This is a genomic window from Phyllobacterium brassicacearum, from assembly GCF_003010955.1.
Lineage (GTDB): Bacteria > Pseudomonadota > Alphaproteobacteria > Rhizobiales > Rhizobiaceae > Phyllobacterium > Phyllobacterium brassicacearum.
Genome location: NZ_PGGO01000024.1, coordinates 1 through 55,489, shown reverse-complemented (window position 1 = coordinate 55,489; position 55,489 = coordinate 1). Strand labels below are relative to the sequence as shown.

The following is a 55,489-nucleotide window of genomic DNA, read 5'->3' as shown; positions in this document are numbered from 1 at the left end:
GCCTTGACTGCATCAATGACCTTGCGCACCTGTTGCGGTGTCCCCTGCTGGTCGGCGTTAATCGGCCAGAGATAAAGTTCCTTCAGGCCGAAGTCGCGTGTGAGATAGCTGAACGCTCCCTCGCTCGAGACCAGCCAGCGCCTGTCCGCAGGGATTGCATCGAGCTTCGCCCGGATCGGCGCTATCGCATCGGTGATCTTCTTCTTGTAGGCCTCGGCATTGGCTCTGTAGGTCTCGGCATTCTTCGGATCGTATTTCACGAAGGCGTCGCGGATGTTGTCGACATAGATCAGCGCATTCTTCGGTGACATCCAGGCATGGGGATTGGGCTTGCCAGAATATGGTCCTTCGGAGATGCCCATCGGCTCGACGCCATCGGAGACCACAGCGCCCGGCACGTCTTTCAGGTTCTGGAAGAATTTCTCGAACCACAGCTCGAGATTGAGCCCGTTCCAGAGGATGAGCTGCGCGCCTTGCGCCTTCTGGATATCGCCCGGTGTCGGCTGATAATTGTGAATCTCGGCCCCCGGCTTGGTGATCGATTCCACGATCGCGGCGTCCCCTGCCACGTTCTTCGCCATATCCGCAATCACGGTGAAGGTGGTAACGGCCTTGAACTTCTCCTGGGCTAATGCGCTTCCTGGCAGGAGGCTGAGTACCCATGCCCCCGTAAGCCCAACGAGAAACGAGCGTCTGACGCGATCAAACATGCTCATCATTTCCTTATTGCGATTGCGTTGCAAGTGCACCTTTATTTGGCGCCTGCCAGTTTTGCAAGTGCGAATTAGTCGCAATAATGCGCGGCGCCCCCTTTGCAAGCAACACGGCCGTGGTGATGCCCGGCATCTCGACGAACCGGTCATCAGCATAGATGCCAGAAACCACTGGCTATAATGTTCTGTTGATCTGGACGGATATATCCTCGATGAATGGTCCAGAGCCGCCGCAATGCCAAGGCAGCGAGGCGATTGCTCAAACAACTGCTGACGAAACAAGGCAACTCAACCTGCCGCCTTTGCCTCCTCGCAGCTTTGGGCGGCGGCGACGACATCGGCCTCGGTCACATCGTAAAGTGCTTTATGAATGGAGAACTTGAGGGAGCGCCTATCGGGCAGCAGCAAAAGAACGACCGTCTCTTGCGGCGCGCTCCCCCGCTCGGTGCAGGCCAGCTGATTGACCGAGACGACAACATCCCCGCCGCATTCAAGAACCTCACGCGTCCACGCCTTGATCGCTGTCGCCTGACAAGGAAGGCTGCGACGTTCGGGAGCGAAAGGATTGATAAATGTACTCATAGGAATTTCGATACCTTTCTCATTTGTGGGGCGTGGGGATGGGGCGGGAGCGATAGGTCGGACCGCTCAGGCAGTGGCACCGTAACGTTAACCGAGCATCGATCAAAATGTGGGATCTGGGGTGATGACCAGATTTGCACGTGATCCTCTCTATCGTCGCCACCGGTTTCCAGCGGAAGTGATTGCCCATGCCGTTTGGCTCTATTTTCGGTTTCCGCTCAGCTTGCGCATGGTCGAGGATATGCTGGCAGCGCGTGGCATATCGTCTCTCACCAGACCGTGAGACTCTGGGCTGAGAAATTCGGCGGCGCTTCGCCAATGATATCCGCAAGCGCTCAGCCGGCAGGCTCGGCGACAAATGGTACCTCGACGAGGTCGTCATCACCATTCGAGGAAAGAAACCCTGGCTCTGGCGCGCCGTCGATCAGCATGGCTTCGTCCTCGACGTTCTGGTCCAAAGCCGCCGCAGTGCCAAGGCTGCAAAGCGTTTGATGTGCAAGCTTCTGAAAGGACAAAGCCGTTCGCCACGCGTGATAATCACCGACAAGCTCCGATCCTACAGTGCCGCAAAACGCGATATCATGCCCGGCGTCCAGCATCGTTCGCACAAAGGACTGAACAATCGAGCGGAGAATTCCCATCAACCCGTCCGACGGCGTGAGCGGATCATGAAACGCTTCAAGTCACCACGACAGCTTCAGCGCTTCGTCTCGATCCACGATCCGATCGCCAACCTCTTCCAAATTCCCCGCCACGAGACCCCATCTCACCACTATCGCGAGCTGCGAGCAGCAGCCATGGAAGCGTGGTGCCAAATAGCAGGCCTTCGCGCCGCCTGAACCAAAGCGCCACTCCCAGCTCTTGTTTTCAGAGCGTTAAGTTTACAGTACCCTGCCGAGCCTTTTCCCACCGATCGCTAATTAGCTTGTCGGCGTATGGTGATTTCGGAGTGAGATCAATGGTTGAAGCCGGACGGGTCCGGCTTCAACCTGGGAGCACTTTGACTATCTCAACGAGGCCCGAAGTGCTCGCCGCCTTTCCCAGCGCCACCACAAAGTTATCCATCGCTGCGAAGCTCGCACCCATACTCTACCGTGGAATCTACACGCCGAACGATCAAACTAACCGGGGATCACGGGATGGGGGTGAACTTCAGTTCGCCGATCGGAACAACTTTGTCTGTTCGCGTCATTTTGTATTCGGTGTTCTGGCCTAGCCACTTGTCCCAGATTCTGTTGATTTCGCCTGACTCATCGAGCGAATGCAAAACTTCGTTGACCTTGGCGGTCAGTGCCGGTTGGTCCTTTGCCATGCCAACGCCGATTGGCTGGAAGAGCATGGGATCCTGAATCATCCGCATCTTCTTGCCCCTGGTCTGAGACTCGTTGACGAACTTTGTCGTGGTCATCGTATTGGCCACCATACCGCGAGCCTTACCCTGCTGAACGGCGAGATAGGCCGATGCGGTGTCCTGGAACGTCAGTGGCTCGGACTTATTGAGCTTGATTGACATTTCCGACGTAGAACCCTTTGCGGATGCGATGCGCTGGTTGGCGAAATCAGCCTTTGTCTGGCCAGGATCGTCAGCAGGAACAATGAGCATTTCCTTGGCGAGGTAATACGGATCGCTGAACTGGATCTGATCGGCGCGGCTTTGGGTATAGGCAAGATTTGCCACCGTAATGTCGACGCGGCCGAGCTTGACCTCCGGGACACGCGCCTCGACGGAGACCGGTTTGACCTCGGCCTTTACGCCAAGGTGCTTGGCAATTGCATTGCATAGATCAACGTCGAAGCCAGCCATTTCGCGGGTCGCAGGATCCGGCGAGGCGAAAGGTGGCACATCAGCAAACGTCGCGCAGCGAAGCGTCTTGGCGGACATGATGTCATCCAGCCGGTCCGCCTTGGCGGGAGCGATCGCTGCGGTCGCTGCAATAGCGAGACTGAGCACGATGCATTTCATGGTCATAGCTGTTCTCCTTTGGTTATTATTGAGGTGTCAGTGTCGCAGATCGGCGAGAAACCGTTGAGCGCGGGGATGGCGGGGGCTTGTAAAAAATTCCTCCGGCGTCGCCGTTTCGATGATCTGGCCGGCGTCGATGAACCAGATCCGGTCGGCAACGTCGCGTGCGAAGCCCATTTCATGGGTAACGCACAGCATGGTCATGCCGTCGGCAGCCAGGCTCTTCATGACGGCCAAAACTTCTCCGACCATCTCTGGATCGAGCGCGCTCGTCGGCTCGTCGAACAGCATGACAGGCGGCTCCATGGCAAGAGCACGGGCAATCGCCACGCGCTGCTGTTGGCCGCCCGACAACTGGCCCGGAAAAGCATTGGCCTTGTCAGCGAGCCCGACGCGGTCGAGAAGGCGCAGAGCCTGGTCATGAGCGACATCGCGAGCCACCCCCTTTACCCGCACTGGCGACATCGAGACATTGTCGACCACGGACAGATGCGGAAACAGGTTGAAACTTTGAAAGACAAAGCCGATCCGGCTGCGGAGGTGGTTGAGCTCGCGCGTTTTCATGGGTGCGTGAATGTTCTGGCCGTCGAAGGAAATCGACCCGCTGTTTATCTCCTCGAGACGATTGATCGTGCGGATCAACGTCGATTTGCCTGAGCCGGACGGTCCGCAGATAACCACCACCTCGCCTCGGGCGACTTGGGCGTTGATGTCTTTTAGGACCGGATAGTCGCCATACTTTTTGGAGACCTTCGAAATGCGGATCGCATACGTATCCTGTGGCGATTCTGACGGTGTCATAGCTGCTCCGATATGATTTTAGCGGGTGCGATCACGGCTGCTGCTCCGGCGCCGGTGAGGCCGGCACGCTTGCGGGTGATCCGGCGCTCGAGACGGTAGGCGACATGGGTCAACGACCAGCAGATCGCGTAGTAGATGAGCGCAAGAATGAGAAATACCTGGAAGGGCTGTGTGAGGAGCTGGTTGTTGACCTGGCTTGCGGCGAAGGTGAGGTCCGGTACGTTGATGACATACCCAAGGGTCGTATCCTTGATCGTCGACACGAAGGTGGACAGAATACTTGGGATCATGTTGTAGAGCGCCTGGGGCAAAATCACGAAGCGCATCGCACCAAAATAGCCATGTCCCAAAGCCTTGGCGGCTTCCATCTGCCCCTGGCCCAGTGCAACGATCCCTGCCCGCACGACCTCGCTGAGAAACGCGGCTTGATAGATGACGAGTGTCGTCAGCATCGTCACAAAGCTCGGCACATCGGCGCCTGTGAGCAGCGGAACCAGGAAATAGCTCCAGAGGATGAGCATCAGCAGCGGCACGCCACGCGTTACATAGACGAGCACCGTGACCGGCCAGCGCAGGAACGGCCATTTGGACAGGCGCGCCAGCGCCAGCAAGATGCTGAGGGGAAATGCAAGAGCAATGCTCAACGCCGACAGGATCAGCGTGTTGGCAAGCCCGCCCAACGGACCGTTCGGATATTGCCCGATCAAAAGCAGCAGCCAATAATCTCGGATAATGGCGATGATATCGTTGATCATGCGCGGGTCCTCGCGGCTGGATCAGCGCGCATCGTCAGATAGGCGCCGCCGGCCATGATGAGGAGCGAGAAGAACAGATAGAGCAATGTTCCAATCAGGTAGATCTCGAAGGTGCGGAAACTGAGGTTCTCAATCTCCTTGACCGCATGCGTCAGCTCGGACGCGCCAATGACGACGCCCAGGCTGCTATTTTTAAAGAGTGAAACGCTATGGTTGATCAGCGGTGGCAATGCGTTTCGCACCCCTTGCGGCATCAATACGAAGCGCATCGCCGATAGATAACCATGACCGAGCGCCCGCGCGGCTTCCATTTGTCCCGGGCTGACCGAGCGAAGCCCGGATCGCAAATCCTCGCTGAAGTAGGCGGCCTGGCAAAGCCCGAGCCCGATGATCGCAAAAATCGCTTCGGCGTTGTGGCTTGCGAGCCAATAGCTCAGCCAGTCCGGCAACAGCGTGAAGATGCCGAAGTACCACAGCATCAGCTGAACGAGCGTGGGAACATTGCGATGATAGGAGACATAGCCGGCCACAAAGGCATTGCCAAAGCGCCCGGGCGAGAAGCGAAGCGCGAGCAGCAGGATGGCCAGGGTCATCGCCAGGAGCCAGGAGCCGATCGCGATGACGAAAGTCATCACGATGCCGTGCAAGAGCATCGCGATGAATTCCGGGTTGGTCAGGATCGCGGAGAGATCAAACCCTGTCACGGCTTCAATCCTTTAGGGGAAGGCGCCGCGCGTGGCGTTGCCGGTTTGGCAGTCTGAAGGCCGCCCATCACTTGGAGGGTCGGCGTGATCTCCATGTGGCCGATATTAACAGCGATGGGTGCGGCGATAGCGAAAGCGATGGCCTCTGCGATATCAGCGGCTTTCGGCAGTTCGAAGCCGTCGATAAAGCGTTCGCGGATCGATGGGTCGTCGCCGTGGACATGTGCGAAAATGTCGGTCGCGACCCGGCCCGGGCAGATTTCCGTGACACGCACCCTTTTGCCGAAGGCATCGAGACGCAGTTGATTGGACAGCATGCTCACGGCCGCCTTCGTCGCATGATAGGAGGAGTTGCCGCCAAAATTATAAGCGCCCGCTATCGAGGAGATGTTGATCACATGGCCGTTGTCGCGCGCGACCATGCCCGGTACGACCATGCGGCAGAGATGCAGGACAGCACGAAGATTAACGTCAACCAGAAGATCAATATCGCCTTCTTCGGCTTCCAGGAATTTCTTCGGACGATCGACGCCGGCATTATTGACCAGGATGTCGAACGCAATGCGGGCCGTTAGTTCGCCAAGCGCTGTGCGATTTGTCACGTCAATCACATGAGGGATGCAACCGGTCTTTTCTGCAAGTTTCTGCAGTGGTTCTGCGCTGCGAGCTAGGGCGTGAACCTCGATATTTTCCCGGCACAGCCGTTCAACGACAGCCGCACCAATACCGGAAGAGGCGCCCGTGACCAACGCTGTCCTGTAATCGGAAAATGACATTTCTCGTTCCCCAGTTGTTTTTTGAACATTAGTTGAACTTCAAAGCCCTGCCTAAGACCGATTATTTGTGGAGCAATAAGCAAGCCTTATGACGCGTAAGGATGATGCAATTGCTGGCCTCTAAGGCTCTATGGGTTGGCATGGCGATTGGCGCGCCATTGTGTAAGCGTATGATTTTTCTTGTATTTTCCGATTTGCAAATTCGCCGAAGGCCTGTACCATAGCCAGAAAAATGATTGGATCGATTGCGTCAAAATGGACACCAGACGGCTCAAATCCTTTATCGTCATCGTCGATTCCGGCAGCATAACGCGAGCCGCCGATATATTACATGTGGCCCAGCCCGCTTTGAGCCAGCAACTCGCGTCGCTGGAAGAGCATTTTGGCCAAAAGCTTTTGAACCGCAGCCAGCAGGGGGTCAGCATGACCGATGCTGGACATGCTGTTTATCGTCATGCGCAGATCATCCTGCGTCAGATGGATCAGGCCCAGGCCGATGCATCGGCGGCCGGAAACTCGCTCGCCGGCCGCGTATCGGTCGGGCTTGTGCCCTTCAGCAGCGCTGCCACGCTCTCCATTGATCTGCTGGCGGAAACGCGCAAGCGTCACCCCGGCATCCTCCTCCATCTGACCGAAAGCGTTGGCCAGACCTACAGCCAGATGATTATGAACGGCCGTCTGGAGATGGCGCTGATCCATGGTTCCGGACCGATCAAGGGCGTTCGTTTCGAGCCCTTGCTCAGCGAGGAATTCTTTCTGGTGGCGCATCCAGATTTCGCGATCGAGGCCGATGACAAGCCCGTCTCCATCACAGCGCTGGACGGCCTTCCGCTGTTGATGCCGCCCGCCTACAATTTCGTCCGGCGTGCCGTAGACACTGCTTTCACGCGGACTCGAACCAACCTCAAAGTCGTCGGTGAAGTGGAAATCGTCAGGACACTGACACGGGCCGTCAGCATCGGTCTTGGGGCAACAATCATGCCCAAGGCCATCGCCGACCGGATCATTACGGAATCGAGCGAGCCGCTGATCTGCCGAATGGTCTCGCCGCGGATCGAAGAAACGCTTTCGCTTTGCACCTCCGATCACACGCCGCTCTCGGAACCCGCTGTCGCAGTCAAGGACATACTGATTGAGCTAACCGCGCGGCTGAAGGCGCCGCGCGGGTGACCGCAGAGGCTCAACGCATCTCAGCGCAAAACAGCGAAATCCGGGCGCAGGCTTCCGTTAGCTTCTCCATGCTGGTGGCATACGAGATGCGGAAGAATGGACTCATGCCGTAGGCGGCGCCCTGCACTGTGGCCACGTAATGCTCATTGACGAGCGCCATGACGAAATCGGTGTCGCTTTCGATCTTCCGCCCGCCCCTGCTCGTCCTGCCGATCAGGCCCGATATATTCGGGAAGATGTAAAAGGCACCTTCAGGCTTGTGGCATTTCAGGCCATCGATTTTGGCCAACTCGGACAGGACGAAATCGCGGCGCTGCTTGTAGATGGCGGCGCGCTCCTGGAGCAGTTCCTGCGGCCCATCCAGCACTGCTGCGGCTGCCGCCTGAACAATGGTCGCCGTGCCGCCGCCATTTTGGCCATTGACGTTGCTGATAGCCGCGATCAGATCCTTCGGTCCGCCGCAGAAGCCAAGGCGCCAACCCGTCATCGCATAGGCCTTGGACGCGCCATTGACAGTCAGCACACGATCGTAGAGCTTCGGCTCGACCTCAGCGATCGTGCAGAATTCGAAGTCGTCATAGATCAGGTGTTCGTAAATGTCGTCGGTCATGATCCACACATGCGGATGGCGCAGCATAACGTCGGCGATCGCCTTCATCTCGGCGCGCGAGCAGGCCGCACCTGTGGGATTGTTCGGGAAATTCAGAAACAGCCATTTTGTACGCGGCGTAATGGCAGCCTCCAGATCCTCGGCACGCAGCTTGAAGCCGGCCTCCTGCGGGCAAGCGACCGGCACGGGAACGGCGCCTGCGAACTTGACGATATCCGCATAGCTGATCCAGGACGGCGCGGGGATCACCACTTCATCGCCCGGATTGCAGGTGGCAAGCATGGCATTGAAGATGACCTGCTTGGCGCCGCCGCAGACCACGATCTGGCTTGCCTCGTAGTCAAGATTGTTCTCGCGCTTGAACTTACGCGCAATCGCCGCCTTCAGGGCTGGAGTGCCGTCCATCGACGGGTATTTGGTGTCACCCGCCAGCGCCGCAGCATGCGCCGCCTCAAGCGCATGCGACGGCGTAGCAAAATCGGGCTCTCCGGCGGAAAGGCTGATGACTTTAGTGCCCTGGGCGGCGAGGTCTCTGGCGCGCTGCGTCATAGCGGCGGAAGCGGAGATGGAAACGTTGTTAAGGCGATCGGCGATTGCTGGCATCGGACATGGCTTTCGGTGATGTTAAATCTAAAACGATGAAGGGGGGTGGCTATTCAACGATTTGGGCAGCCGGGACGATCGTTGCCCCCGCCGACTCGATCTCGCTGCGCACGATCCGCGCGAGCTCCAGCGATCCTGGAGTATCGCTGTGAACGAGGATGGAGCGGGCCGGCACACCAAGGGTCTCGCCCTCGATGGTCGTGACGGTGCCCGTCTTGAGGAATTGCCGGACGCGCCCACGAAGTTTTTCTTCTTCCTTGATTACGGCTCCAGGCAACCCGCGGGCGACAAGCTTGCCCTGGGCATCATAGGCGCGGTCGGCGAGGAACAGCAGGAGGGACTTCAGGCCCGCGCGAGCCGCAGCGTGCGCGATCGTGCTGTCGGGCATGGCAAAGACAATAAGGTTCGAATCGACCGCACGGATAGCGTCCATCATCACGTCAGCCAGAGCCGGATCCCGGTTCACCATGTTGCCCATAGCGGCGTGGAAGCTGATATGGGCGACGGGAACGCGTTCTGCCTTTGCGATCGCCGTCAGCGCCCCCAGCTGATACAGCATCTGCTGGCGCAGCTCGTCGGCAGAAAAAGGCAAGTCGCGGCGGCCGAAACCCAGCCTGTCCGGCAATCCTGGATGGGCGCCGATAGCGACGCCGTTCGCTTTGGCGAGGCGAACCATACGCGCCATCGTGTCAGGATCACCGGCATGGAAACCACAGGCGATGTTGGCTGAGGACACGACCTTCATCAGCGCCTCGTCGTCACAGAGCCGATAAGGCCCAAAACCCTCGCCCATGTCTGAATTGATGTCGATCTTCATTGATTTTTCCCTTTCCGTACGGCCGGCTTTGGCCCTGCCATGGTCTCCAGGGCGCGCCCGACCATCTGCGCGGTGTTGCGGACATCCTCCACATAGGCGGCGATTACTTTGTCGAGCGTCCGCGCCTCAGCGTGCGAGGAGCGGACGAAGCGAAGACGACTCCCGATCCGCGCCTGCCCGAGCCGCCAAAGATCGGCGTCGAGTACACCGGCGATCTTCGGATATCCGCCAGCGGTGTTAGCGTCGCTCATCTGCACGATGGGCTCACCGCCTGGGGGCACCTGAACCACTCCCGGAACGATGCCGTATGAGCGCATTTCCACCGGAGCCGTGGGCCGCACGGGCTCGCCGGAAAGCCGGTAGCCGGTCCGATCGCTTTGCGAGGAGATTTTCCAGCTCTGGCTCCAGAAACGTTCGCCATCGGCACCGAAAAGGTCGTGTTCGCCTGCAGGCAAGGCCCGGATGAGCAGCGTGTTATCGGCCGCCACGGGGAAAAACTCCGCCAGTGCGCTTGCCGGGGGCACGACACCCAGCCCGTCGGCCGGCAAGACCGTGGCAATGGGCTCGCCGAGGAGAAGTGTATCACCCTTCTGCAGGGCCCGGCCTTCAATGCCGCCAAAGGCGCCCCGCAGTGAGGTGCTGCGCGAGCCCATGACGATCGGGACGTCCACCCCTCCGGCGAAGGCGACGTAGGCACGGGCGGCTAAAGGAGATGGCAGGAGCTCAAGAACCTGTCCGGCGTCACAAGTCTGCGTCCACCAGGGCGGCAGAACGACGCCGTCGATTTTCGCGTTGGCTCCGCCGGTCACGGCGAACACCGTCGTCTCACGAAGACGGAGGCGGAACGGGAAGGTCTGCACCTCGATCGCCGCAGCGCCCTGATCATTGCCAACCAGCAGATTGGCGATCTTCAGCGCCAGGGGGTCCATGGCACCGCTCGCCGTAACACCGATATCGCGATAGCCCGGCCGGCCGAGATCCTGGATCGTGTTCAAAGGTCCGGTGTCGACGATCTCGATCACAGCTCGATCCTTTCCGGCAGGAAGCGTACGGTATCGCCCGGCGCCATGATCGCGGGCACGGCCGCGGTGGGGTCGAACATCTGGAGATCGGCAAAGCCGATTGAGTTCCAACCGTTCGGGCCGGTGAGCATCGCGACACCTGTCTGCATGCCGCCGATGGTGACGCAGCCCTTGGCCATCTTCAGGGACGGCACTGTCTTGCGCGGCATATGGATGCGAGGGTCCAGTCCGTGGAGATAGCCGAAACCCGGCGCGCTTCCCAGGGCAAAGACGGTATAGGTGCCCTCGTGATGAATGCGGACGGCCTCTCGGTCGGTCAATCCCGAACGATCGCAGAGCGCAGCCAGGTCGATGGCATGCTCGCCGCCGTAATGGACGCCTATCTCGATAGTCTTGCCCTTAATGTCGATGCTTTCGGCCCGCTGCCAGGCATCGCGAAGCCGCGCGATAACCGCATCCGGGTCCTCGGGCGTCGTCTTTAAGATTGCCAGGAGATTGGTCATCCCCGGCACGATCTCGCTAAGGTTGTCCCAGTGCCGGAGCGCGTGAGCAAGCGCCCAGATGCGCCTTTGGGCGGGAAGATCGAAGTCGCCGGGCGCTTCGAGCAGAAAAGCCCGAGCACCGATCGTGGAGATCTGGACCTCGCGCTGCAGGGCCGACGCGATCCGCGCCGGTGTACCAAGGGCGTTAGAGGAGCGATCTGTCGGTTGAGGCATGGGGGAGGTCATGGGCGGGGCTCGAATTCAAAAAGAGGATCGCCATAGCCAACGACGGAGCCATCCTCGGCAACCCTCCGTGTCATCACGCCTGGTTTAACAGCTTTGACCGGCAGGAGGATGGAACCGATCCCGATGAAGCCTAGAGTCTCGCCGGCCGCGACCTTAAGCGGAGGCTGCGATGGCGGAGCAGATGAAGCGGGATGATGGCTGCTGAACACTCCTGCCATCGGAGCTGAAACTTTGTCTGGCTTCGCTGCGCACGACGTTGATTGCAAGATCTGGACCAGTGGATCCGCACCGGGCGCATCTCGCCCGGTGACAATGCGCAACGTTCGCCCTGGCTGGATTATTTCGATGCCGTCAACACCGGCCGCCTGAAGAGCAGCCGCGAGAAAGGCAATCGTCGCGGGATCGCTGAAATCCACCACGCTCATGATGCTCTCCGTCGTTTCAGCCATTTTTCGAGATAGTGAATATCTGTCCCGCCGGTTGCAAAGCCCTCGTCGTCGAACAGCATGCGCAGCAGGGGGAGATTAGTGGAAATGCCTTCGATCTGCGTCTCGGCGAGCGCAGCGCGCATCGTGACGATTGCCTCGGCACGCGATGGCGCATGCACGATCAGCTTGCCAATCAGGGAATCGTAGTAGGGCGAAACCTTATATCCCGCGTGCACATGGGTATCGACGCGGATGCCTGGACCTGACGGCAGCGCTAACACCGTAATCGTGCCGGCCGAAGCGAGGAAAGTGGTGGGATCTTCGGCATTTATCCGGCATTCAAAAGCATGGCCATCCGCCATAACGTCGTTCTGAAGGATATCCAGCGGAATGCCCTGTGCCGCTTTGATCTGTGCTTGTACGATGTCGATACCGCTGGTCATTTCCGTCACCGGGTGTTCCACCTGCAGCCGTGTGTTCATCTCGATAAAATAGAAACCACCGTCCTCATAGAGAAACTCAAAAGTACCGACTCCGCGATAGCCGATCTGCAGGCAGGCTTTGACACACGCTTGCGCGACCGGCTCGATGACATGAGGCGCGATGCCGGGCGCAGGCGCTTCCTCGATGACCTTCTGGTGACGGCGCTGCATCGAGCAATCGCGATGGCCAAGCCAGACCGCGTTTCCATGCACGTCGCACAGCACCTGGATTTCGATGTGGCGCGGGTGCTGGAGAAACTTCTCCATGTAGAGCGCAGGCGATCCAAACGCCTGGCGGGCCTCCTCGCGAGTAACTGCGACGGATTCGTGCAGTGTGCCGGCGTCAGAAACCACACGCATGCCGCGTCCCCCTCCACCGCCCGCGGCCTTGACGATAACGGGATAGCCAATCTGCGAGGCAATTGCCTCGACGGCAGCGTGGTCGTCAGGCAGCTCGGAATCGGGCCCCGGAACGCATGGGACGCCCGCGGCGATCATCGCACTCTTGGCAGCAATCTTGTCGCCCATGGTGGCAATGGACTGGGCTGTCGGCCCAATGAACACCATCCCCGCTTCCTCTACGGCCTCGGCGAAGGCTGCGTTCTCTGACAGGAATCCATAGCCTGGATGAACCGCACCTGCGCCCGTGAGGCGCGCGGCGAGAAGGATCGCATCCTTGTTAAGATAGCTCTTGCCGGCGCTCGCCGGACCGATGCAAAGTAAGGTGTCCGCGAGAGTGCCATAGCTTGCCTGCCTGTCGGCTTGCGAGCAGACCATGACCGTCTTCAGGTCGAGATCTTTGCATGCCTTGAGAATTCTCAGCGCAATCTCTCCACGATTGGCGATCAACACCGTGTCGAAGCCTCGCTCCCGTTCGACAATGTTGTTTTGACCGTTGGGCATCAGACGATCTCCGCCAGTATGTCACCCGTCTCGACCTCGCTGCCGTCGATACCTGTGATATGGAGAATGCGGCCCGCCCGGGGGGCGACAATGTTGTTGAATACCTTCATGGCCTCGATGATAAAGAGGGTCTGTCCGGCCTCGACCGTGTCGCCGAGCCTGATGAATGCGTTTTCACCGGGAGCCGGAGCGGCGTGTAGCACTCCAAAGATTGGCGCATGGACTGGAATGGACACCGTATCCGGCGGCAAGATTTCGGTTGATGTCGACGTTGTCGGCGGTGCATGCGTTGAAGATGCGCCATGACTCGAGGCGTGCGTCCGGAAAATCCGGACGGTCGTATCTTTTTCCGTAACGGTAAGCTCGGTGATGTTCGAGTGGCCGACGAAGTCGATCAGAGTCTTTATTTTTGAAAGATCCATACGTCACCCGTGCTCAAGGCTACCGTCGTTCCGCTGATAGGAGCAGTGCCGACTTTCAAACTGACTACATCAGTGCAGAAGCGATGGGGTCAGACGAAGTTTTGATGGAGCTTGGTTTGCACGCTGGTTGGCCGATAGAACCATGGCTTGTCATCGCGATAGGGTCCCAAGGTTTCTATATCGCCATCTTCCGGTACCGACGCAAATAGCGGCCAGCAGCACGGCGCAAAACGGCGCGATCGTCATCGGCGAAGTTGTGTGCTTCCTATCGATCTGCGCCCTCGTTCCGCTGGCTAGGCCCGCAGGGAAACCGTTGAGCTGACAGCGACCAAGCATTTGGCGGTCATGTCGTCCGCCGTTTGGAGGGCACAGGCGGTATGTTCTTCAGCTCTCTGGCGCTGGCCGACGCAGTGGCATTTGTCGCGCCGCTGTTCACGGGTGTCGATAGGCTTTGTTGGCGTACTTGTGATGATGTCGCCGCATCCCGGCATTTGCGCAGGTGAAGGTGTGCCGGGCCGAGCAGCGAACGTCGCGGCGATGCTCGGCGCAGCAGCGGGACTGATCGCAGCGCTCTGTTCGGTAGAACGCGCTCGCGACATCTGAAGGCTGACGCGTTGCTGATCGCAGTTTTGAAACTTTCGGGCGGCTTCCTTCAGATGCCGCCCAATATAGCGCCGCTTTTAAAGATCGACCACAAGGCCTTTGGCCTTGAGAACCGGCTCGAGGTTGCTGACTTCGATCACGGACTTGCCCGCCTTGTAGGCCGCAATATAGCCGGCTTCGGCATCCTCGCGGGCCTGGGCGAGTTCAGCCACGGCAAGGGCTTCGTCCTTTCGAACAACGACAAGGCCGTCTGCATCGCCGACGATGATATCACCTGGAAAAACCAACTCGTCGCCGATGGTGATCGGATCGTTCACTGCCCCGAGCGTTTCCTTGACCGTCCCCTTGATGCAGACGCTCAGAGAAAAGACCGGAAAGCCGAGATCGCGAAGCTGCAGGGTGTCGCGGACGCCCGTGTCAGTAACCAGACCGCCTATGCCCTTGGCTAGGCAGGCATTGGCCAGCACGTCGCCAAACGATCCCGCTTCCTCGTACTCGCCGGCGGACACGACGATGATGTCACCAGGCTGGGCGTAGTTGATGGCAAGTTGCAGCATAATGTTGTCGCGTGGCGCGCATTTTACAGTCAAGGCCGGACCGCACAGCTTCATACGGTAATCGATCGGCTTCAGGCGAGAGGAGAGCGCCCCCCGGCGCCCCTGTGCCTCGTGCAGTGTTGCAGGAGAGAACTTAGCGATCGCCTCGACGGCCTCCCGGCTCGGGCGTTCAGGAATTTGTTTGATATGGATCATGATAGCCTCTGTTTGCTTTGTTGGCTCTAGTGGTTTTTTTGGATGGCGGAGAGGAACCCCCGCACGTCCGGGTGGGCCTCGGGGGAAAAGAACACCAGCGGCTTGGCATCGAACGTCAGTTCCCCGTTTTTCAGGAACCAGATGCGGTCGGCCACCTCACGGGCAAAGCCCATTTCGTGGGTCACGCACATCATGGTCATGCCTTCCCCCGAAAGCTGGCGAAGCAGTTTGAGGACTTCACTGACCATTTCAGGATCAAGCGCGCTGGTCGGCTCATCGAGGATCAGCACCTCGGGATTGAGGATGAGGGACCGGGCAATCGCCACGCGCTGGGACTGACCGCCGGAAATATCGGCAGGAAGCGCATGCGCCTTGTCTGCAAGTCCGACCCGCTCCAGCATCAGCAGTGCGGTTGGCAGCGCCTCCTTGCGCGATTGATGATGGAGCCGGCGCAAAGGCAGCATGACATTGTCGATGACGGTCAGATGTGGAAACAGATTGAATTGCTGGAAGACAAAGCCAATGCCCATCCTGAGCGTATTCACGTTTACCGACTTGGCGTAAATGTCCGCACCAGCGACGGTGATCGTGCCTTCCTGGATCGGCTCCAGTCGGTTGACCGTTCGCACCAAGGTGGATTTTCCTGAACCGGAGGGCCCGCACAGCACGATGGTCGTTCCCTTATCGACAGTCGCGGAAATGTCCTTGAGTACCTTGAGGGTGCCATACCACTTGGAAACGCCTTGAAACTCGATCATGCCACCGCCTCCACAACGACACGTCCCGTTCGCCTGTTGGCGATCCGCCTTTCCAGCCAGTTTGTTGCCTGGCTCAGCGCAAAGCAGAGGATGAAATACGTGGCGGCAAGAATCCCGAAGATCTGAAGCGGCTTGGTCACCTCGTTCGAGTTGACCTGCAACATCACGTAGGAAAGCTCCGAGACGGCGATGATCGATCCGAGCGAGGATTCCTTGATGATGGTCGTCAACTGGTTGACGATGCCGGGAATGACATTGAAAATCGCCTGTGGCAGGATTACGCGGAAGGTCGTCGGGACATAGCCCAATCCCAGCGCTTTGGCGGCTTCGCTTTGCCCCTTGGGCAGTCCCTCGATCCCAGCAGCAATGATCTCTCCAAGATAGGCAGCTTGGTACACAACAATGGCAAGGATCAGCGTATAGGTTGCGTCGATCGGAAATCCGATGACGATGGGCAGCGCGAAATAGGCCCAAAATATCAACATAAGAAGCGGAACAGCGCGCACGCTGTGCACGAACCCGCTTGCAATGGCCTTTGGCGTACGCAGCGGACCGGTTCGCGCCAGCGCGATCAGGACCGCGCAGGGAAAGGTGACGGCGAGGCTGACGATGGAGATGATGAGCGTCAGCGCCAATCCGCCCAGCTTTCCATGCGGGTATTCGCCAACCAATAGCATGAGACCGTATTCGCGAATGATCTCGAGCATTATTTCACCCTCAGCCGGAACCGGTCGGACAGAACGGCAGAGAGCCACATGATCGCAAAGGAGATCAGCATGTAGATTGCTGTTGCGATGCCGTACGCTTCGAAGATCCTGAAGGATTGTTCTTCGATGTAACGCGCCTGGTAGGAAAGCTCCGCGACGCCGATGCCGGCGGCAAGGCTGGTGCCTTTAAACAGGATCAGCGTTTGGCCAAGCAAGGCCGGAAGTGCCAGGCGCCAGGCCTGGGGCAGAATGACCCAGCGCATCGCACCAAGATAGGTCAGGCCCATCGAACGGGCGGCCTCCATTTGCGCGGGATGGATCGAGCGCATGCCGCTGCGAAAATCTTCCGACATATAGGCGGCTTTGTTGAGCGCCAGAGCCACGATCGCGTAGCCGATCTCGGCACCGATATCGTTCAGATAGTCGTTAACGCCATCAGGCAGCACAACGGCAAACCCGAAATACCACACGAACAACTGGATCAGCACCGGAACATTGCGGTGATATTCGACGAAAGCTGCGACAAGCAATTGTGTCGGCCGGAACTCAATGGCCCGAACGACGGTAAGGATAATCGCGAGGACCAGCCCGAAAACCCACGACAGGACGAAGAGGACCATCGTGGTTTGGACGCCCTGCAGGATGAGATCCAAATACTCCCCCCGCAGAACCTTGCCGAAATCGAGCTGGTAACCCATGATGCTGCAAGCCCACTGTGTTCTTCAGGACTAATTCGTAAACCAGGTCGACTGCGGCTTGCCGAACTCGAACTTGCGCGTTGCCTTCAGATCAGAGTCCTTGCCAAGCCACTTGTCATAAAGCTTTTGCCCCTCGCCGCTTTTCTCGATACTTGCCAGGAATTCGTCGGCTGCCTTTACGAGGTCGGGAGAGCCCTTGCGGAAGGCGAAACCGGACGGCATCGACAGCAATGGCTCGTCAAGGAAGCGCAGCGCCTTGATATCGTTACCGGCGTTGCGCTGAACGGCCTTGCCCTCGGAATGGCGATAGACCGTCGCCTTGACCTTGCCCTGCTGGAGTGCGAGGAACGATGCTGCGCTGGTCTCGAACGACAAAATGCGCGCGTCGGGGAGCCGCTTTTCAGTCAACGGAATGAGAACGGATCCCTTGACGAGACCAATGCGCGCTCCCGACAGATCATTGACTGTCTTGATATTCGAACCATCCAGAACGACAAAGTTAAAATCTTCGGCAATATAGGCACCGCTGAAATCAACCTGTTCGGCGCGTTCCTTGCTGTAGCTGAGGAGCGAGGAAAGAATGTCGACGCGACCTTGGGTCAACTCCGCCATGCGGGTCTGCGGCGATACGGGAGTGAGTTGGGGCTTGACGCCCAAGTATTTGGCGAACATGCCGCAAAGCTCAATTTCGTAGCCGGCAGGCTCACGCGTTTTGGGATCCTGGAATCCGAGCGGCGGCGAGTTCGTCAACACACCACAGTTCAGCGTTCCCGCGGTTTTAATGTCGTTGAGCTGGTCGGCAGCGACGATCGTCGAAAGACAGGCCGCACCGGCGAAGACCGCGGCGGCCAGAAATAGCTTCAGTTTCATTTTGTTCTCCTCCACAGCGAAACCTCTCGCTGTCAGGATGTTTTAGGCATGGCGGGCTATGCAAACAAATATATATTGGACATATTTGATATATCGTTTCAGTATGGCTATCGGAATATTGACATGGCTCTCGACCCGTTAAAGATGCGCTACTTCGCCAAGATTGCCGAACTCGGTTCGTTTACGCGCGCTTCCGGCGAACTTGGCGTCGCGCAGCCGGCGCTCAGCCTTCACATGCGCGGACTCGAAGAACAGCTGGGTGTCCAGCTCCTCAATCGCACGCCGCGTGGCGTCGTTGCCACCGAGGCAGGGCAGACGCTGCTGTCCCATGCCCAGGCTATCTTGCGCGCGCTCGACCAGGCGGAAGCAGCGACGAAGGAGCAGGCGAAATATCCAACGGGCGACGTTTCGCTTGGTATTTTGAGTTCAATTTGCCCCACGCTCTCAATTCCCGTGATCGAGGAATGTTCTCAGCGATTTCCAAAGATCCGCCTGACGATCAGCGAGGGTGACAGCCAAGCGCTTCGGGCAGCGGTGGATACGCGTGTCCACGATCTTGCTGTCACGCTGGACAGTGTGGCCAAACCGACGTCCATGCCGCTGTTTGAAGAAATGCTCTACGTCGCAGGCCCTTCAGGAGAATTCGCTGTCGACGCCACGTTGACGGTGCAAGAGGCGCTCGGCCTGCCGCTGATCCTGCCCACACGTCGCCATGGAATCCGTATTCTCCTTGAGCGGCAGGCCCTGATTTTTGGTCGGGAGCTGAATATTGTGCGCGAAATCGAAGGTGTGGCCAGCACGAAGGCGGCAGTGCGCGCCGGTCTCGGGTTGACGATCCTTGGGCGCGGCGCGATCCATGCCGACCATGAAAATAGAAGTCTTTCCGCCATCGCCCTGACGCATCCCGGCCTTACCCGGACCCTCGTTCTCGATATGCCGGTCAATCATCCGCCCACGCGCGCAGTCACCGAGGTGCGGAAAATTTTACTTGCCGTCGTCAGAAACCTCGGCGCCGAGGGCCACTGGGCTTGCCTCTCGCCGAAGGTGTCGGCAAGCCAATAGCGGCACAGCAGAAAGTGGCCCCGTTTGGCCGCCCTGCAAACGAGGACGTTACGAGAACGCGATCTGGGCTTTCATCGCCCGGCTGCGGTCCGAGGCGATCTCAAAGGCCAAGAGCGCATCTTCGAGCCGCACGGTGTGGGTGATCAGCGGTTTTACGTCAATCAGCCCGTTGCGCATCAACGAGACACCGGTTGCAAACTCCTCATGGAAGCGGAAGGAACCGCGCAGGTCCAACTCCTTGGCGGTGATTGCCATCATCGGCAGGCTCATATCACCGCCGAGCCCGAGCTGGACGATGACACCACGAGGTCTGAGTGCCGCGATACCACTGGAGAGCGCGGCCGCCGCGCCGGAGCATTCGTAGAGCACGTCGAAGGTTCCCTTGTTGGCTGAATAGGCCGCCAATGCCTCGGGCTCGTCCTTTGTATTGATTGTGCGGTCAGCGCAAGCCGTCTTCGCCATGGCGAGCGTGAAATCAGAAAGGTCGGTCGCAACGATCTCGGCGGCGCCGGCGCGGCGGGCAGATAGAATCGACAACACCCCGATCGGACCGCAGCCTGTGACGAGCACGCGCTTGCCCAGCATTTCGCCGGCACGCCGGGTCGCATGCAGCGTCACGGCCAAAGGTTCGGCCATGGCCGCTTCGCCGGGCGTTAGGTCTCCGGCCGGCACGCATTGAAAGGCATCTGCAACGAGGCTCTCACGAAAGGCGCCCTGAATATGCGGAAAAGGCATTGCGCTGCCATAAAAGCGCATGTTGAGGCATTGATTGTGGAGGCCCTCCTGACAGTATTTGCAACTCCGGCAGGGACGCGAGGGCGAGACGGCAACAAGATCGCCGACCGCAAAGCCCTCGACACCTTCCCCAAGCGCTTCCACGGTGGCGGAAACCTCGTGGCCGAGGATCATCGGCTGCTTCAGGCGGACGGTGCCGAAGCCGCCATGATTGTAGTAATGCAGATCGCTGCCGCAGATCCCGCCGGTGGCGAGGCGCAGTTTCACCTCACCTGGACCGGCCTGCTCTTCGCGCACGTCTTCGATACGCACGTCCTTGGCCGCGTGTGCGACGATGGCTTTCATGACTTCTTCCTTCAAAGAACCGGCGTCAGGAGCGGCGCTCCGGAGAAATGCGCTGCAAGATTGTCGCGCATCAGCTTGCCCATGGCCTTGCGGGTCTCGATGGTTCCGGAGGCGTGGTGCGGCTGGAGCAGGACGTTATCGAGCGCAAGGAAGCGCGGGTTGAGCTTCGGCTCGCCCTCAAAGACGTCAAGCGCGGCAGAGCCGAGCGCGCCGCTTTCGAGCGCATCGAGCAAAGCTTCCTCATCGATGTTGGAGGCCCGCGAGATGTTGATCAGCATGCCCTGTGGACCGAGAGCAGCGATTACGTCGGGGCCGACAATGTGGCGTGTCTCGGCGGATGCTGCGAGCGTGACAAACAGGAAGTCCACATCCCGCGCAAGTTCGACCGGATCAGCGACGAAGCGCATGCCCTCAGCATAGGACTTCGCCCCAACGTCGCTGTAGGAAATCTCCATGTCAAACCCCTTGAGACGCTTGGCGACCTCGAAACCGATACGGCCAAGGCCAAGAATGCCAGCGCGTCGTCCCCACACGCGGCGTTTGACCGGATACAGACCCTTCGCGCTCCAGCTGCCATCCTTCACCCAGCCTTCGGCACCGATCACGCCGCGCGACTGGCAAAGCATCATCGCGACGCCAAGATCGGCGACGTCGTTGGTCAGGACATCGGGCGTGTTGGTGACGCGGATGCCCTTCTCCTGGCAGGCTGAAAGATCGACGGCGTCGTAGCCGACACCGTAGACAGAGATGATTTCCAGATTGGGGCAGGCCTCGATCATTGCCCGGTTGGCGCCAAGCTCGCCGCGCGTTGCAATGGCACGTATGCTTGGGCCGCTCTTTGCAAGAAACGCTGGTTTGTCGGCGATATCGAAGTAGCGGTGCACGCCGAAGGCGGCGTTCAGCGGCTCCTCGTCCCATTGGGGATAAGGCCCGAGCTGCAGGATTTCCGGGTTCGACATTTTGCTTTTTCCTCCAAAGGAACTGGCTTGACAGAAAATGTTATCGATAACATAAACGTGGTTGGAGACGTTTGTCGAGGCAAAAAATCGGAGGAAAGATATGTCGCTGCAACTTTTCGACCTTAAGGGACGGCGCGCACTCGTCACCGGCTCCTCGCAAGGGATCGGGCTTGCGCTGGCGGCCGGGCTTCAGCGAGCGGGCGTGGCCGTGGTGCTGAATGGCCGCGACGCAACCAAGCTCGCGACGGCGGCGGAGAGCTTTTTAGCGCCGGTCGGTGTGCTCGCCTTCGACGTAACCGACCATCAGTCGGCGCGCGAAGCCATTGACCGCTTCGAGACCGAGACCGGGCCGATCGACATCCTCGTCAACAATGCCGGCATGCAGTTTCGTGCGCCGCTGGAAGACTTCCCCGCCGATGCCTTCGAGCGGCTGCTGCGCACCAATATCTCCAGCGTCTTCAACGTCGGCCAGGCCGTCGCGCGCCATATGATCGGCCGCGGACAGGGCAAGATCATTAATATCGCCAGCGTCCAGACCGCGCTGGCCCGGCCCTCAATCGCCCCCTATACGGCGACCAAGGGCGCGGTCGGCAATCTCACCAAGGGCATGGCGACGGATTGGGCGCGATACGGGCTGCAATGCAACGCGATCGCGCCCGGCTACTTCGACACGCCGCTCAACGCAGCGCTGGTCAGTGACGAAACATTCTCAGCCTGGCTCGAAAAGCGCACACCGGCCGGTCGCTGGGGCAAGGTCGAGGAACTGGTCGGCGCCTGCATCTTCCTCGCCTCGGATGCCTCGTCCTTCGTCAACGGTCATACCTTGTACGTCGATGGCGGCATCACGGCGTCGCTCTAAGGTGGCTCGCCCGACCAAACTTGTGATCATGGGCGTTTCAGGCTGCGGTAAATCCACGGTGGGCGCCGCACTCGCCAAGGCGCTGGACGCAACCTACGTCGACGGCGACGATCTGCATACACCAGAGAACATCGCCAAGATGAGCACCGGAACGCCACTCCACGACACCGATCGCTGGCCTTGGCTTGACCGGGTAGGCGATGCTCTCGCCCATCGCCAGGAAACCACGATAATTGGCTGCTCTGCACTTAAGCGGGCTTATCGTGACCGGATCCGCGCGAAAGTTGAAGAGCCCGTTCTGTTCATCCACCTGTCTGGGACGAGAGAAGAGATCGCCAGGCGAATGCACAACCGACCGGGACATTTCATGCCGGCTTCCCTGCTCGACAGCCAGTTCGCCGCGCTGGAAGCGCCGCGTTCAGACGAATTCGCCGTCACGGTCGCGATCAACCAGCCTCTCGTTGAAATTGTGCAAGAATTGACCAGGACCATCGAGATGCTGCAACAAAACAGAAATGGTTGGCGTCAATCTATCTAACTTGAAGCACATACGAGATTGGCCTGTGACCAGCCTTGCATTGCTCGGACAAAGGAGATGTAGTGCCCTGCAACTTTGAACTGAAGCCAGCATAACGCACCATGAGTCTAGATCGAAAGCCACCCACCATGGCCGATATTGCCCGCGTGGCGGGCGTGTCCTCAATGACGGTCTCGCGCGCATTCAAAACCGACAGCCTGATCAGCCTGGAGACACGAACGGCCATACTCGTGGCTGCCGAAGAACTCGGCTACGTCTTCGATTCCACCGCGTCGAACCTGCGCTCCCAAAAGACGGGTTTCGTCGCCGTTACCATTCCCTCGATCAACAACGCAAACTTCGCCGATACGATTGCAGGGCTGTCGGGCGCGCTCGCTGCTCGTGATATGCAGACCATCCTTGGTTATACCAACTATGACATGGAAAACGAGGAGCGACTGATCGAGCAACTTCTTCGCCGCAAGCCACAGGCGATCGTCGTGACCGGTGGTCGGCATACACCACGGGCACAAAAGCTACTGGAGAACGCCCATATCCCTGTGATCGAGACATGGGATGTGCCGGCCAAGCCAATCGGCCACTATGTGGGTTTTTCGAACGCCGGAGCGGTACGGGGCATGGTCGATCACTTTGTCGCCGTTGGCTACGAGCGCATTGCCTTTATCGGCGGCGATGCCGGCGGGGACATCCGCGGCAGTGATCGTCGTTACGGGTTCGTACAGGCCATGACAGGACACGGCCTGGACTGCTCTCGTCTCATCGCTGCAGGCGCGCCGCCGATTTCCATGCGCGAGGGTGCGGTCGCCATGGCAGCCCTGCTGAAGGATCACCCGGACACAGAGGCGGTCATCTGCGTCTCGGACCTTTCGGCATTTGGCGCACTAACGGAATGTCAGCGGCGAAACATCGCTGTGCCGCAACAGATAGCAATAGGGGGCTTTGGCAACTACGAAATCGGCAACATTGCCGTGCCGACACTGACAACGATCGATGTTCGTGCCCGCGAGATCGGCGAGATCGCCGCTGCTCTGATCCTCGATCTTCTTGACGGCAAGGAGAACGTCACTCAAAGGGCGATTGAACCGACGCTTCTTGTACGGGAAAGCAGCCGCTAAAGCTTCGGCCGTGTTTTTCGTCGTATTGAACGTATCGAACAGCTGATACCGTCTTCAACTGTCAAACACTCTTAAAACTACGGCGTCTATTCAAAGTCGAAGGCTACTGATATCCCTTCCTTTGAAAATGCCGATATTAGCGAGCTTTTTGCCGATTCTTGTTGTAGCGCGTATCCCTCTTCGGCCGTTTCGGACATCGTTGCCCACAATTTGGATTACCGTGACATCGCCCACGAAGGGTCTTGCATCGCCGTGAGCCTGAACGGCAGGACTATTTCGGGCAGACCGTGAACATTGCCTCGCGCGTGCAGCACCTAGCCACGACACGCGAAATCTTCGCCACCGGTTCCGTGCTTGAGGACCCGCGTGCCTCCGAATTCCTGGCGCGGCGCGGCCTGACGCCGATGTCGCACAACGTCATGCTTCGAGGCATTACCGACCAGATCAGCACATTACCGACCAGATCAGCATCTTTACGATTCCATAAGTTTCGGCCCGGGATAACCTTAGCGGCCTACGCCATATTGATCGTTTTTTGAGCACCCATTCCCTTGACACGTTTTTGTGCAAATCCTACTATTTTTTGAACAATTGGTAAAAAACAGGGGATCAAGGCAGTGACAAAACAAACTATAATTTCGCGGCGCGCAGTATTGGCAACGGGAGTGGCGCTGGGCGCGGGGCTTTTGGTGCCGGCCGCAAGGGCGCAAGGGGTTATGAAGGTCGCAGGCGTTCATGCATCCCCCGTTGAAAATGCGTGGAATTCGTGCCTTCACAAGGCACTTCAGGACGCCGCTGCCGACGGAACCATTGAATATGTCTTCTCCGAAGGCGTATCCGGAACGGACTATCCTCGCGCCATGCGCGAATATTCGGAACAAGGTTGCAAACTGATCGTTGGCGAATCCTACGCCGTGGAGCGTGAAGCCCGGCAGGTCGCAGCCGATTATCCTGATACCGCTTTCCTGATGGGCTCCAGCGGAGAGGCTTCAGGCAAAAATTTCGGCGTCTTCGGAACCTGGAATCACGGCGGCGCCTATCTCGCCGGTATGCTTGCTGGCGCTATGACGAAATCAGGTACGGTCGGTTCAGTCGGTGCGATTCCGATCCCCGAGGTCAACATGTTGATCAATGCCTTTGCAGCCGGCGTCAAGGAAGTGAGGCCGGATGCCAAGCATATGGTCTCTTTCATCGGCACCTTCTTCGATCCCCCGAAGGCGCGTGAAGCCGGTCTCGCTCAGATCGACGCGGGCGCCGACATACTCTTCGGCGAGCGGATTGGCACTGCCGATGCCGCCAAGGAGCGCGGGATCAAGTCTGTCGGTTCATTGATCGATTATACGCCGAGATATCCCGATACGGTTTTTGCCAATGCCATGTGGTATTTCCGGCCGATCCTCGATGCCGCCGTCGCCGACGTGAAGGCGGGGAAGCCGACCGGCAGTAACTACACGCCCTTTGGTTTGATGAAGAATGGCGGCAGCGACATCGTTTACGTGAAGGGTGTGGCTCCGGCGGCAGCGGAGGCCGCCATGGAAGCCAAACGCAGTGCCATCAAATCCGGGGCCTTCGAAGTTCCGATCATGGTGGAGCAGCCCAAGTAACAACGGCGATTGTGTGAGCGGCGTGAGCCTGTTGAAGACAGCGAAGCAAGGGAAAACCCGTGGCGATGCGACAGCGCTTGCTGAGGCAATCAGCACAGGCGAGTCATCCTGCACTGGTGTCATGGTGGCGGCCCTGGCCGCTGCCACGGACCACTCCGGTTTAGGAGCAATCTGCCATCTCGATTCGGATAGCGGCATCGCAGCCGCGATGGCGATGGAACGGGAGCGCATCACTGAACACGTACGTTTCAGCGCACGACCATTCGCAGGCGTTCCCACGCTGGCCAAGGATCTCGGGGGGCCTTTTGCGGGCTTCCCGGTCAATGCAGGTTCGCACGCCTTGGAAGGGCGTGCGGAGGGTTCCGCTGACTCGGATATTGCAAGGCGCTTTCGCGATGCGGGCTTCTGTCTGTTCGGCCTCACCACGAGCCCGGAATTCGGTCTTTCATTGGCAAGCGAACCTGCACGGGGTCCGATCTGCCGCAACCCTCTTGATCCCGCCCGAACGGCCGGGGGCTCTTCCGGTGGCGCTGCCGCTGCCGTTGCCTCCGGTATTGTGGCAATCGCCCACGCGACGGATGCAGGTGGCTCAATCCGGGTGCCCGCCGCGTGCTGCGGTCTCGTCGGACTAAAACCGACACGGGGCGCCATGCCCGGCGGGCCACTTTTCGGCAATCATCTCGGCGGCATCGCCAGCGAGATGGCAGTCTGCCGTTCCGTGCGTGATACGGCGCTGATTTTCCAGACACTCCGTGGCAAGGCTAAAGGTCCCTACGCCGATCCGGTTGCCCCGGACCATAGTGAAAGCAAGTTCCGTATTGGCTTTTTGACCGGCACGGGGGCACTTTATCCCACCGATGATGAACGGTGCCAGACGGTCACGGAGGCCACGCGTGTACTGGAAGCAGACGGACACAAAGTTGTACCGCTCAAATGGGAAACCTTGGAAAAATCCGCTGCCACAAGCCAAAGGGTGTTCGCGGGTATCGTTTCCGTAAACCTTGCCCGCCTTGCGGACAGCGCCGCGATCGATATGGAACTTGCCGAGCCACTGTCGCGGGCCTTTGCCGAGCGGGGTCACCGTATGGCGGGGACGGAATTGTGGGGCATACTGAACGATGCACTCCACGTCAGTTACAATGTCTGGGCATTGTTCGAAACGGTGGACTGTATCCTGACGCCCATGCTCTCTTTTGCACCGCCGGCGATCGGTTCCTTTCCAACCGATCACGTGGATACAGAACTGCATCTTGATCGCATGGCAACTTTCGCGCCGCTTGCCTCGCTTGCCAATGTGTCCGGCTTCCCGGCGATTACCCTGCCCTTCGGCCGGGCCAAGGACGGCTTGCCTTTGCCCGTGCAGTTACTCGCCCCTATGGGGCATGAACCCGTATTGCTTGCTGTTGCTGCAAGGCTTGAAGCGGAGGAACGCTGGCATCACCGCTTCCCTGTTGCGGGTTTGGCGGCATGACGACCGTTCTCGAACTCTCCGGCATCAGCAAGCGCTTTGGCGACATCGTTGCCAACGAGAACATCTCCATCGCACTTCGCAAGGGCGAAATTCTGGCGCTGCTTGGCGAAAACGGTGCCGGCAAGACGACACTGATGAGCATTCTCTTTGGACATTACACGGCAGATTCCGGCACTGTCCGCGTCGATGACGTTGAATTACCGTCCGGCAAACCCCGTGCGGCGATCAGAGCTGGGGTCGGCATGGTGCACCAGCATTTTTCACTGGCGCCAAACCTGACGGTTCTGAACAATGTCATGACTGGCACGGAAAAACTCTGGTCATTCAAGTCCGACACCGCCGCGGCGCGAACGAAACTCCTTAGCATTTCGCAACGCTTCGGCCTCAGCGTCAATCCCGATGCCAGACTTGGCGATCTGTCGGTGGGCGAACAGCAACGGGTGGAAATCCTCAGGGCGCTCTATAACGACGCCCGTATTCTTATCCTCGACGAGCCGACGGCGGTGCTGACGAATATAGAAGCGGAGCGCCTTTTCAGCACGCTGAAGGAAATGGCAAAGCAGGGACTCTCCTTGATCTTCATTTCCCACAAGCTCGATGAGGTGATGGCCGCCGCCGATCGCATCGTCGTCCTGCGTGGCGGCAAGGTGGCAGCAGAGCGGCGCGTGGGCGAGACCAGCAAGGCGGAACTGGCCGAACTCATGGTCGGTCACCGCGTGACACGCCCGATTCGCGATGCGGCCACGCCCGGCGCCGTAGCTCTGGAAGCAACCGGGGTAACGGTCCGGCGGGGCGGCGTGGACCGGCTCAAGGACATCAGTTTCCGGCTGTGCGAGGGTGAAATACTCGGCATTATCGGCGTCTCCGGAAATGGCCAGGCGGTGCTCTCGCATCTTGTGTCCGGTCTTGCGGAGCCAAGTATCGGCAATATCCGGCTTTTCGGGGAACCTCTTGCAAACCTTGGCGTGCGCGCCCTGATCGAATCCGGTATCGGCCGAATTCCGGAAGACCGTAACAATGAGGGCGCGATCGGCGAGATGGCCATATGGGAAAACACCGTACTGGAGCGCATCTGGACTCCCGCCTTTTCGAAATATGGTCTGGTGAACCGAAAGGCCGGCATAGCCTTCGCCCAACGGATCATCGGGGAATTCGACGTACGGGGCGGCAGGCCGACCAGCCGCACGCGTCTTCTTTCCGGCGGCAATATGCAGAAGCTCATTCTTGGGCGCAATTTGCATGACCGGCCACGCATCCTCATCGCTGCCCAGCCGACGCGCGGTCTCGATGAAGGTGCGGTCGCGGCCATCCATGCCCGCATACTGGAAGCTCGCAGTCAGGGAACCGCGGTGCTCCTGATATCGGAAGATCTCGATGAGGTGATCGGACTTGCCGACCGTATTCAGGCCATCGTCAAAGGCAGGCTTTCACCGCCGGTCGCCGCAGAAACCGCCGATCCACGCATGCTCGGTCTGATGATGGCAGGAGAATGGCTCCAGAGCGAAGAGGCTGGCCATGCGTCTTGAACGCCGGGCGCACAGGCCTCTTTTCCTTGTACTGGTTTCTCCGCTGATCGCGGTGGCAGCCGCGCTCGCTATCGCGGGAATCCTGATTGCGATGGCCGGTGCGCCGGTGCTCGAAGCCTATTGGCGGATCGTCACCGGCGCTTTCGGCACGCGTCTTGCTGCCACCGAAACGTTCACGCGCGCCACACCGCTCATCCTGACCGGTCTTGCCGCCGCGGTCGCGTTCCGTGCGCGGCTCTGGAACATTGGGGCTGAAGGACAATTCTATGTCGGTGCAATTACCGTTGCGGCCCTCGGTTCGAGTACGCTCGCCGCTCTTCCGGGACCACTCCTCATCCCTACCCTGTTTTCCGCTGGGGCCTTGGCCGGAATGCTGCTTATGCTGCTGCCTTTGTGGCTGCGTCTGCGCTTCTCGGTCGATGAGGTCGTAACAAGTCTGCTCTTGAACTTCGTGGCCGTCCTGTTCGTTTCACTGCTGGTTGAAGGCGTTCTCAAGGATCCGCTGGCTTTCGGGTGGCCGCAGTCCTTGCCCGTCAGCGAGCACGCATTGCTGCCCAAGCTGATCATGCGTTCGCGCCTCCACATCGGTCTCGCAGTGGCCGTTGCGGCGGCGATAATCGTGCATCTTCTGCAATCGCGGACCGTCTTCGGCCTACGGACGCGCGCAGCGGGCCTGAGCCCCGCGGGAGCGGCTTTCGCAGGCGTGCCGCTCGGCTTGACGCTGGTCAAAGTCGCCTGCCTTTCCGGCGGATTGGCTGGCCTCGCAGGTGCCATCGAAGTGATGGGGGTTAAAGGCTACGTTACCACCGATCTATCGCCGGGTTACGGCTATTCGGGCATTATCGTCGCGATGCTTGCCAATCTGCACCCGGTCGGCGTGATCGCTGCTGCTGTTTTCACGGCGGCGATGTTCGTGGGCGCTGATGGCATGAGCCGGGCACTCGGTATCCCGACCTACATTGCCGACGTCGTTGTGTCGCTTTCGCTGCTGACGATGCTCGTTGCCCTGTTCTTCACCCAATACAGGATCCGCAGATGATGGCCCTTTTCGACATACTGGCCTCGGCGGGCCTGTGGGCTGCGGTCTTGCGGATCGCAACGCCGCTGATTTTCGGAACGCTCGGCGCCGTTCTGTGCGAGCGCTCCGGCGTTCTGAACCTTGGTATCGAGGGCATCATGACGTTCGGTGCGATGGTCGGCTGGCTGACTGTCTATAATGGCGCGGACCTCTGGACCGGAATGCTGGTGGCGGCACTCGCCGGGGCCGTGTTCGGATTGATGCATGCCCTGTTGTCGGTCACGCTCGGTCTGTCGCAGCACGTAACTGGTCTCGGTATTACGCTGTTTGCCTCAAGCCTCAGTTATTTCCTTTTCCGGCTCAACGTGCCCCTCGCCTCTACGCCGCCGACAATCGTGCCGTTCAAGCCGGTCTCTATTCCCGGATTGTCCGATTTGCCATTTTTCGGCCAGGCCATTTTCACCCAGACAATGCCGACCTATCTTGCGATCCTGACCGCCATGGTGATGAGTTATGTCATCTTCCGGATGCCGCTCGGACTTGCGATCCGCATGACCGGGGAAAATCCACACGCGGCCGAGGCGCAGGGCATCAATCCGGTCCGCATACGCTATAGCGCCATCATGGCGGGCAGTGCGCTCATGGGTATGGGTGGCGCGTTTTTGACGCTGTCAGCCTTCAACAGCTTCTTTCCGACGATGGTACAAGGGCGCGGCTGGATCTGCATCGCGCTGGTGGTGTTTGCCTCGTGGCGACCGGGCCGTGCACTGCTCGGCGCATTGCTCTTCGCCTTTTTCGATGCTTTCCAGCTCAGACTGCAACCGGTTCTGGGCGACAGGGTTCCATACCAGATTTTTCTGATGATCCCCTATATCCTGTCGATTGCGGCGCTTGCCCTGGTGGCACGGCGAGCGAAGGTGCCGCAGGCGCTGATGCAAGCCTATCGTCGTGGCGAACGGTAAATCCTGTTTGCGAACCGATTGTCCTCAACCCGCTTTCCATGGTGCACCATGTTTGACCTGATCATCCGAAACGCAAAATCTTCCCGATGGCCGGGAGGCTGTCGATATTTGGATCCGGGACTGCAAGATCGCCGAGACCGGATCAAAGATCGAAGCGACGGCCGCTGCCGAAATTGACGCTACCGGCCGCCTCGTGACCCCGCCCTTCGTCGATCCGCATTTTCATATGGACGCCACACTGTCCCTTGGCCTGCCCGCATGAATCATTCCGGCACTCTGCTGGAAGGTATCGCCCTCTGGGGCGAGCTGCGCCCGATCCTTTCCAGAGAAGCGGTCGTGGAGCGGGCACTGCGCTATTGTGACCTCGCCGTCAGCCAGGGCCTTCTCGCCATCCGCAGCCATGTCGACACCAGCGATCCAGGACTGGTGACGGTGGAGGGGTTGCTGGAGGTACGCGCGAAGGTCGCTCCTTATATCGACCTTCAGCTCGTGGCTTTTCCACAGGACGGCCATTATCGCTCCGCCGGAGCGGTCGAAACCTTGAACCGTGCCCTCGACATGGGCGTCGATATCGTCGGCGGCATTCCGCATTTCGATCGCACGATAAGCGAGGGCGCGGCATCGGTCCAAGCCTTGTGCCGGATCGCCGCCGAGCGCGGGCTGCCGGTGGATATGCATTGTGACGAGACCGACGATCCAATGTCGCGGCACATCGAGACACTCGCCGCCCAGACCGTGCGCGTCGGCCTCCAGGGACGCGTCGCCGGCTCCCACCTCAGCTCCATGCATTCCATGGATAATTATTATGTAGGTATTGCCACATAAACGTGGCGTCAGTATTTCTGGGCTAGAAGGCGTGGCATGATCCAGCTTGCCGTCAGTTACAAACGTCACCGTTTCCCACCGCAGATCATCGCCCATGCCGTCTGGCTCTATTACAGGTTTCCATTAAGCTTGCGCCTCGTTGAGGAAGTGCTGCTGGAGCGCGGGATCACGGTCTCTTATGAAACGATCCGGCGCTGGGGAATAAAGTTCGGTCCAAACTATGCCCGGCGCCTTCGCCGCAAGCAGCCAAGCCGGACTGACGTCTGGCACCTTGACGAGATGGTCATCACCATCACAGGCAGGAAGTGCTGGCTGTGGCGGGCTGTCGATCAGGATGGCTATGTGCTCGACGAGATTGTCCAGAACCGTCGCAACACCAAGGCTGCCAAGCGGCTGCTGATGCGTCTGCTGAAGAAGCAGGGCATGGCGCCGAGGCGTATGATCACCGGCAAACTCCGCTCCTATGGAGCAGCGAAGCGGCAGATCATGCCAACCCTCGAGCACCGTTCCCACAAAGGATTAAACAATCGAGCGGAGAATTCACATCTGCCGCTACGAAAACGTGAGCGAATAAAGCAGGGCTCAAGGAGGCCCCCAACGCTTCGTCGCGCTCTTCTCAGCTCTCAGAAATCTCTTCGTCCCACCTCACACCAACCGCTCAGCAAATGCCATCCGCCACCATCGTCTCGATGCGATAGCGCAATGGAACATCGCGACGATTGCGACTGCCTGAAACAGGCCGTCGAGGCAAACTCCACTTCACCAGCGTTTATGTGACAATACCCCTCGGCGGCGGTATCGGATTGGCGTCCATCTGCGATATCGCCGTAGCGGCGAGCGACTGCCGTTTCGGCTTCACCGAAATCCGTCTCGGTATCATCCCGGCAAAGATCAGCCCCTATGTCGTGGCGAGAATGGGCGAGGGCATGGTTCGGCGCGTCTTCATGAGCGCGCGCATTTTCAGTGCGGACGAGGCCGTTACGTTGAACATAATTGCAAAATCGGTAGACGCCCGGCGAGCTCGACGACGTGATCGAGGCGGAAGTTTCCCCCTATCTTTCGCTGCCGCGGGGCGCAGTCGCCCGAGCCAAACGTCTTGCTCGGTCGCTCGGCCCCCTATCAACGACAAGGTTATTAATGATACCATTCGCCAGTTGGCCGATACCTGGGAAGCCGAGGAAGCCAGCGAAGAGATTGCCGCCTTCCTCGAAAAGCGCAAGCCCCGCTGGGTCTCGTAGGGCACCCATCGCCGGAAAGGGCGCCGGCCCGTCACACGCCAAGTGAGCGACGGTCGTCGATGACCCGGCCGTCGTTGGGAAGGGTACCGGGCTGTTCGATCACGACTGCGCCACGAATCCTGCATTCGGCTCGGATCGCATCCGCCAGAATGTCTGCAAGTCCATTGACTTCGCCCGCATATTCGACATGCAGAGTCAACTGGTCATGCCCGCCTTCTTCGGTAACCACGAGCCGTGCTCTGCCAATTTTATCATGCGGTTTGATGATGCGGGCAACCTGCGAAGGATGAACGAACATCCCCCGGACCTTGGTCGTCTGGTCGGCCCGCCCCATCCAGCCTCTCAACCGCAGTGCCGTACGCCCGCAAGGCGACGGCTCGGGCATCACCGCCGAGAGGTCGCCGGTCGCAAAACGGATCAGCGGATAGAGTGGGTTGAACGTCGTGACGATCACCTCGCCCACCTCCCCTGGCGCCACCGGATCGCCTGTGCCGGCCCGGACGATCTCCACCAGCACATGCTCGTCCGTCACCATGCCATCGGAGGCGCCGCCAGTCTCGTAGGCGATCAGCCCCAGTTCCGCCGTGCCGTAGCACTGCCGCGCCTCAATGCCGCGCGCAGCATACCACTCCCTGAGGTTCGGGAAGAATGGGCCGCCGGTGACCAGCGCCCGGAGCAACGTGGAAGCATCCTGGCCAGCCTCGTCCATGCGCACAAGAATGATTTTCAGAAAGTCCGGGGTACCGACGTATGCCGTCAAGCCCAGCCGCGCGATAGCCGTAGCCTGTTGCTCGGTGTTACCGCCACCGCCCGGAAAGACGCAAGCCCCCAGCTTGGCGCAGGCGTGATCGAACATGAAACCGGCCGGAGTGAGATGATAGGAGAACGTATTGATCACTCTGTCGCCGGCACGAATTCCAAGCGCATGCAGCGCCCGTGCCATCCGCCAGTGCTCCTTGTCGCCCTCGGGCTCGACGATCGGTCCGGGCGAAAGAAAGAGACGACGAAGGCGGCCTGTCTGAACCGTCGCAATTCCGCCTAGAGGCGGTGCTTCTTCCTGCAAGGCGGGCAGATCGGATTTCCGCAACAGCGGAAGTGCCGCCAGTGCCGCACGATTGCGGACAGTCTCCGGATCAATTCCCTCCAGCGACTTTTGGTAGTATGCGGAATGGTGCTTTGCGTTCTCCAGTTGCTGGCGCAGGCTTGCGAACAAATCAGCGTCGCGCTGTTCGGGCGAACGGGTTTCGAGAGCATCGTAGAATTCAGTCATGGCAGTTCCAATCGCTCCTATCAAAGCCAGCGCTTGCGGCGCCTGAAGCTCTTCACGTTGAGGAAGGATCTGCGCTCCTCACCCCCTCCGAGGTAGAACTCCTTGACATCTTCATTCTGCAGCAATTCCTCGGCAGAGCCGTCTAGAACGATCTTTCCATTCTCCATGATGTAGCCGTAGTCGGAGATTTTGAGCGCCATGTTGGCATTTTGCTCGACGAGGAGAATGGAAATGCCGAGCTCCCGATTGAGCCGGCGGATGATTCCGAACACCTCCTTTACGAGCAGAGGTGACAAGCCCATTGACGGCTCGTCCATCATGATCAGACGCGGCTTGGCCATCATGGCGCGACCGATAGCGAGCATCTGCTGTTCTCCTCCGGAGAGGTACCCCGCCAGGCCCTTACGTTCCTTCAGGCGTGGGAAGAAGCGGTAAATTTCTTCGATCTCTGTTTCGACATTCGCACCGGGACGCGTAAATGCCCCAAGCCGGAGGTTGTCGCGAATGGTCATGTCCTGAATGATGCCGCGCCCTTCCATTACAAGAAAGACGCCATCGCGCACCTTGCGATCAGGAGGCGTATGCGTCACGTCGCGACCGTCATAGGTCACGGATCCGCGGGTAATCTCGCCATCGTCGGTCCGCAAGAGCCCTGCAATCGCCTTCAAAGTCGTGGATTTGCCGGCGCCGTTAGCGCCCAGCAGCGCCGTTATTTTCCCCTTTCGAGCATTCAGCGAGATGCCGCGAAGCACCAGGATGACGCCGTTGAAGATCACCTCGACATTGTTGATGGACAGCAGCGCGTCATCCGCCTCCTTTGATAGCGACTCTGCAACTTGCTCGGCGGTCAGTGTCATTGCTGTTGCCCTCCTCTTTATCGACTTGGCGGGAAGCCACTCGGGGCTCCCCGCTCAACGCGCCAGTTACTGCCCCAGCCAGTCGTCGCGACGCGGCAGGGTAATGGTGGCGATCTCCTTGATGACGGCTCTGCCGCCCTCCACGGAGCCGGAATTGATGGTGACCTGCAGCAGGCCGCGATGGTCTTCCTTGGTCCAGGTCGACGGACTGCAGACACCTTCAAGCCCCTTCGGCACCCAGTCCGCTTTTTGATACATGCCATCACGGATATTCGCGCCAGTTATGCCTCCATTGGCGGCTGCCCATTCCATGGCCTCTTTCATGTAGTAGGCAGAGCAAACCCCGCGGATGTAATGGTGCGTCGGCCGGCTACCAACCAGCCCCGTACCGTTTTCGACGATCGTCTTGACAAGGGCCATTCCGGGCACCTCGGCACCGAAGAAGGGCGTGGATGACGGGAATATCAGTCCCTTGGCCTCGGCGGCTTCGACGGTCAGATAGTCACCCGCCCACGGATTGCCCATATAGGTGGCGTCGACGCCGACGGTGTTGCAGCTCTTGACCAGAGAGACGACCGAACCGCCCAGGTTGCCCATGTAGACGTAGTTGGCCCCGCTTTGCTTAACGGTCAGGCACTGCGCCTTGAAGTCGCCCGGCGCGAGGGGCACGACCACCGGATTGGCGACGGTCATGCCGAGTTCCTTGGCATAGGCTGCACATGCTTCCTTGGGCGCGTTTGGATACGGGTGGTTGTCGCCGGTATGGACGAAGATCGGTTTGTCGATGCCTTTGGCGCGGGCTTCTTCGCTGGCCCACTGCACAAGCGCGCGGCATGCGTCCGAATAGGACGGGCCATAGAAGAAATTGTAGGGTGTCCGGGATTTCGTATTGGGGTTCCTGCCAAGCGGATCCGTGAGATGGGCGGAATAGGACGCGGAAATCGTGGGGATCTTGTCGCGTGTGACAAAGCTGATCAGCGCCTCGGTATCTGCCGTACCCCACCCCAGCAGTGCAACCATGCCTTGGCCGACCCACTTCTTGTATAGCGCGATCGCCTCCGGCACTTTGTAGCCGTAGTCCACGGTATCAAGCTTGACCTTAGCGCCGTTGATGCCGCCGTCCGCATTGATCTGCTTGAAGGCATCGGCAACGCCGGCGCCATACTGCTTGCCGACGAAGGCGGTGGGACCGGTATAGTCGGCAAGATGGCCGACAAGAATTTCGCTGTCCTGCGCCATTGTCGGGCCCGCAAGAAGCAGCGCTCCCGTCACGACTGCAGCATATGGCAGTGCATTCAGCAATTGCATTTCCAATCCTCCCAAGCGCGACACGGTTTCTTGGGTCAGATGGCGCCGCGCAAACCGCCAAACCCGATCGATCGTCCCGCTCTCCCCGGCGAGACGACTGAGGTTTCAATGCGAGAAGGGGAAGAGCTTCCAGTTGGCGCGCATCAGGCGCCAGCGATGTACAAGCCCTTCCGGTTCCAGCACGAGGAAAAGGATGATCGCGGCACCCACACTCATCTGCTTTATATAGGCCGTGCCCTGGGAGATCGCCGGCACGAGCGTTGCAAGCGCATTGGCGAAGGTCTCCATGGCCTGCGGCAGCAGCAGGATGAACGCCGCCCCGAGCAGAGAGCCAGAAACCGAGCCGAGGCCGCCGATAATGATGATCGCCAGGAACTCGATCGACAGAATGATCGTGAAGCCCTCCGCTGAGACAAAGCCCAGATAGTGACCGTAGAGGGCACCGGCCAAGCCCGCAAAGAACGAAGCCAGTCCGAACGACAGTATGCGGTAGTGCGTCAGATTGATGCCCATGATCTCGGCGGAGAGATAGTGGTCGCGAACTGCGACCAGTGCCCGCCCGTCCCGAGTGCGGGCCAGGTTTGCAACCCCGACGAACGACACGATCACCCAGAACAGCACCAGATAAAGATAGCGGCCATCGCTGTCGAACTGAAAGCCGAACAGGTTCGCTGTCTCTGCCAGCGAGCCTGAGGTCCCACCGGTGAACCAGTCTGCGCGGGCGAAGAAGTCCTCGAGGATATACTGGCTCGCCAAAGTGGCGATCGCCAAGTAGAGCCCCTTCAGCCGAGCCGCCGGAATGCCGAAGACCATACCCACGGCCATGGTCAGCACCCCGGCCATTGGCATCGACAACAGCACCGGAATGCCCCTTGAGGAGAACCAGGCGGACGCAAAGGCGCCGAATCCGAAAAATGCGCCATGACCAAGCGAGATCTGTCCCGTCATGCCCGTGAGCACGTTCAGGCCGAGAGCAGCGATGCCATAGATGCCGATGATGATGAACTGGCTCAGGATGTAATCGCTGAACAGGAAGGGAGAGACCAGTACGAATAGCACGCCAGCGATCACCGCATTCGTTTCGAACCGCGTGGCAAACAATGTCCGGTCTCCCGCATAGGAGGTCCGGAAATCACCGGTGGGACGAGGATTGGGAACGTGTGTCATGGCGCTATACTCGCTCGATGTTCGGCGTGCCGAACAAGCCGTAGGGTTTGATCATCAAGATCACGAGAAGGACGTAGAACGGGGCGACCGAGTACATGTTGCCGATATGCAGGTACTGACCGTCCACGAACTCCGCCAGGTTTTCGAGCAGGCCGATTGTCAGGCCACCGACAACGGCACCGATGACCGAGTCGAGGCCGCCCACGATCACGGCCGGGAAAACCTTGATGCCGATGAATGACAGGGAATTGGAAACGGCGTTGACAAGGCCGATGACAACGCCCGCAATGCCAGACACCACTGCGGAAATTGCCCATGCCATCGCGAAAACCCGGCCTATCGGAATGCCCAGCGATTGCGATATCTGCTGACTATAGGCTGTCGCCCGCATGGCAAGCCCCCACCGCGAATAGCGGAAGAAGAGAAAGAACATCCCCATCACGGCCACCGAAAGCACGAGGCTCAGGACGTAGGCCGTCTCGACGTTCAGGCCGGCAATCGAAACGACGGACTGGCTGAAGACGTCCGGAAAGCGCACGGCGCTGTTGCCGAAAATCCAGTTCATCAGCGCCCGCATGAAGGTCGAAAGGCCAATCGTCGCCATGATTACCGAGATGACAGGTTCGCCGACCAGAGGCCTCAGCAGGATGATCTGAACAACAACGCCGAAGGCGGTCATGAAGGCCAACGTGAAGAGAAAGGCAAGCCAGAAGGGCAGTCCCATCGATACAACCATGGAAAGGCAGACCCAGGCCCCCATCACCACGAATTCGCCCTGGGCGAAGTTCACAACCTGGGTGGATTTGTAGATCAGCACGAAGCACATGGCGACGATGCCATAGAGCATGCCCACGATGACACCGTTGACCAGAAGCTGGATAAGGAGTTCGGAGTTCATGCGGCTTTGGCCCCCGTTGCAACAATCTTGGCACCATCACGCAGTGTCTCAATGGCCAGGGTCGTAACGACACGCTGCTTGCTGCCATCCTGGAAATGGATGACTGTATCGATGTCGACGTGACTGTCACCGGCATAGATGCGCTCGATGATGCCAGCGTATTTTTCGGCGATCACACCGCGTCGAATCTTCTTGGTGCGCGTCAATTCGCCATCGTCGGCGTCGAGTTCCTTGTAGAGAAGGACGAAGCGGGAGATCCGCTGCAGCGGCGGCAGCGTCGCGTTGACCCGCTCCACCTCAGCACGCAGTAATTCATAGGTTTCCGTCCGGCTCGCGAGATCCGAATAGGTGGTGAAGGAAATGCGCCGTTCCTCTGCCCATTTCGAAACGATAGGAAAGCGAATGCAGATGATCGCGGTCAGATAGGGCCGGTCCTTGCCGAGGATCACGGCCTCTGCAACGAAAGTCGAAAACTTCAGCTTGTTCTCGATAAACTGCGGCGAGAAACGCACTCCCTTGGATGTGCTTGCGAGGTCCTTAGTGCGGTCGACAACGACGAGGTGGCCCTTCGCGGTAAGATAACCCGCATCGCCGGTCCGGAACCAACCTTCCTCCGTGAAGCTTTCCGCTGTTGCCTGCGGGTTGCGATAATAGCCGCTCATCATGTGCGGGTGCCTGGTCAGAACCTCTCCGAGACCCTCTGGGTCTGGATCATGGATCCGCAGGGCACAGCCCGGCATCGGGTAACCGACGGTCTCGTAGTCGACGTCGCTTTCCTGGTGGACGACATAGGCGCCCAAGCCCTCGGTCTGCCCGTAGATCTGCTTGAGGGGAAGGCCCATGATCTGCAAGAAGCGGAAGGTCTCCGGTCCCATGGCAGCGCCGCCGGTCGCAGCCGACGTCAGACGCGAGAAACCGAGACGATCGCGCAAGTGGCGGAACAGCAGCAGATCCGCTGAGGACGAGCGCCGGCTGCCCTTGTCCAGCGCGGCCAGTCCGCGCGCCACGCCCCAATCGTAGACACGCCGCTTCCAGGGACGGGTATCCATGATGCGAGCCCTGACGTCGGCGGCGATACTCTCCCACACGCGGGGCGATAGCAGAACGAAGGTCGGTCCGATTTCGCGCAGATCCTTCATCAGCGTCTGCGCGTCCTCTGGGAAATTCACCTTCATCCGGGAAAGGAAGTTCCAGGCAACCGAGTACATCTGCTCCATCACCCAGGAAAGAGGCAAAACCGCCACATATTCATCGGACGCGCCGCGTGGATCGGCCCGCAAATATGCCGCGGCATGGCCAAGCAGCGCGTCGCCGGTCCATTCGGCGAGTTTCGGATTTGCAGTCGTGCCGGATGTCGTGCACAGAACGGCGACGTCGCCACCGTCCGTCTCCTGTACCATGCGTTCCCATAAGCCTGGCTCGGCCTCGATGCGTTTGCGGCCACGCTCCTCCAGTTCCTCGATTGAGATCAACCGGGGATCATCATATTTTTTCATACCCCGTGTATCGGTATAAACAATGGCGCGCACCGACGGGATGGCATCAGCGAGATTGAGGAGCTTGTCGACCTGCTCTTCATCTTCAGCGACAATTATCGCTGGTTCGGCGTAGTCGGCGAGATAGCGGATCTCGTCCTCAAGCGCATCGCGATAGATGCCGAGGCTCATGGCCCGGCAGGCGTGCGCGGCAACTTCGGCCCAGACCCACTCGGGCCTGTTGTCGCCGATGATACCGACGACGCCCCCTTTCCGGAGCCCAAGCTCCAGGAAGCCTGCCATCATGCGGGAAACATGAACGGCCACATCGGACCAGCTGTAACTGTTCCATATGCCGAACTCCTTCTCCCGTTGGGCGATTTCTTCCGGAAAATGGGCCGCATTGTATTGCAAAAGCTTCGGCAACGTCCGGAGCTTGCGCGGCTCCTTCAAATCGTCGGCGAGCTCCGGCCAGCGGACTTCATCTCCCGAGACGTCAACGCGAATGTCGCTCATGCGATCGCCCTCTCTGCCGTGTCCGCCAATTCGTCGAGCAGTTCGTCCGCCTCGCCCAGATAGGCCTTCTTGACGTGTTCATTCGCCAGCACGGCTTCCGGTGCGCCCGAAGCGATCACCTTGCCGAAGTCGAGAACGGCTACTTGGTCGGACAGGTCCATCACGACACCCATGTCGTGCTCAATCATCAGGATCGTCATCTCGAACTCCTCCCGGAGCGCGATGATGAAGCGGGCCATGTCCTCCTTCTCCTCGAGGTTCATGCCCGCCATCGGTTCATCGAGAAGAATGAGCCGGGGTTCGATGGCCATGGCCCGCGCCAGCTCAACCCGCTTGCGCAGGCCGTAGGAAAGCGTCCCTGCAGGCTCGTGCCGCACATGCTGGATTTCCAGAAAATCGATAATGTCTTCGACAAAGCGGCGCTGCTCGAGCTCTTCGCGCCGGGCTCCTCCGACCCAATAGAGCATGCCGGTCAGGAAATTGTTCCGCAGCTTGTGGTGGCGTCCGACCAGAATGTTGTCCAGAACGCTCATGTGACCGAAAAGCGCAAGGTTCTGGAAGGTGCGACCGATGCCGAGATGGGCACGGTCGTTGACCGAATGTCTCAGAATATCCTCGCCGTTCCAGGTCAGGTTGCCGCTTGTCGGGCGATAGCGGCCCGAAATGCAGTTGAGCATGGATGTCTTACCGGCTCCGTTAGGTCCGATCAGCGAGAACAACCCTCCCTTTCGCACCGCGAAAGACACGTTGCTCAGCGCCTTGAGGCCTCCGAACTGAAGCGAGACGTCATCGACGCGCAACAAGATTTCACCGTTATCTGCCAAGCGCACTCCTCCCGTTCGCTCAGTACAATCCGATTCCACGCCGTTTCTGCGGCGTCTTGAGAGACATCGGACACAATTGTTGCCAGAATTTTTCCAGAAAGGAATTTTTGCAAAATCGATGGACGCCGCTTGGCAAGGCCACACCTGTTCTGTCAGTCTGGTCGAAAGTCAACTGTTGGGAGGAGGCAGATGGCTATGGCAAGTCCTATGACGAACGAGCAGTCCCTGGAGGCGCTGAAGGCGGGCCTGAACTGTATCGATCAAGGCCTGACCCTTTTCGACGCAAACCTCAATCTTGTCTACGTCAACAAGAGCGCCTGCGATTTGCTCGGTTTGTCCGAAGAACTGGCGCGGCCGGGAACCCCGTTCGAGACAATAATCCGCTGGAATGCCGAAAGAGGTGAATACGGCGCCGGCGACGTCGAAACCATGGTCGAAGAACGGGTTCGGGCGGCATGGGAATTCAGACCACACACGCTGGAGAGAGTACGTCCCAACGGCGTCGTCGTTCTCGTATCGGGATGGCCGTTGCCAAGCGGCGGGTTCGCCACGGTCTACTCCGATATCACTGCCCAAAGACGCAGGGAGATGGATCTCGAGCGACGCATTCTGAAGCGCACCGACGAGTTGAGGCAAAGCGAGGAAAGACTGCGCCTCATAGCCAATGAGGTGCCCGCAGGGATTGCCTATGTCGACATTTCCGGTCAGTTCCAGTTCGTCAATGGGCGGTTCGCCAAGGCCTATAACCTTAAGCCTGAGCAGATCATCGGAATGCGGGAGCGGGATCTTCTGCCGCCGGAAGTGTGGGACTATGTTTCCCGTTATTTCGAAAAGGCAATTTGCGGCGAACCCCAGACGTTCGACACCCCTATCACATTTCCCGACGGCCGGCGCCTGGATATCCGCACCTTGCTCAGGCCGGATCGGTCAAGCGACCAGACGATCAACGGCTTTTATGTGCTCAGCGTCAACGTCACTAGGGAAAAGCAGGCACTTGATGCTCTGCTCCAGGCGCAACGGATGGACGCGCTTGGGCAACTCTCGTCCGGCATTGCGCACGATTTCAATAATCTGCTGACGATTATTCTGGGCAATCTGAAGCCGCTTTCGGACCGGATACATGACGAATATCTCAGGAGCGAGATGTTGGAACCGGCGATAAGGGCGACACGAAGGGGTGCTGACTTGATGCGCAGACTTCTCGCTGTCGCCCGCCGTCAACCTATTTCGCCCTCCAAGGTGGACGTTTCCGAATGTGTGGGAGAAATTGCGAAGTTGCTGCGTCCATCACTGGGGGAAGATATTGGGCTGATATGCGAATGCGACGAAAACACGCCTGCAGCCTTTGCCGACCCAGCTCTTCTGGAAACGAGTCTCATTAATCTGGTGATCAATGCCGCCGATGCGATGAACTGCTCCGGCGGATCTATAACTATCCGTACGAGCGCGAATGCAGATGGGGCGGTCGCAATCGCTGTGTCGGACAATGGACCGGGCATGGACGAGACAACGCGCGCTCGAATTTTCGAGCCGTTTTTCTCGACGAAGAGCGACCAGAGCAGAAGCGGTCTTGGGCTGACGATGGTGCATGGCTTCATCACCGATTCGGGCGGCTCGATAGCGGTGGAAAGCGAACCTGGGCGGGGCACCTTCTTCTTGCTGACTTTGCCAGCAGCAACCGGCGCGGTCGCCGGCAGCGAAACCGAGTCGGCACAAGGACCCGAAGGCTATCCGTTGAAGAACAAGCTGGTGCTGCTCGTCGATGACGAACAGGCGGTCAGGCGCGTCTTGCGGCGGGATCTGGTCGCCGCCGGGGCAAGCGTTATCGAATCCGAAAACGGCGCGGAAGGCCTGGAAATCCTGAAGCAAGTCTCCGCCGTCTCCGCCATCGTGTCGGACGTTTCCATGCCCGTGATGGACGGCATCGCGTTGGCAACCGCGGCCCGCAAGCTTCGCGGCAACCTGCCTATCGTGCTTTTGTCCGGTTACGGCGCGGAAGCCGTGAGCAAGGAGTTGCCCGATGGCATCAGCATCATGCACAAGCCTTGCGATGTGACGGCCATCGCTATCGCGTTGGCAAATTCGCAAACATCCTCCTTTGAAAAAGGAGGCCCCAATACGTGAGCACATCCAACTTGATTTATCTTCTGGAGGATGAAGTCGATCTGGCGTCGGTTTTTCGTCGAGCATTGGAAGAATCCGGAACAGAAGTCGAACACTTTCGCCGGCTGCGGGAATTCCGGTCCGCTCTGAAGACTCGCCGCCCATCGCTCTGCATCATCGATCTCGGTCTGCCTGACGGTGACGGGCTTTGCCTGCTGGGGGAAGAACTGGGCTCCGAAGCCATTCCGACGATTGTGGTAAGCGGACGAACATCCCTCAATGCCAAACTCAAGGGACTTGAGCAGGGAGCGGACGACTATCTGTCAAAACCGGTGGAGCCTGCCGAACTCGTCGCACGCGTGAAAACGGTCCTGCGCCGCGCAAGTCGGCAAGAAGGACATGCCGGAATGTCACAGGAAACGACCGAACAGCTCGTGGCCCATTTTGGCGACTGGACCTGTGATTTCGGGCGCTTCGTCCTCACGGACACCGAAGGCAAGCCCTACAAACTCTCTCGGGCCGAGGCGGAACTTCTACGCATCTTCTTGGATACGCAAGGCCGCGTTATAACCCGTGACTACCTGCTACAAACGCTGTTTGCAAATGGCGAGGAACCCTTCGATCGCAGCGTCGATGTGAGGGTCTCACGTCTTCGCAAGAAGCTGGACGGCGGCACCCAGCGGGTTCGGCATATTCGAACCGTTTACGGAGCTGGTTACATATTCACACCCTCTGTTGAGTGGCTAGACACAAAGACGGGTTCCTGAAACCGTCTTGGCTACCACTGTCCGCCGTTACAGGCCGATTGGGACGCCCGATCGCGAGCCTGAAACGCATTAGCTGCGACTCGTACGAGAGATTGGGGACTTCTCCTGTATCGCTTAACCGAATTGCAATCTCGGTCGCAGCCGATCGGGAGCTTGACAAACGCGTAGCGACGACCCTGTTCGAAAACACCGGCCACGAGGCCATGGCGCAGGTAAACTTCCGGATTCTTGGCGCCGCCAGCCGCAGGCAACGAGTACTTGGCCAGCCGATTGGTCAACATTGTCGGTGCGATGCCCAGGCTCTGGCGAAACTCATCAAATCGGGTGGGTCCCGCATGAGAATCGCGCATGATCAGCATGCTCCAGGTGTCGCCGACTGAGGCGAGACTCCTGGCGATTGGACACGGCTGGCTCGAGAGATTTTCATGTCGCCTGAGGGAAATCTCTTGCGCCTTCGACCTCCCGCTGTTGGCTTTGGTCTGTGCCGCGCTGTCAAGGCAAGCATCAAACCAACGAGGACCCTTTCACGGAGCGCCCTAAGCCGAACGCCTCGCGACAATCTCAAATTGATTTTAATCATGGGCTCGACAGTCTCGCCGGAGATCTTTTTTAGTATCGACCGCGCCGCCTTTGTACCAATCATCCGGCGATCGATGCGAACTGTAGTCAGCGACGGATAAGTGTGAGGCGCGAAGTCGAAGTCGCCGAACCCAACGATCGCGACATCCTCAGATATTCTGCAACCCCCCTTGCGATCGCTTCCGTCAGCGCTCCATGGGCCACGACGTCGGAACTTCCAAACACGGCAAGCGATCCCCTTCCCTGGTCAAGCAACTGCGTCAATGCTTTTCGCCCGTCGTTGAAGGTCGAGGGCGACTTCATCTCGATATCGGGGAGCTCCACCCTCGCAACACCAGAGAGCCGTTTAATGAACCCATGCCTGCGCTGAACGGCGCGAGGATCGTTCGCGCCGATTTGCGCATACCGATCATAGCCCTTCGTCATAAGATATTCGGCGACCAAGGCGCCGACATCATAGTGCGAAAAGCCGACGGCGGTATCGAGTGGCGACGGGGTTGAATCCCAAACTTCAACGATCGGCAACCCTGCCCCTGTCAACTTCGCCGCGTTTCCTTCAGATGGGGTGATACCGGTCAGGATGATGCCATCGGGCCGCCGCGCGAGATGGCGCGCGTCAGTTCCATCTCCCGCTGGTGGTCATAGCCGGACAGGCCCGGCAGGAGTTGATAGCCTTCCGCGACGAGTTCGGCGTTCAAACCTTCGATCGCCTCGGCGGAGATCGTGCTGGACACCGATGGAACGATGGCCGCAAACAACCTGGTTCTACGGGACGCAGTCCACCGGCAAGAAAATTCGGCACGTAGCCGGTCCTTGCAATGACCCGTTCGATCGCCTCCAGCGTTGTCGGTTTCACCAGATTGGGCGTGTTGATCGCACACGACACGGTGACGGGAGAGACGCCCGCAAGCTCGGCGATGTCCGCAGCGTCACCGGGCTGGATTGCTCTGATTGGCTGCTCATATTTCGTCTGGCCATGGCCGCTTCAGGTCATTCACGACTTGCAATGCCCTCTTTCGGTTCAGTTGCTGTGAAAGACGGGCGGACGACCTTCCGCTTGCGCGGTCAGGCCTTCGATGAAGTCTTTCGTGCGATAAAGCGCGGCATATTGCGCGCCGAGTTCCGAGAACGCTTCGGCATCACCGGAATCGACGGCCAAATGCGCTGAGGCCAGAGTCGTCGCCACGCCGAGCGGCGCACATACTGCAATCTTGGTGGCGATCTCAATCGCGCGATCAAGGGCACCTTGGGGCGTCTTAACGATCTCCTGCAGGACGCCCATCCGGTATGCATCTTCGGCGGTCCAATGATCTCCAGTGAGCATGTATCGCATCGCATTAACTAATCACAGCCGCGGTGAGGCTCGTGTGCCGAGCTTTAGAGCGCGCTCGACAACGTGATTTCACGCCAGGCCGTGACGGCGATGGCGCGGAGTTGGCGGTGGTCTGCGGCGGCGAGATATTTTCGATGGAGATGGAAAAGGTTGGCGATCTGGCCATGGGCTGAAAACGAAACGTTGACATTGCCGCGGCGACTTGAAGCGCATCATACGCCTCTCTCGTCGCCGCATCGGAAGATGAGAATTTTCAGCGCGATTGTTCAGCCCTTGTGCGAGCGATGCTCGACGCTGGGCATCAACTCGGCTTTTGCGGCGGCGTACGAGCGCAGCTTGTCGGTCACCATTCCCCTTGGCGTGGCGCCCTCGCTTTTGAGCCGCTTGCGCATCAGCCGAAGAGCCGCAATCCTGTTCCCGCGGCATCGCAAAAGAGCGTCGAGAACGTAGCCGTTGGCATCAACAGCGCGCCATAGCCTGTATTTCCCGCCTTTGATCGACACGACCATCTCACCGAGGTGCCATTTGTCGGCGAAGCTGCCGCGAGATCGCCGCCGTAGCTGACAAGCAACCTGAGGTCGAATTTGCCACCCACTCCGACACGGTCTGAAATGACAGATCAATGCCGCGCTCGGCAAGCAGGTCCTCGACATCGCGCAGGCTCAGCGGAAACCGGTAGGGGCCACACCGCGTGGGCAATAATCGAGGCTGGAAAGCGATGGCGTCGGTAATGGCTAAGCGGCTCTTCGGTCATGTTGGGTCGAATGGCATTTCGCTCAGCACAATCCGTCAAAGCGACGCCACCGCTTGGACCTAATAACGCTTTACGTTATCGTGGTGCTGTCAGCCATCACCTATGGGATCCTGTCGGGCGCGGCTGTGTACTGGGGAAGGTGAGAAGACCAGAATGCGAGGACTCTCGCTTGAGATGAGCATTCTGCCTATGCTGAGAGTCGCTTGACGATCTCAAAGTCGATCTCGATCAGTGGCGCAACGGGTTTACCTGCAATCTTGGCCAAGATCGAGCGCGCCGCCTGGGTGCCGATCATGCGGCGGTCAATGCGGACGGTTGTCAACGATGGATAGGTATGCGGCGCAAAGTCCAAATCGCCGAAGCCGATGATCGCGACGTCATCGGGTATCCGGCATCCCCTGGAAATCGCTTCCGTCAATGCTCCGTGAGCAACCACGTCGGAACTTCCAAATACCGCAAGCGAACCAGTTCCACGGTCGAGCAGTTGCGCCAGCGCCTCGCGACCATCGCGGAAGGTCGAGGGAGAGTGCATCTCGATCGCCGGCAGTTCCACGGCGGCGATGCCCAGAAGCCGGTTGATGAAGCCGTCCCTGCGCTGTACGGCGCGCGGATCGTTGGCGCCGATCTGAGCATAGCGATCGTAGCCCTTGGCGAGAAGGAACTCCGCGACCAGTGCGCCGACATCGTAGTGGGAGAAGCCCACGGCTGTATCGAGCGGCGAAGGTGTGGAGTCCCAGATCTCGACGATCGGCAACCCTGCGCCAGTCAGCATCGCCCGCGTCTCTTTCAAATGCGTGATGCCAGTGAGGATGATGCCGTCGGGCCGTCGGGCAAGGATGGCCCGCGTAAGCTCGAGCTCCCTTTGCAGATCATATCCGGAGAGACCCAGCAATAACTGATAGCCTTCCGCCACTAGCTCGGCGTTCAAGCCCTCGATCGCCTCTGCGAAGATCGTGCTCGAAACCGAAGGCACGATTGCCGCGACCAGCCGGGTCCGGCGTGACGCTAATCCACCCGCCAGAAGATTAGGAACGTAACCGGTCTTGGCGATTACCCTCTCGACGGCTTCCCGTGTGCGCGACTTTACCAGCGCGGGTGTATTGATGGCGCGAGAAACAGTGACGGGTGAAACCCCGGCAAGTTTTGCGACGTCCGCCAGGGTAACGGGACCTACCAGGTCGGACTGGGTCGTTTTATCGCGTCTTCTCATCATGAACTCCCGAACAAAATGATTTACGCTTTCATTTTGTCATTACGCAAGGGCATTCGGCAAGTTTTTGTCTGTGCAGAGCTAATATACTGATTTTCAGTGATTAATTTATTGAAGCCTGCGCTTGCCAATATGTCACATCGCTTTAAAATGAAAGCGCTTTCATATCCGGGAGGAGCCGGAGGTCGAGTGTTTTGACGCTGGCGCAAACGGCGCCAATTGAGGAGGAATTCATGATGTTGAAGCGACTGTTCAAGGCGGCTGCCCTTGCCGCGTCCGTCTATGCCGCATTGGCCCCGACGAGCCACGCCGATGATTATCCCAGCAAGACGGTTACCGTCATCGTGCCGTTTGCCGCAGGGGGCAACACCGATGCCTTCGGCCGCCTCGTTGCCGAGCAACTGGATAAACGGCTCGGCCAACGTTTCATCGTGGAAAACAAGCCTGGCGCCGGCGGCAATGTCGGCCTGGGCGATCTCGCACGCGCCGCGCCAGACGGATACACGATCGGCATGGGCACGGTCAGTTCGAATGCCATCAACCAGACCCTGTTCAAGTCCCTTCCCTACGACAAGGAGAAGGGCTTTGCGCCACTGTCGCTGATCGCCATATTGCCGAACGTTCTGGTGGTCAATTCCGAGAAGCTGCCGGTCAATTCGGTTGAGGAACTGATCGAACTGCTCAAGAAGGAGCCGGGCAAGCATACCTATGCTTCCTCTGGCGTCGGAACATCCATCCATCTCGCCGGTGAACTTCTGGCCACCAAGGCCGGGGTCAAGATCACCCATGTGCCCTACAAGGGCAGCAGCCAGGCAATCATGGATGTTGTCGCCGGCCATATCGACTTCATGTTCGACAATATCCCCACGGCTGCCCAGCAGGTCAAGGCCGGCAAGCTGCGCGCGCTGGCCGTCACCAGCCTCGACAAGGCATCGCTGCTGCCCGACGTGCCGACCATGGACAGCGTCATTCCCGGCTTCGAGGCAACCTCGTGGCACGGTATTTTCGCCCCGGCCGGTACGCCCCCAGAAATTCTCGAAAAGCTGAGCAAGGAAGTTCAGGCCATTCTTCACGAGCCGGAGATGAAGGCGAAAATCGAAGGGATGGGCGCGACGCCCGTCGGCAATACCTCCGAGGAATTTGCCAGCTTCATCAAGGACGAAACAGCGAAATGGGCCGAGGTGATCAAGGCGGCGAACATTCCGCTGCAATGACATTTCGTTCGCCGGCCGGGCACAGTCTCGGCCGGCGCCTAATCGTCTCGGGACATTGAAGCCATGTTGCAGATTAGAAATGGCCGCGACTTCATCGGCGGCCTGGGAATGATACTTGTCAGCCTGCTGTTCATCTGGTTTGGTCGGGATTTGGAGGTCGGGAACTCGTTCCAGATGGGACCGGGCTACTTCCCGACGATGCTCAGTCTTCTGCTTGTCGCGATCGGACTGATCATCATTGTCCAATCGCTTGTCGTCATGGGCAAGGACGAACCGGCTGAGCCGGCGAACTGGAAGGCCTTCGGCCTAGTTATCCTGGCGCCAATTTTCTTCGGGCTGGCGATGCCGGGCCTAGGATTGGCTCCGACAATGTTGGCCATGATCGTCGCGGTCAGTTTCGCCAGCAAATATGCAAGCTGGCGCCGGTCAGTGGCGCTTGGCCTGTTCATGGCCGTCTGCTCGGTCGTTCTCTTCACGCGACTTCTGTCGCTGCCCGTTAGCGCCTTCGCGCCGTGGATCCCGATCCTCGGCGGAGCCGGCTGATGCTAACTGATGCCTTCAGCGGGAACTTGTGATGGACATCTTTTCCGATCTGTGGCTTGGAGCCACCACCGCCTTCCAGCCGATAAATCTGGCCTATGGCTTTGTCGGATGCCTGCTCGGCACCGCCATCGGCGTATTGCCTGGACTCGGACCGACAGCGACCATAGCCATGCTGCTGCCGATCACCTTTGGACTGCAGCCGGAATCGGCGCTCATCATGCTCGCCGGCATCTTCTATGGCGCGCAGTATGGTGGTTCTACAACCGCGATCCTTATCAACCTGCCCGGCGAAAGCTCGTCCGTAGTCACCGCGATCGACGGCTACCAGATGGCGCGAAAGGGTCGGGCCGGTCCTGCGCTGGCAACAGCGGCGCTCGGCTCCTTCTTCGCCGGCACTGTGGCGACGGTTCTTCTTGCGGTTGCTGCTCCGCCACTTGCCGCTGTCGCGCTGGAATTCGGACCGGCTGAGTATTTTTCGCTGATGATCCTCGGATTGGTGGCGTCCGTGGCGCTAGCAAGTGGTTCGCTGTCGAAAGCCTTCGCTATGATCGTCTTCGGCCTTCTGCTGGGATCGATCGGGACCGATGTCGAGAGCGGCACCCCACGCTACGTCTTCGACGTGCCGCAGCTCTATGACGGTCTCAATTTTGTCGCCGTCAGCATGGGAATATTCGGCATCTGCGAGATTTTGCGTAATCTCGAGCACGAGCAGGAGCGGTCGGTCGGTGTCAAGAAAGTCACCGGCCTGATGTTGAACCGCGACGATTTCAGACGCATTCGTGGTCCGGTGCTACGCGGCACAGCGCTGGGCTCGCTGCTTGGTGTGTTACCCGGCGGGGGCGCCATGCTCGCCTCGTTTGCGGCTTATGCGATGGAGAAACGCGTTTCGCCGAACCGGGCCGAATTTGGAAAGGGCGCGATCGAGGGCGTGGCGGCGCCGGAGGCGGCCAACAACGCCGGCGCGCAGACGTCGTTCATCCCCATGCTGACCCTTGGCATTCCGGGCAATCCCGTGATGGCCCTGATGGTCGGTGCAATGATCCTGCAGGGCATCACGCCAGGGCCGAATGTGATCTCAGACGAACCGGCGCTGTTTTGGGGCATGATCGTTTCGATGTGGTCGGGGAACCTGATGCTGGTTATCCTCAACCTGCCGCTGATCGGCCTTTGGGTCCGTATGCTGACCATCCCCTATCATCTGCTGTTTCCGGCGATCATCGGCTTCTGCTGCATCGGTGCCTACAGCATCAATAACAGTGTTTTCGACGTGTTCATCATGGCCGGTTTCAGCGTGATCGGGTTTGCACTCAGCAAGCTGCGGTTCGAACCCGCGCCATTGCTGCTCGGTTTCATTCTAGGGCCGATGCTCGAGGAAAATCTGCGGCGCGCCATGCTCATCAGCCAAGGCGATCCGACCGTCTTCGTCCGAAGCCCGCTCAGCCTCGCGCTGCTCGTAGCGGCCATGATCGTTCTCGCACTAGTCCTCGCGCCGAGCATCAGCCGCAAACGTGACGAAGCATTTACGGAATGACCGGCGCGACGACACCAGACAGAAGGATGGACGGTATAATGACTTCAGATCTTCGTTCCGCCCTGAGGGGCATCTCGGGTATTCTGGTCACCCCCTACGACAAGACGGGCGAGATCGATCCGGTGCGCCAGAAGGCGATCGTCGACAAGGCAATTGCTGTGGGCGTTCACATCCTTGTCGCCAATGGGAATACGGGCGAGTTCTATGCGCTGACGATCGACGAGGCCGAGACCATGGCAAGAGCGTCGGCGGAATATGTGGGCGGGCGTGTGCCCCTATTGGCAGGAGTGGGGCGCGGCGTGCGCGACGCCTGCCGGTTGGCGCGGACCTCGCGGGAAGCAGGCGCCGCAGCGTTGATGATCCACCAACCGCCAGATCCCTTTTCCGCACCGCGCGGCCTGGTTGACTACGTGCGCGCGGTCGCCGACGCCGCCGAAGGACTGCCGATCGTGCTTTACCTTCGAAACGATGCCATCGGCATCAAGGCGATCCGGGAGCTTTGCGAACTGCCCTCCGTCATCGGCGTCAAATGGGCCACGCCCAATCCGCTGAAGCTGGCCGAGGCGATCGGCGCCACCGATCCCGGCATCGTCTGGGTCGGCGGGCTTGCCGAAGTTTGGGCGCCGGCCTTCTACGCGGTCGGTGCACGCGGCTTTACATCAGGTCTCATCAATGTCTGGCCGCAGCGCTCGGTTGCCATTCATACAGCCCTTGAAGCCGGGGATTACCGCGCGGCCAACAGGCTGATTGCCGGGATGAAAGCCTTCGAGGATATCCGCGCCGAGGAGTTGAATGGCACCAATGTCACCGGCGTGAAGGCCGCGCTGGCCGCCATCGGCCATGATTGCGGGGCGACGCGTGCGCCGTCGGCCTGGCCGCTGACTGATACCCAACAAGCAACGCTGCACGCATTCATCAATTCAAATGAAATCCGCTTCTGAGCGATAGCAAGGCGGTCCAAGCGAAACCGGAGGCGCAGATGACACTGAGAAAAACCTACGAACAATTGCGATCGGCGCGCTGGATGGTTCCCGACGACCAGCGTTCCTTCGGCCACCGCTCGCGGACCATGCAGATGGGCTACGACGCGGCAGACTGGGAGGGGCGGCCGATCGTCGCGATCCTCAACACCTGGTCGGATGCGCAGCCCTGCCACATGCATTTCAAGGATCGGGTGGAATGGGTGAAGCGCGGCGTGCTGCAAGCCGGCGGTTTTCCGATGGAACTTCCGGCGCTGTCGCTGTCGGAGAACTTCGTCAAGCCCACCACCATGCTCTATCGCAACATGCTGGCGATGGAGGCGGAAGAACTGCTGCGCTCACACCCGGTCGATGGCGCCGTGCTGATGGGCGGCTGCGACAAGACCACACCCGCCCTGATCATGGGCGCGCTCAGCATGGGCCTGCCCTTCATCTTTCTTCCGGCCGGCCCGATGCTGCGCGGCAATTACGCCGGCAAGTATCTGGGCTCCGGCACCGACGGCTTCAAATACTGGGACGAGCGCCGGGCCGGCACCATCTCGAAGGTGGAATGGCAGGGCATCGAGGGCGGGATCGCCCGCTCCTACGGCCACTGCATGACCATGGGAACCGCCTCGACCATGACGGCGATCGCCGAGGCCATGGGGCTGACTCTACCGGGCGCATCCTCCATTCCGGCAGCGGATGCCGGCCATCAGCGCATGTCGACGCAATGCGGCCGCCGTATCGTCGAGATGATCTGGGAGGACCTGACGCCGGTCCGGATCGTTACGCCCGTCGCGGTGGAGAATGCCGTGACCGTCGCCATGGCAACGGGCTGCTCGACGAATGCGATAATTCATGTGATCGCCATGGCGCGGCGCGCCGGCATTCCGCTGGAACTCGACGACCTCGACCGTATCGGCCGGACCACGCCTGTCATCGCCAACATCAGGCCATCCGGTACGTCCTACCTGATGGAGGATTTCTACTATGCCGGCGGCCTGCGCGCCCTGATGAAGCAGCTCGGCGACAAGCTCGACAGTTCGGCGATCACCGTCACCGGCACGCCGCTGACCGACGGGCTTGAAGAGGTGAAGATCTGGAACGAGGACGTGATCCGGCCTCTGACCAACCCCGTCTATCACGAAGGCTCGTTGGCCGTCCTGAAGGGCAATCTCTGCCCGGATGGCGCCGTTATCAAGCCCGCCGCCTGCGATCCCAAATTCCATCTGCACAAGGGACCCGCGCTGGTGGCCGACAGCTACGCCGAGCTCAAGAAGATCATAGACGATCCCGACTATCCGCTGACGCCGGACACGGTACTGGTACTGCGCAATGCCGGCCCCCAAGGCGGGCCGGGCATGCCGGAATGGGGCATGATTCCCATGCCGAAGGCCCTGCTGAAGCTTGGCCTGCGCGACATGATGCGGATATCGGATGCCCGCATGTCGGGCACGTCCTTCGGCGCTTGCGTGCTGCATGCGGCTCCCGAAGCCTATGTCGGCGGGCCGCTTGCGCTACTCAGAACCGGCGACATGGTGGAGATGGACATCCCGGCGCGCAGCCTCAATATGCTCGTCACGGACGAGGAATTGAATGCACGACGCGCCGCTTGGATGCCGCCGCCGCCACGCTATGGCCGGGGCTACGGCCTGATGTTTTCCAAGCATATCGAGCAGGCCGACAAGGGCTGCGACTTCGATTTCCTCAAGACCGACTTCGGCCCCAAGGTCGATGAACCGGTGATCAACTGACCAGATCCGGAGATGAACATGACCGACTACGTATTATCCGATTCGACCCGTGCCAAGCTGATGAAGGTCTCGACGGCATCTGTGGCGACCGCCCTCTACAAGAGGGGCCTTCGCAACCAGTTCATCCAGAATGTCCATCCTGTGGCCTGGAAGGGGGTCAACATGGTCGGCCAGGCCTTCACGCTGCGTTACATTCCGGCGCGTGAGGACCGCAATGCGATCACCGTGTTCCGCAATGCCGACCACCCACAGCGGGTGGCGGTGGAGACCTGCCCGGCAGGCCATGTGCTTGTGATGGACAGCCGCAAGGATGCCCGAGCGGCATCCGCCGGGTCGATCCTCGTCACCCGGCTTGCCATGCGCGGTTGCGCCGGCGTCGTCTCCGATGGAGGTTTTCGAGATGCCGAGGGTATCGGCAAGCTCGACATGCCGGCCTATCACCAACGGCCATCGGCGCCGACCAACCTGACGCTGCACGAGGCGCTCGACATCAACGTGCCGATATCTTGCGGCGACGCCCCGGTGTTTCCCGGCGACGTGATGCTGGGCGACGGCGACGGCGTGATGGTGATCCCGGCGCATCTGGCCGACGAGATCGCGGACGAATGCATCGGAATGGAAAGCTTCGAGGATTTCGTGCTGGAGCAGGTAGTCGCAGGCGCCGCTGTCATTGGTCTTTATCCGCCAACAACGGACAAGGCTCAGTCCGATTATGAGGAATGGAAAGACCGAACACAGCGATAGGGTGGCGTCGCCTTAACGGATCGTGCTTAGCCAAATGCTATTCGACCAGGATGGCCGAGGAGCCGATTGGGTCGAGTTTATCGCTGGGGCCTACTTAGATGTCGCTTTGCCTTTAATTCGGTTCTTCCTCAAATTGTGTGGTTAACAGACAATTAGTGGGCGCATTGCTATCTGCGTTTATGCGAACGAAATCGAAACGGACGCCCGGCCCAGGGGTCAGAGTTCCGGGTATCACTCTTCAAGATGAAGGAAATTGGGTTGTTTCCGCCGCTGCGAAACCAATCGGAGTCTGCCCGGATTGTGGAACGCGAAGCCGTTACCGGCACGGTTGGCACAACCGCAGCCTCCAGGACTTGCCAGTTCAGGGCCAAGTCGTGAAAATTAAGCTCACACTGAATCGATGGCAGTGTAGACAGCTGAAATGCCGGCGGCGAACCTTCGTAGACCGTTGCCCAAGATTGCTTTACCCTACACGCGCCGAACAGCAAGGATGGATGATATTTCCACAGAAGAGCGCGCTCCGGAACCGGTTCGTGATCCCGATACCGGCCATGTAATTTCTTCCGTTATTGCCGCAGCTTTGTGCATGAAGCCGCGCCTGCTGACCAACCGGCAAGCGAGAAAAGTCGATGCCTTGAAGAAAGGCTCAGAGGCGTTCGCCAAGATGCGGACCTTGGCCATGCGCTTCAGCGGCATCTTACGTAGTAGAAATGCGAGTGCGCTGGATGAATGGATTGACAATGCCATCGAAACCAATCTCATCGCAATCATGCGTTTCGCCAGTGCTGCCATTTTAATCACAGAAATTGAGGAAAGAGCAAAGCGACACCAGTTCCCGTATCAGGAGGGCAGCACGCTGAACGCGAGCGGCATCAATTACGGAATGCTCCGCCAGCAGGAGGCACTCAAGCGGCTCAACGAGCTGGAGCGCCTGAGACCTCAGTGAATGTCAAGGCGGCCACATTGGCCTCCCTGCTGTTCTGATGACGAGTTACAGCGAGGATACAATGGACGATGTCGTGCCGCTAGCGGCACTGTAGTGACGTTCGCCCAACATCACTGGGCTACTTGGGATCAATGAAAAGGTGGTTTGCAGCCATCTGTCTCGGCTGGTCTTAAATAAGGGATGTGCTGCGGTGCTGAGCACGCAGCCCGGGGGCACTGGCCAATAGAGTGGTGTAGCCGAGATCGCTCGACAGAAGCTGTGCAGGTGTCGGACGCACAAGCGTGGCATGCCAGTTGTCGCTTTGCCTCTAAATCTGAGACACAATGCGCTGGACGTCATTTCTTGCCTTTAAATGTGAGATTTCGCCGCCGTCGGGTCGGTATCCCTCAATCCTGAAGGACCTGACCTTTGCTCTAGAGCGTTTCATGTTTTCACCGAAGCGTATCCTGCGTTGGTAAAGTAGTTGGCGCATTCGTCTGGTTCGATGGTGTTGGCGAGGTAGCCGAGATGGCGCCAGGTGTCGTCGACGGTTCGCTTTTGAGCCTGGCGCATCCAGTGCTTGATCTTGGCAAAGACCTGTTCGATCGGATTGAGGTCGGGGGAATATTTC

At 59.3% G+C, this 55,489-nt stretch carries 56 protein-coding genes and 8 pseudogenes (1 of these 64 cut by a window edge); 27 read left to right on the top strand and 37 right to left on the bottom strand.

Translation table 11 applies throughout. From position 1 onward, the window contains the following. Both CU102_RS23720 and CU102_RS23715 read right to left on the bottom strand, forming a co-directional pair. Positions 1 to 710: the 5' portion of a metal ABC transporter substrate-binding protein gene (locus CU102_RS23720; protein WP_106713577.1), read on the bottom strand. Its footprint begins 208 nt before the window's first position; the window shows 710 of its 918 coding nt (coding positions 1-710); it begins with the start codon at positions 708 to 710; its stop codon lies off the left edge, out of view. Positions 711 to 1,001: 291 nt separating this feature from the next. Further along, positions 1,002 to 1,295, bottom strand: a complete 294-nt coding sequence (locus tag CU102_RS23715) for a hypothetical protein (RefSeq protein WP_106713549.1) — start codon at positions 1,293 to 1,295, stop codon at positions 1,002 to 1,004. A gap of 124 nt (positions 1,296 to 1,419) precedes the next feature. Here CU102_RS23715 and CU102_RS23710 point away from each other — a divergent pair. Beyond that, positions 1,420 to 2,134: pseudogene (locus CU102_RS23710) on the top strand (IS6 family transposase). Positions 2,135 to 2,427: 293 nt separating this feature from the next. Here the strand turns inward: CU102_RS23710 and CU102_RS23705 are convergent. Genes CU102_RS23705 through CU102_RS23685 form a run of 5 tightly spaced genes read right to left on the bottom strand, consistent with a single transcriptional unit; the run spans position 2,428 to position 6,294 of the window. After that, complete coding sequence (locus CU102_RS23705; protein WP_106713548.1) at positions 2,428 to 3,264, bottom strand: ABC transporter substrate-binding protein; 837 nt, start codon at positions 3,262 to 3,264, stop codon at positions 2,428 to 2,430. Positions 3,265 to 3,294: 30 nt separating this feature from the next. Beyond that, positions 3,295 to 4,059: an amino acid ABC transporter ATP-binding protein gene (locus tag CU102_RS23700; protein ID WP_106713547.1), complete on the bottom strand. Its 765-nt coding sequence runs from the start codon at positions 4,057 to 4,059 to the stop codon at positions 3,295 to 3,297. Next, the gene (locus CU102_RS23695) at positions 4,056 to 4,814 is read right to left on the bottom strand and encodes an amino acid ABC transporter permease (RefSeq protein ID WP_106713546.1); all 759 of its coding nucleotides are present in this window, start codon (positions 4,812 to 4,814) and stop codon (positions 4,056 to 4,058) included. The genes CU102_RS23700 and CU102_RS23695 overlap by 4 nt, the downstream gene beginning before the upstream one ends. Then, a complete protein-coding gene (locus CU102_RS23690; protein ID WP_106713545.1) occupies positions 4,811 to 5,518 on the bottom strand; it encodes an amino acid ABC transporter permease in 708 nt (235 codons plus the stop codon). The genes CU102_RS23695 and CU102_RS23690 overlap by 4 nt, the downstream gene beginning before the upstream one ends. After that, positions 5,515 to 6,294, bottom strand: a complete 780-nt coding sequence (locus CU102_RS23685) for an SDR family oxidoreductase (protein WP_106713544.1) — start codon at positions 6,292 to 6,294, stop codon at positions 5,515 to 5,517. The genes CU102_RS23690 and CU102_RS23685 overlap by 4 nt, the downstream gene beginning before the upstream one ends. Before the next feature lie 255 nt (positions 6,295 to 6,549). Between CU102_RS23685 and nac the strand changes: the two genes are divergently transcribed. Continuing rightward, complete coding sequence (nac, locus tag CU102_RS23680) at positions 6,550 to 7,464, top strand: nitrogen assimilation transcriptional regulator NAC (RefSeq protein ID WP_106713576.1); 915 nt, start codon at positions 6,550 to 6,552, stop codon at positions 7,462 to 7,464. Positions 7,465 to 7,474: 10 nt separating this feature from the next. Here the strand turns inward: nac and CU102_RS23675 are convergent, their stop codons facing one another. The 7 genes from CU102_RS23675 to CU102_RS23645 are packed head-to-tail and all read right to left on the bottom strand — an operon-like array spanning position 7,475 to position 13,479. Further along, complete coding sequence (locus CU102_RS23675) at positions 7,475 to 8,677, bottom strand: pyridoxal phosphate-dependent aminotransferase (protein WP_106713543.1); 1,203 nt, start codon at positions 8,675 to 8,677, stop codon at positions 7,475 to 7,477. Between the two features lie 49 nt (positions 8,678 to 8,726). After that, the gene (locus CU102_RS23670) at positions 8,727 to 9,494 is read right to left on the bottom strand and encodes a 5-oxoprolinase subunit PxpA (protein ID WP_106713542.1); all 768 of its coding nucleotides are present in this window, start codon (positions 9,492 to 9,494) and stop codon (positions 8,727 to 8,729) included. After that, a complete protein-coding gene (locus CU102_RS23665) occupies positions 9,491 to 10,516 on the bottom strand; it encodes a 5-oxoprolinase subunit C family protein (RefSeq protein ID WP_106713541.1) in 1,026 nt (341 codons plus the stop codon). Before CU102_RS23665 ends, CU102_RS23670 begins: the two co-directional genes overlap by 4 nt. Further along, positions 10,513 to 11,232, bottom strand: a complete 720-nt coding sequence (gene pxpB / locus CU102_RS23660; protein ID WP_106713540.1) for a 5-oxoprolinase subunit PxpB — start codon at positions 11,230 to 11,232, stop codon at positions 10,513 to 10,515. Before pxpB ends, CU102_RS23665 begins: the two co-directional genes overlap by 4 nt. Positions 11,233 to 11,240: 8 nt before the next feature. Next, entirely contained in the window at positions 11,241 to 11,669 is a 429-nt protein-coding gene (locus CU102_RS23655) for an acetyl-CoA carboxylase (RefSeq protein ID WP_106713539.1), read from the bottom strand. Next, positions 11,666 to 13,057, bottom strand: coding sequence for an acetyl-CoA carboxylase biotin carboxylase subunit (locus CU102_RS23650; protein ID WP_106713538.1), 1,392 nt, complete (start codon positions 13,055 to 13,057; stop codon positions 11,666 to 11,668). Before CU102_RS23650 ends, CU102_RS23655 begins: the two co-directional genes overlap by 4 nt. Next, positions 13,057 to 13,479, bottom strand: a complete 423-nt coding sequence (locus tag CU102_RS23645; RefSeq protein ID WP_106713537.1) for an acetyl-CoA carboxylase biotin carboxyl carrier protein — start codon at positions 13,477 to 13,479, stop codon at positions 13,057 to 13,059. Before CU102_RS23645 ends, CU102_RS23650 begins: the two co-directional genes overlap by 1 nt. 345 nt (positions 13,480 to 13,824) lie before the next feature. Between CU102_RS23645 and CU102_RS29485 the strand changes: the two genes are divergently transcribed. Beyond that, positions 13,825 to 14,082 carry a hypothetical protein gene (locus tag CU102_RS29485; protein ID WP_133624681.1) on the top strand — a complete coding sequence of 86 codons (258 nt, stop codon included), beginning with the start codon at positions 13,825 to 13,827 and terminating at the stop codon, positions 14,080 to 14,082. Positions 14,083 to 14,159: 77 nt separating this feature from the next. Here the strand turns inward: CU102_RS29485 and CU102_RS23635 are convergent, their stop codons facing one another. Genes CU102_RS23635 through CU102_RS23615 form a run of 5 tightly spaced genes read right to left on the bottom strand, consistent with a single transcriptional unit; the run spans position 14,160 to position 17,867 of the window. Continuing rightward, positions 14,160 to 14,834 (bottom strand): 4-carboxy-4-hydroxy-2-oxoadipate aldolase/oxaloacetate decarboxylase, encoded by a 675-nt coding sequence (locus tag CU102_RS23635; protein WP_106713535.1) that lies wholly within the window; start codon positions 14,832 to 14,834, stop codon positions 14,160 to 14,162. 26 nt (positions 14,835 to 14,860) lie between these two features. Further along, the gene (locus tag CU102_RS23630; protein ID WP_106713534.1) at positions 14,861 to 15,592 is read right to left on the bottom strand and encodes an amino acid ABC transporter ATP-binding protein; all 732 of its coding nucleotides are present in this window, start codon (positions 15,590 to 15,592) and stop codon (positions 14,861 to 14,863) included. Next, positions 15,589 to 16,299: an amino acid ABC transporter permease gene (locus CU102_RS23625; RefSeq protein WP_106713533.1), complete on the bottom strand. Its 711-nt coding sequence runs from the start codon at positions 16,297 to 16,299 to the stop codon at positions 15,589 to 15,591. The genes CU102_RS23630 and CU102_RS23625 overlap by 4 nt, the downstream gene beginning before the upstream one ends. After that, the gene (locus CU102_RS23620) at positions 16,299 to 16,997 is read right to left on the bottom strand and encodes an amino acid ABC transporter permease (RefSeq protein WP_106713532.1); all 699 of its coding nucleotides are present in this window, start codon (positions 16,995 to 16,997) and stop codon (positions 16,299 to 16,301) included. The genes CU102_RS23625 and CU102_RS23620 overlap by 1 nt, the downstream gene beginning before the upstream one ends. A gap of 30 nt (positions 16,998 to 17,027) precedes the next feature. Further along, positions 17,028 to 17,867 carry a transporter substrate-binding domain-containing protein gene (locus CU102_RS23615; protein WP_106713531.1) on the bottom strand — a complete coding sequence of 280 codons (840 nt, stop codon included), beginning with the start codon at positions 17,865 to 17,867 and terminating at the stop codon, positions 17,028 to 17,030. A 123-nt stretch (positions 17,868 to 17,990) separates the two neighbouring features. Between CU102_RS23615 and CU102_RS23610 the strand changes: the two genes are divergently transcribed. Continuing rightward, positions 17,991 to 18,929, top strand: coding sequence for a LysR family transcriptional regulator (locus CU102_RS23610; protein ID WP_106713575.1), 939 nt, complete (start codon positions 17,991 to 17,993; stop codon positions 18,927 to 18,929). Positions 18,930 to 18,977: 48 nt separating this feature from the next. Here the strand turns inward: CU102_RS23610 and CU102_RS23605 are convergent, their stop codons facing one another. Beyond that, entirely contained in the window at positions 18,978 to 20,009 is a 1,032-nt protein-coding gene (locus CU102_RS23605) for an L-idonate 5-dehydrogenase (protein ID WP_106713530.1), read from the bottom strand. 11 nt (positions 20,010 to 20,020) lie between these two features. Then, positions 20,021 to 20,968, bottom strand: coding sequence for a 2-hydroxyacid dehydrogenase (locus tag CU102_RS23600; protein WP_106713529.1), 948 nt, complete (start codon positions 20,966 to 20,968; stop codon positions 20,021 to 20,023). Positions 20,969 to 21,068: 100 nt separating this feature from the next. On the opposite strand from CU102_RS23600, the gene CU102_RS23595 reads away from it, so the two are divergent. The 12 genes and pseudogenes from CU102_RS23595 (at position 21,069) to CU102_RS23540 (ending at position 32,124) form a co-directional block, all read left to right on the top strand. Beyond that, the gene (locus CU102_RS23595) at positions 21,069 to 21,827 is read left to right on the top strand and encodes an SDR family oxidoreductase (RefSeq protein WP_106713528.1); all 759 of its coding nucleotides are present in this window, start codon (positions 21,069 to 21,071) and stop codon (positions 21,825 to 21,827) included. 28 nt (positions 21,828 to 21,855) lie between these two features. Beyond that, complete coding sequence (locus CU102_RS23590) at positions 21,856 to 22,365, top strand: gluconokinase (protein WP_166648557.1); 510 nt, start codon at positions 21,856 to 21,858, stop codon at positions 22,363 to 22,365. Positions 22,366 to 22,466: 101 nt separating this feature from the next. After that, positions 22,467 to 23,480, top strand: a complete 1,014-nt coding sequence (locus CU102_RS23585; RefSeq protein ID WP_106713526.1) for a LacI family DNA-binding transcriptional regulator — start codon at positions 22,467 to 22,469, stop codon at positions 23,478 to 23,480. 231 nt (positions 23,481 to 23,711) lie between these two features. Next, a pseudogene (locus CU102_RS23580) lies at positions 23,712 to 23,929 on the top strand (adenylate/guanylate cyclase domain-containing protein); the annotation flags it as partial. Between the two features lie 168 nt (positions 23,930 to 24,097). Beyond that, positions 24,098 to 25,084, top strand: a complete 987-nt coding sequence (locus CU102_RS23575) for a BMP family protein (RefSeq protein WP_106713525.1) — start codon at positions 24,098 to 24,100, stop codon at positions 25,082 to 25,084. A gap of 22 nt (positions 25,085 to 25,106) precedes the next feature. Next, positions 25,107 to 26,555 (top strand): amidase, encoded by a 1,449-nt coding sequence (locus tag CU102_RS23570; protein WP_245425498.1) that lies wholly within the window; start codon positions 25,107 to 25,109, stop codon positions 26,553 to 26,555. After that, the gene (locus CU102_RS23565; protein WP_106713524.1) at positions 26,552 to 28,081 is read left to right on the top strand and encodes an ABC transporter ATP-binding protein; all 1,530 of its coding nucleotides are present in this window, start codon (positions 26,552 to 26,554) and stop codon (positions 28,079 to 28,081) included. The genes CU102_RS23570 and CU102_RS23565 overlap by 4 nt, the downstream gene beginning before the upstream one ends. Continuing rightward, entirely contained in the window at positions 28,071 to 29,120 is a 1,050-nt protein-coding gene (locus CU102_RS23560) for an ABC transporter permease (RefSeq protein WP_106713523.1), read from the top strand. Before CU102_RS23565 ends, CU102_RS23560 begins: the two co-directional genes overlap by 11 nt. Beyond that, positions 29,117 to 30,061 carry an ABC transporter permease gene (locus CU102_RS23555; protein WP_106713522.1) on the top strand — a complete coding sequence of 315 codons (945 nt, stop codon included), beginning with the start codon at positions 29,117 to 29,119 and terminating at the stop codon, positions 30,059 to 30,061. Before CU102_RS23560 ends, CU102_RS23555 begins: the two co-directional genes overlap by 4 nt. 48 nt (positions 30,062 to 30,109) lie before the next feature. Beyond that, positions 30,110 to 30,871, top strand: a pseudogene (locus CU102_RS23550) (cytosine deaminase); the annotation flags it as partial. A gap of 51 nt (positions 30,872 to 30,922) precedes the next feature. Beyond that, a pseudogene (locus CU102_RS23545) lies at positions 30,923 to 31,619 on the top strand (IS6 family transposase). Positions 31,620 to 31,659: 40 nt separating this feature from the next. Beyond that, complete coding sequence (locus CU102_RS23540) at positions 31,660 to 32,124, top strand: enoyl-CoA hydratase-related protein (RefSeq protein ID WP_166648556.1); 465 nt, start codon at positions 31,660 to 31,662, stop codon at positions 32,122 to 32,124. Between the two features lie 31 nt (positions 32,125 to 32,155). Here the strand turns inward: CU102_RS23540 and CU102_RS23535 are convergent, their stop codons facing one another. The 7 genes from CU102_RS23535 to CU102_RS23505 all read right to left on the bottom strand — a co-directional run bounded on the left by CU102_RS23535 (position 32,156) and on the right by CU102_RS23505 (position 40,415). Next, the gene (locus CU102_RS23535) at positions 32,156 to 33,394 is read right to left on the bottom strand and encodes a phenylacetate--CoA ligase family protein (RefSeq protein WP_106713520.1); all 1,239 of its coding nucleotides are present in this window, start codon (positions 33,392 to 33,394) and stop codon (positions 32,156 to 32,158) included. Positions 33,395 to 33,414: 20 nt separating this feature from the next. Next, a complete protein-coding gene (locus tag CU102_RS23530) occupies positions 33,415 to 34,251 on the bottom strand; it encodes an ABC transporter ATP-binding protein (protein WP_106713519.1) in 837 nt (278 codons plus the stop codon). 66 nt (positions 34,252 to 34,317) lie between these two features. Next, positions 34,318 to 35,559: an ABC transporter substrate-binding protein gene (locus CU102_RS23525; protein WP_106713518.1), complete on the bottom strand. Its 1,242-nt coding sequence runs from the start codon at positions 35,557 to 35,559 to the stop codon at positions 34,318 to 34,320. A 105-nt stretch (positions 35,560 to 35,664) separates the two neighbouring features. Continuing rightward, positions 35,665 to 36,726 (bottom strand): branched-chain amino acid ABC transporter permease, encoded by a 1,062-nt coding sequence (locus tag CU102_RS23520; protein WP_106713517.1) that lies wholly within the window; start codon positions 36,724 to 36,726, stop codon positions 35,665 to 35,667. 4 nt (positions 36,727 to 36,730) lie between these two features. Then, positions 36,731 to 37,624: a branched-chain amino acid ABC transporter permease gene (locus CU102_RS23515; RefSeq protein WP_106713516.1), complete on the bottom strand. Its 894-nt coding sequence runs from the start codon at positions 37,622 to 37,624 to the stop codon at positions 36,731 to 36,733. Then, positions 37,621 to 39,615: an AMP-binding protein gene (locus CU102_RS23510; RefSeq protein WP_106713515.1), complete on the bottom strand. Its 1,995-nt coding sequence runs from the start codon at positions 39,613 to 39,615 to the stop codon at positions 37,621 to 37,623. Before CU102_RS23510 ends, CU102_RS23515 begins: the two co-directional genes overlap by 4 nt. Next, complete coding sequence (locus CU102_RS23505; protein WP_425351595.1) at positions 39,612 to 40,415, bottom strand: ABC transporter ATP-binding protein; 804 nt, start codon at positions 40,413 to 40,415, stop codon at positions 39,612 to 39,614. The genes CU102_RS23510 and CU102_RS23505 overlap by 4 nt, the downstream gene beginning before the upstream one ends. Before the next feature lie 213 nt (positions 40,416 to 40,628). Between CU102_RS23505 and CU102_RS23500 the strand changes: the two genes are divergently transcribed. Both CU102_RS23500 and CU102_RS23495 read left to right on the top strand, forming a co-directional pair. Beyond that, complete coding sequence (locus CU102_RS23500; protein ID WP_106713514.1) at positions 40,629 to 42,563, top strand: hybrid sensor histidine kinase/response regulator; 1,935 nt, start codon at positions 40,629 to 40,631, stop codon at positions 42,561 to 42,563. After that, positions 42,560 to 43,309: a response regulator transcription factor gene (locus CU102_RS23495; protein WP_106713513.1), complete on the top strand. Its 750-nt coding sequence runs from the start codon at positions 42,560 to 42,562 to the stop codon at positions 43,307 to 43,309. Before CU102_RS23500 ends, CU102_RS23495 begins: the two co-directional genes overlap by 4 nt. Before the next feature lie 260 nt (positions 43,310 to 43,569). Here CU102_RS23495 and CU102_RS23490 read toward each other — a convergent pair. The 5 genes and pseudogenes from CU102_RS23490 to CU102_RS30550 all read right to left on the bottom strand — a co-directional run. Beyond that, positions 43,570 to 43,707 (bottom strand): annotated as a pseudogene (locus CU102_RS23490) (winged helix-turn-helix transcriptional regulator); the annotation flags it as partial. Further along, the gene (locus CU102_RS30565; RefSeq protein WP_245425502.1) at positions 43,662 to 44,027 is read right to left on the bottom strand and encodes a type 1 periplasmic-binding domain-containing protein; all 366 of its coding nucleotides are present in this window, start codon (positions 44,025 to 44,027) and stop codon (positions 43,662 to 43,664) included. The gene CU102_RS30565 and the pseudogene CU102_RS23490, both read right to left, overlap by 46 nt. Further along, the gene (locus CU102_RS30560) at positions 43,976 to 44,458 is read right to left on the bottom strand and encodes a type 1 periplasmic-binding domain-containing protein (RefSeq protein WP_245425501.1); all 483 of its coding nucleotides are present in this window, start codon (positions 44,456 to 44,458) and stop codon (positions 43,976 to 43,978) included. Before CU102_RS30560 ends, CU102_RS30565 begins: the two co-directional genes overlap by 52 nt. A 5-nt stretch (positions 44,459 to 44,463) precedes the next feature. Next, on the bottom strand, positions 44,464 to 44,646 hold the full coding sequence (locus CU102_RS30555) for a hypothetical protein (RefSeq protein ID WP_245425504.1): 183 nt from the start codon (positions 44,644 to 44,646) through the stop codon (positions 44,464 to 44,466). Next, positions 44,583 to 44,774 carry a hypothetical protein gene (locus CU102_RS30550; RefSeq protein ID WP_245425497.1) on the bottom strand — a complete coding sequence of 64 codons (192 nt, stop codon included), beginning with the start codon at positions 44,772 to 44,774 and terminating at the stop codon, positions 44,583 to 44,585. Before CU102_RS30550 ends, CU102_RS30555 begins: the two co-directional genes overlap by 64 nt. On the opposite strand from CU102_RS30550, the gene CU102_RS30545 reads away from it, so the two are divergent. Beyond that, positions 44,707 to 44,922: a hypothetical protein gene (locus CU102_RS30545; protein ID WP_245425503.1), complete on the top strand. Its 216-nt coding sequence runs from the start codon at positions 44,707 to 44,709 to the stop codon at positions 44,920 to 44,922. The genes CU102_RS30550 and CU102_RS30545 overlap by 68 nt on opposite strands. Here CU102_RS30545 and CU102_RS23480 read toward each other — a convergent pair. The 3 genes and pseudogenes from CU102_RS23480 to CU102_RS23470 all read right to left on the bottom strand — a co-directional run bounded on the left by CU102_RS23480 (position 44,910) and on the right by CU102_RS23470 (position 47,188). Then, positions 44,910 to 45,212: an enoyl-CoA hydratase-related protein gene (locus CU102_RS23480; RefSeq protein ID WP_245425496.1), complete on the bottom strand. Its 303-nt coding sequence runs from the start codon at positions 45,210 to 45,212 to the stop codon at positions 44,910 to 44,912. The genes CU102_RS30545 and CU102_RS23480 overlap by 13 nt on opposite strands. A gap of 53 nt (positions 45,213 to 45,265) precedes the next feature. Beyond that, a pseudogene (locus CU102_RS23475) lies at positions 45,266 to 45,975 on the bottom strand (IS6 family transposase). A 187-nt stretch (positions 45,976 to 46,162) separates the two neighbouring features. Further along, positions 46,163 to 47,188, bottom strand: coding sequence for a LacI family DNA-binding transcriptional regulator (locus CU102_RS23470; protein WP_245425495.1), 1,026 nt, complete (start codon positions 47,186 to 47,188; stop codon positions 46,163 to 46,165). A gap of 230 nt (positions 47,189 to 47,418) precedes the next feature. Between CU102_RS23470 and CU102_RS23465 the strand changes: the two genes are divergently transcribed. The 8 genes and pseudogenes from CU102_RS23465 to CU102_RS30535 form a co-directional block, all read left to right on the top strand. Beyond that, complete coding sequence (locus CU102_RS23465) at positions 47,419 to 48,399, top strand: Bug family tripartite tricarboxylate transporter substrate binding protein (protein ID WP_106713571.1); 981 nt, start codon at positions 47,419 to 47,421, stop codon at positions 48,397 to 48,399. Positions 48,400 to 48,462: 63 nt separating this feature from the next. Continuing rightward, positions 48,463 to 48,942 carry a tripartite tricarboxylate transporter TctB family protein gene (locus CU102_RS23460; protein WP_106713512.1) on the top strand — a complete coding sequence of 160 codons (480 nt, stop codon included), beginning with the start codon at positions 48,463 to 48,465 and terminating at the stop codon, positions 48,940 to 48,942. A 31-nt stretch (positions 48,943 to 48,973) separates the two neighbouring features. Beyond that, positions 48,974 to 50,473, top strand: a complete 1,500-nt coding sequence (locus CU102_RS23455) for a tripartite tricarboxylate transporter permease (protein ID WP_106713511.1) — start codon at positions 48,974 to 48,976, stop codon at positions 50,471 to 50,473. A 38-nt stretch (positions 50,474 to 50,511) separates the two neighbouring features. Continuing rightward, positions 50,512 to 51,414: a dihydrodipicolinate synthase family protein gene (locus tag CU102_RS23450; protein ID WP_106713570.1), complete on the top strand. Its 903-nt coding sequence runs from the start codon at positions 50,512 to 50,514 to the stop codon at positions 51,412 to 51,414. Positions 51,415 to 51,452: 38 nt separating this feature from the next. Then, positions 51,453 to 53,189, top strand: a complete 1,737-nt coding sequence (araD, locus tag CU102_RS23445) for an L-arabinonate dehydratase (RefSeq protein WP_106713510.1) — start codon at positions 51,453 to 51,455, stop codon at positions 53,187 to 53,189. Positions 53,190 to 53,207: 18 nt separating this feature from the next. Beyond that, on the top strand, positions 53,208 to 53,933 hold the full coding sequence (locus CU102_RS23440; protein WP_106713569.1) for a ribonuclease activity regulator RraA: 726 nt from the start codon (positions 53,208 to 53,210) through the stop codon (positions 53,931 to 53,933). A 179-nt stretch (positions 53,934 to 54,112) separates the two neighbouring features. Beyond that, positions 54,113 to 54,490, top strand: a complete 378-nt coding sequence (locus CU102_RS30540) for a transposase family protein (RefSeq protein WP_245425500.1) — start codon at positions 54,113 to 54,115, stop codon at positions 54,488 to 54,490. After that, positions 54,454 to 54,721 (top strand): annotated as a pseudogene (locus CU102_RS30535) (ISL3 family transposase); the annotation flags it as partial. The gene CU102_RS30540 and the pseudogene CU102_RS30535, both read left to right, overlap by 37 nt. Positions 54,722 to 55,302: 581 nt before the next feature. On the opposite strand, the pseudogene CU102_RS23430 reads toward CU102_RS30535, so the two are convergent. Next, a pseudogene (locus tag CU102_RS23430) lies at positions 55,303 to 55,489 on the bottom strand (IS630 family transposase); the annotation flags it as partial.

Excerpts from the sequence above, each read along its gene's own strand:
- CU102_RS23715 (WP_106713549.1), bottom strand. The coding sequence starts at position 1,295 with ATGAGTACATTTATCAATCCTTTCGCTCCCGAACGTCGCAGCCTTCCT.
- CU102_RS23705 (WP_106713548.1), bottom strand. The coding sequence starts at position 3,264 with ATGACCATGAAATGCATCGTGCTCAGTCTCGCTATTGCAGCGACCGCA.
- CU102_RS23700 (WP_106713547.1), bottom strand. The coding sequence starts at position 4,059 with ATGACACCGTCAGAATCGCCACAGGATACGTATGCGATCCGCATTTCG.
- CU102_RS23695 (WP_106713546.1), bottom strand. The coding sequence starts at position 4,814 with ATGATCAACGATATCATCGCCATTATCCGAGATTATTGGCTGCTGCTT.
- CU102_RS23685 (WP_106713544.1), bottom strand. The coding sequence starts at position 6,294 with ATGTCATTTTCCGATTACAGGACAGCGTTGGTCACGGGCGCCTCTTCC.
- nac (WP_106713576.1), top strand. The coding sequence starts at position 6,550 with ATGGACACCAGACGGCTCAAATCCTTTATCGTCATCGTCGATTCCGGC.
- CU102_RS23675 (WP_106713543.1), bottom strand. The coding sequence starts at position 8,677 with ATGCCAGCAATCGCCGATCGCCTTAACAACGTTTCCATCTCCGCTTCC.
- CU102_RS23670 (WP_106713542.1), bottom strand. The coding sequence starts at position 9,494 with ATGAAGATCGACATCAATTCAGACATGGGCGAGGGTTTTGGGCCTTAT.
- pxpB (WP_106713540.1), bottom strand. The coding sequence starts at position 11,232 with ATGCCTCAACCGACAGATCGCTCCTCTAACGCCCTTGGTACACCGGCG.
- CU102_RS23655 (WP_106713539.1), bottom strand. The coding sequence starts at position 11,669 with ATGAGCGTGGTGGATTTCAGCGATCCCGCGACGATTGCCTTTCTCGCG.
- CU102_RS23650 (WP_106713538.1), bottom strand. The coding sequence starts at position 13,057 with ATGCCCAACGGTCAAAACAACATTGTCGAACGGGAGCGAGGCTTCGAC.
- CU102_RS23645 (WP_106713537.1), bottom strand. The coding sequence starts at position 13,479 with ATGGATCTTTCAAAAATAAAGACTCTGATCGACTTCGTCGGCCACTCG.
- CU102_RS29485 (WP_133624681.1), top strand. The coding sequence starts at position 13,825 with ATGTCGTCCGCCGTTTGGAGGGCACAGGCGGTATGTTCTTCAGCTCTC.
- CU102_RS23635 (WP_106713535.1), bottom strand. The coding sequence starts at position 14,834 with ATGATCCATATCAAACAAATTCCTGAACGCCCGAGCCGGGAGGCCGTC.
- CU102_RS23630 (WP_106713534.1), bottom strand. The coding sequence starts at position 15,592 with ATGATCGAGTTTCAAGGCGTTTCCAAGTGGTATGGCACCCTCAAGGTA.
- CU102_RS23625 (WP_106713533.1), bottom strand. The coding sequence starts at position 16,299 with ATGCTCGAGATCATTCGCGAATACGGTCTCATGCTATTGGTTGGCGAA.
- CU102_RS23620 (WP_106713532.1), bottom strand. The coding sequence starts at position 16,997 with ATGGGTTACCAGCTCGATTTCGGCAAGGTTCTGCGGGGGGAGTATTTG.
- CU102_RS23615 (WP_106713531.1), bottom strand. The coding sequence starts at position 17,867 with ATGAAACTGAAGCTATTTCTGGCCGCCGCGGTCTTCGCCGGTGCGGCC.
- CU102_RS23610 (WP_106713575.1), top strand. The coding sequence starts at position 17,991 with ATGGCTCTCGACCCGTTAAAGATGCGCTACTTCGCCAAGATTGCCGAA.
- CU102_RS23605 (WP_106713530.1), bottom strand. The coding sequence starts at position 20,009 with ATGAAAGCCATCGTCGCACACGCGGCCAAGGACGTGCGTATCGAAGAC.
- CU102_RS23600 (WP_106713529.1), bottom strand. The coding sequence starts at position 20,968 with ATGTCGAACCCGGAAATCCTGCAGCTCGGGCCTTATCCCCAATGGGAC.
- CU102_RS23595 (WP_106713528.1), top strand. The coding sequence starts at position 21,069 with ATGTCGCTGCAACTTTTCGACCTTAAGGGACGGCGCGCACTCGTCACC.
- CU102_RS23590 (WP_166648557.1), top strand. The coding sequence starts at position 21,856 with ATGGGCGTTTCAGGCTGCGGTAAATCCACGGTGGGCGCCGCACTCGCC.
- CU102_RS23585 (WP_106713526.1), top strand. The coding sequence starts at position 22,467 with ATGAGTCTAGATCGAAAGCCACCCACCATGGCCGATATTGCCCGCGTG.
- CU102_RS23565 (WP_106713524.1), top strand. The coding sequence starts at position 26,552 with ATGACGACCGTTCTCGAACTCTCCGGCATCAGCAAGCGCTTTGGCGAC.
- CU102_RS23560 (WP_106713523.1), top strand. The coding sequence starts at position 28,071 with ATGCGTCTTGAACGCCGGGCGCACAGGCCTCTTTTCCTTGTACTGGTT.
- CU102_RS23555 (WP_106713522.1), top strand. The coding sequence starts at position 29,117 with ATGATGGCCCTTTTCGACATACTGGCCTCGGCGGGCCTGTGGGCTGCG.
- CU102_RS23535 (WP_106713520.1), bottom strand. The coding sequence starts at position 33,394 with ATGACTGAATTCTACGATGCTCTCGAAACCCGTTCGCCCGAACAGCGC.
- CU102_RS23530 (WP_106713519.1), bottom strand. The coding sequence starts at position 34,251 with ATGACACTGACCGCCGAGCAAGTTGCAGAGTCGCTATCAAAGGAGGCG.
- CU102_RS23525 (WP_106713518.1), bottom strand. The coding sequence starts at position 35,559 with ATGCAATTGCTGAATGCACTGCCATATGCTGCAGTCGTGACGGGAGCG.
- CU102_RS23520 (WP_106713517.1), bottom strand. The coding sequence starts at position 36,726 with ATGACACACGTTCCCAATCCTCGTCCCACCGGTGATTTCCGGACCTCC.
- CU102_RS23515 (WP_106713516.1), bottom strand. The coding sequence starts at position 37,624 with ATGAACTCCGAACTCCTTATCCAGCTTCTGGTCAACGGTGTCATCGTG.
- CU102_RS23510 (WP_106713515.1), bottom strand. The coding sequence starts at position 39,615 with ATGAGCGACATTCGCGTTGACGTCTCGGGAGATGAAGTCCGCTGGCCG.
- CU102_RS23500 (WP_106713514.1), top strand. The coding sequence starts at position 40,629 with ATGGCTATGGCAAGTCCTATGACGAACGAGCAGTCCCTGGAGGCGCTG.
- CU102_RS30545 (WP_245425503.1), top strand. The coding sequence starts at position 44,707 with ATGACCCGTTCGATCGCCTCCAGCGTTGTCGGTTTCACCAGATTGGGC.
- CU102_RS23480 (WP_245425496.1), bottom strand. The coding sequence starts at position 45,212 with ATGCTCACTGGAGATCATTGGACCGCCGAAGATGCATACCGGATGGGC.
- CU102_RS23470 (WP_245425495.1), bottom strand. The coding sequence starts at position 47,188 with ATGATGAGAAGACGCGATAAAACGACCCAGTCCGACCTGGTAGGTCCC.
- CU102_RS23465 (WP_106713571.1), top strand. The coding sequence starts at position 47,419 with ATGATGTTGAAGCGACTGTTCAAGGCGGCTGCCCTTGCCGCGTCCGTC.
- CU102_RS23460 (WP_106713512.1), top strand. The coding sequence starts at position 48,463 with ATGTTGCAGATTAGAAATGGCCGCGACTTCATCGGCGGCCTGGGAATG.
- CU102_RS23455 (WP_106713511.1), top strand. The coding sequence starts at position 48,974 with ATGGACATCTTTTCCGATCTGTGGCTTGGAGCCACCACCGCCTTCCAG.
- CU102_RS23450 (WP_106713570.1), top strand. The coding sequence starts at position 50,512 with ATGACTTCAGATCTTCGTTCCGCCCTGAGGGGCATCTCGGGTATTCTG.
- araD (WP_106713510.1), top strand. The coding sequence starts at position 51,453 with ATGACACTGAGAAAAACCTACGAACAATTGCGATCGGCGCGCTGGATG.
- CU102_RS23440 (WP_106713569.1), top strand. The coding sequence starts at position 53,208 with ATGACCGACTACGTATTATCCGATTCGACCCGTGCCAAGCTGATGAAG.
- CU102_RS30540 (WP_245425500.1), top strand. The coding sequence starts at position 54,113 with ATGCGAACGAAATCGAAACGGACGCCCGGCCCAGGGGTCAGAGTTCCG.